Genomic DNA, 55,984 nt, shown 5'->3' on the forward strand with positions numbered 1-55,984 from the left:
TGGCGTTCTCGGCGATGCTGACGTTGCCGGCTGCAGCGCCGTTGGCGTCGGGGATGCTCACGCCCGGCATGCCATCGTTGGTGCCGACGATGGTGACAGTCAATGTCGCAGTTGAGCTGGCACCGTCTTTATCGACCAGGGTGTAGGTAAAGGTCTCGACCAGGGTCTCACCTTCAGCCAATGCCTGCACAGCCTTCAAGCCGCTATCGAGCTGATAGCTATAGCTGCCATCGGAATTGAGGATGATCTTGCCGTACTGCCCTTGATCTGCGCCAACCAGAGCCACACGATGTTCTGTGATGCTGCCTTCTCCCAGCTTGTCGTTGCTCAGAACATTACCTTGCAAGGCAGATGCGGCATCTTCGAAGATCACGCCCGAGTCCGCACTGGCCTGGGGAGTGCTCGTAACGGGCTGGGTCGGTGTCCCTTGATCGATGCCGTCCGGCAAAGCGCCCACTCCGCTGAAAAGTGGAAGCACAGTAGTCGCTGGAGCAGAGCGTCCGTATTCCAGCGCCAGCGGCGACACTGCCTCAATGAGGCTGGACAGGCGCACAAAAGTGCTGCCGCCCTCGCTGCCGCCGGACAATGTGGCCGCCGTGGGATCGAGCTCATCGAACGGATCCTGGCCGGCATTGATGGCCGCAATGATCTGGTCAATCTGCGCATTCGCGGGGCTCGCCACAGCCGCCTCTTCCACGGTTGGCGGCTGGATCAGGTCCGCAGTGAGATGCACGTCCTGGTTCTCACCCACCATCAGCGGTGGCTGGCCATCCGCCTGCAACTGCACGGTGCTGCCGGAAGCCGTCACTATCTCGGCATCGGCGGGGATACGCATGCCTTCATGGAGCACCGTCAGATTGCCATCAGGACCACGCATCCAAGCCTGGCCAGTGAGTTTGGTAATGAGAACGGTTTGAGCTGCCATGAGGTTCTGCCTATCCAGTCAGATTAAAAAGTGAAGATGCACAGAGGCACCTCTCCAATATTTCAGCCGACATGGTAGGAGCCAAGGCCCCGGGGCACTATTGGCGTCAAAGCCAATCGGGATCTGTTTTATTCGATCTCTGCTGCTCCAGATCAAAAAAAAAGCCTGAAGCCTGCAATATGCAGGCTTCAGGCTTTTCAGCAACCGGCACTCCAGCGGCAGGCACCGGAGGCGATCAGGTCGGCATCAGTTGCGCCAAGGTCGGGCTCAGGCCAGTTGCTTGCGCCCGATACCGTGAACCTTCAGGGTCAGCATCAGCCGATCCTGTACCTGAAGTTTCTCAAAAACCGCAGACAGATGGGCGCGCACGGTACGCTCGCTGATGGACATGCGCTCGGCGATCTCCGCATTGCTGTCACCCAGCGATGCATAACGTGCAACCTCCTGCTCGCGTGCCGACAATGGCTCGGCCCAGTCCGACTCCTGCTCAGGCAGGCGGGCGTCCACATCACGCAACAAGCGCTGCAGCAGAGAGCGCCCGAGCCAGATATTGCCGCCAGCCATGCTCTGCAGCATCCGCGACAGTACCTCCGGGCCCGATTGCGCATGAGCATAGCCCGATGCTCCGCGCGACAGCAGGTTCCGGCCCTCCTCATCGCTGGGGCGGTTGCTGAGAACCAGAACCTGAAGATCCTTCAACAACTCAATCCAGCGGGCCTCAGTCGACTCGGGCAAGGATGGCAAGGCTGCATCCAGCACCACCACGGTACGGCCTTGCTGCTTCCAGCGTTGCAAATCGGCCAGACTCTGGCCGCGCGCAGGCATCCACTGAGGGCCTGCGATCTGCTGCCATTCCTGCCACAGCGTGGCATCCTGAGTCAGCATCAATACAGGCAAGGCATTCATAGAGCTCCCTTTTACTTGTTGGCGATCCATGAACTAACGTTCGATCAATGCATTGGACTTGGCACGCAGAATCGGCTTGAGCAGATACTGCATCAGGGTGCGCTTGCCGGTAAGGATATGCACCTCGGCCTGCATGCCCGGAATGATGGGACGCGAGTCATCCCCCACATGGGCTTTTTCCGTGCGCACCTTCACGACATAGAAGGAGTTCCCTTTCTCGTCCGTCACGGTGTTGGCCCCGATCTGCTCGAGCTTGCCCTGTAAGCCCCCGTAGATGGCAAAGTCATAGGCCGTGAACTTCACCTCCGCCTGCTGGCCGAAGTGCAGGAAGCCGATGTCGCGCGGATTGATCTGCACTTCCATCAGCAAGGTGTCATCCAGCGGCACGATGTCCAGAATGTCCTTTCCCGGCTGCACGACACCACCAATGGTGTTGGCCATCAAGGTATTGACCGTGCCGCGCACGGGCGAGCGTACCTCGGCCAGCTTGACGCGGTCTTCCAGCGCCACCTTGCCTTGCTCCAGGGTCCCCAGCTTGGCCTGGGTATCCGAGAGCTCGGAGCGAGACTGATTGCGCATATTCAGCTCAGACTCCTGAATCTTGCGCTCCGCCTCCTGAATCGCTGCCTGAATGCGCCCGATCTGCGCACCTGCCGCCTTGGCCTCGCCACAGAAGCGAGCCACATCCCGCTGCAGGCGCAGCAAGTCCACCTCGGACACGGCACCACTCTTGAGCAAGGGGCGAGTCACCGACAGCTCTTCGGAAGTCAAACTGCAACTGGAGGAAGCCTGGTCGCGGTTGGCCTGGGTTTCGCGCAGCTCCTGCTGGCGTTGGCGCAACTGGTCACGCGCAATATTGACATTGGTGTTGAGCTCCTGGGAACGGCTCTCCCACATGCGCCGCTCCATCTCCACGAGCTGGGGCGCCATGGCCTGCACATCTTCGGGAGCCTTGAATGGCTCGCCCGATGCCAGGGCCTGAAGACGCGCCGCCTTCGCCTTCAATGCCAGCAGCTCGGCCTTGTTCTCTCCCAGGGACGAGCTGTAGCGCGTTGGATCGATGCGCAAGATGACCTGCCCCTGCTCCACATGCTCGCCGGGATGCACGAGGATTTCCTTGACGATGCCGCCGTCCAGGCTCTGCACCACCTGAACCTGGCGCGAAGGAACCACCTTGCCCTGACCCCGCACCACTTCGTCGATGCGCCCCAGACAGGCCCAGAGCAGCAGAACCAGCACGGTGACCAAGGCCACCCATATCAGCAGGCGCGAACCGCGCGCCTGTTGCTGCCCCGCCGCCCACTGCGCGTCGGCCTTGAGGTCATCCGGCTGATGCGTTCCCACCACCTCGCTACCGTCAAGCAGCCATCGCTCCAGCCGCGACCAGCGCGCCTTGAGAGCACTCACGAAGCGCGACGGCTTTTTTTCCGATTGGGACTCGCTCATGCTCGCGCTCCTACTCCACCGATCCGTCCTTGTTTCAACGCCTCGATGACCTGATCCTTGGCACCATCGGCAACAATCTTGCCGCCATCAATCACGATCAGCCGGTCGACCAGGGTCAACAGTGCCGTGCGATGCGTGACCAGCAAAATGGTCTTGTCCTTGGCGGCCTCTTCCAAACGACGCTTGAGCTGTGCTTCGCTTTGATTGTCCAGATTGCTGCTGGGCTCATCGAGCAGCAAGATGGCCGGATCGTTGATCAGGGCACGGGCAACCGCAATGGATTGGCGCTGGCCGCCGGAAAGCGACTCGCCGCGCTCGCCCACCAGCATGTCGTAGCCCTTGGGATTCCGGGCCACAAACTCATCCACACCGGCAATGCGTGCCGCATGCAACATATCGGACTCATCGGCAAACGGAGCCCCCACCAGCAGGTTGTGCTTCAAGCTGCCATAGAAGAGCATGGGGTCCTGGGGCACATGCCCGATGGCACGGCGCAGGTCCACGGGGTCTATCTGTCGCGCATCCACTCCGTCGATCAGCACCGAGCCCTCGCTGGGCTGATACAGGCCCAGAACCAGCTTTTCAAGCGTGGTCTTGCCCGAGCCTATGCGCCCGATGATACCGACCCGCTCACCGGGGCGCAGCGAAAAGCTCACGCCCGAAAGACTGGCCTGCTCGCTTCCCGGGTAGCTGAAACTGACATTGCGAAACTCGATGGCACCACGCAGATCCGGACGCGAGACGAACTCCCGGTCGGCTTCGTGCTCCACCGGCATCTTCATATAGTTGTCGATGGAATTGAGCGAGGTGCGTGCATTGTGAAACTGCATCATCAGCCCCGCGACCTGACCGAAGGGCGCCAGGCAGCGTCCCGCAATCATGGAGGCGGCAATGATGCCGCCCATGGACAGCGCCGAATCCTGCACCTGATACACACCGATGACGACCACCGCTATGGTGACCAGTTGCTGCAAGGTCTGAACAAAGTTCACCGTACCCGAGGAGATGAACTTGATCTTGCCGCCCATATAGGCGATGTACTGGGTGGAGCTCTCCCACAGGCGCTGCACTCCGCCCTGGGCATTGAGCGTCTTGACAGCCTCCAGATTGGTCAGCGACTCCACGAGCAGCGCATTGCGCTGCGAGGACGCCTGAAAGGTCTTGAGCGTCAGGCTCTCCATGCGCGCCTGGGCCCAGAAGGAAACCAGCAAGATCGCGGCAATCGCCACCACGGGAGGAATCAGCATCCAGGGCGAGACCCAGGCAATCGCCACCAGAAACAGCAGCACAAAGGGCAGATCCACCAACGTCGTGAGACTGGCAGATGCAATGAAGTCGCGGACCGACTCGAACGAACGCAGATTGGCCGCAAACGAGCCCACGGATGCGGGCCGGCTTTCCATGCGCAGGTCCAGAACCCGCTCCATGATCTGCGCGGACAGCTGCACGTCCACACGCTTGCTCGCGGCATCGACAACATAGGCACGCGTCGTCGTCAGCACGAAGTTGAAGATCAGCACCAGGGAGATGCCTATGGACAGCACCCACAGTGTTTCCACCGCGTTGTTGGGCACGACCCGGTCATACACATTCATGCTGAACAAGGGCATGGCCAACGCAAAGACATTGATGAGCACGGCGGCCAGCAAGGCATCGCGGTACAGGCGCCGGTTCTCCAGAATCACGGCCCAGAACCAGTGGCTGCTGCGAGGCTCCATGCCTTGCTGCACGGAGCGCTGCTCGAAGCGGAACTGCGGACGTACAAAGCACATCAGGCCCGTGTAGTCCTGCAGCAAGGCCTGCAACTCCACCTCGACAGGACTATCCGACTCCGGATATTGCAGCAGGACGCGACCGCCCTCCTGCGCCCTGAGCAGCAGGCAGGCACGGCCGCCGTGAAGCAGCAGTATCGCCGGCAGCAAGCCCTGGGGGACATCGTCCAGAGTGCGCTGCACGATACGCGTGCTGAACTGTGCGCGAGCCGCAGCCCGGACCAGCAGCGAAGGCGTCAGGCGCTGATCCACCAGCGGCAGGCCATTGCTCAGGGCCTGAGCCGTATAGGGCTTGCCATGCAGGTGGGTGAGTTGCACCAGGCAATCGAGCAAGGGATCGGCATGGGTCTCATGAGCCGGCATGCGCCAGCCCTCAGCCGTCGCATGCCCCGCGCTGCGCGCACCCAAAAAGGCCGGACCGGCATGCTCCGCCGCCGCCGCCGCCGCCGCCGCTGCTGCAGCAGCGGCTTGCGGCGAAGCACCATGCCCTCGCATCTGGGTCGCATCCGTACCGCCGACCGATGCCAATGTAGGTTCAACGTCTGGTTTGGTCATCTTCAACAATCAACCTATAAAAGCTCTTCGTCGTCATCAATCAGGTCCAGCGAATTACGCATGCGCTGGCGCGCCTGCTTGCGTTGGTTCAGCTTATCGAGCGCCTGTGGCGGAAGATCCGTCAAGCGCAAGGTCCCATTGGCAAGCAGGGCGTCAATCAAGTCCTCGAGAACGCGGATGAAATCCGCATCCAGCGCCGACAATTCCCGCCGGGAAGACTGCTCCGAAGGTGGTGAATCGCTTTTATCCATGTTGTTCATCAACTCCCACAAAAGATGCCCCAGACGCCGGCAATCATTACTGACGCACAGGCGCAGCAGGTACCGGCGCTGCCGCCGGGGCTTGCGCAGGAGCACCCTGCTCGGCCCCCACGCTGAAAGGCACCGGCGTCAGATTGGCGGTGTCCGGCACCGATGATTTGCAGCTGCGCAGCAGATCATCGGGCAAGGTCAGTGCCTGTTGCTCATCCGGGCGGCTATCGTCATGCGGCTGCGCAAGTCCCAGCACCGGCAGGATCTGGCTGGACAGCGTCAGCCACTGGTACTCGGCCTTCTTCAGATCGTATTGCGCATTGACCAAGGCACGCTGGGCATCGAACAGCTCGTTTTCGGTGTTCAGCAGATCCAGCAGCGAGCGCTGACCGATCTTGAACTGCTGCTGGTAGGCAACGCGAACCTTGGCAGTGGAGAGCACGTGTTCACGCAGGAAGGGCGTTTGCTGACGCAGACGGGCCATATTGTTCCAGGTGATCGACAACTCCTGCTGGAGGTTGCGGCAGGTGTAATCGCGCACATCCTGCGCCGCATAACCCTGGGCGATCGTCTGGCGCAGGCGTGCCTCGTCGGCACCGCCTCGATACAGGTTGTAGGTCAGCATCAGTTGCACCCGCGAGCTCTGCACATCCCAGTAGGCAGGCGAGTTCTGGTCACGATCCCGACCGGTGGAAGCGAGCAGTTCGAGCTTGGGCATGTGCGCGCCCTTGGCCGCCTTCTGACCGGCCTCGGCCGCTTGCACCAGAGCCTGCTTGGACAACAGCAGCGGGCTGGCGCGCAGGGAATCGCCGAAATCCTTGGCAACCCCGGAGACAGGCAGCTTGCCAGTCACCTCGGGCGCGGGATCAAGCGTTGCCGCCGGATACTCGCCCACCACGCGGCGGTAGCGCTGCATCACATCGTTGAGGTTGTTGCTCTCGGTCATCAGATTGGTCTGTGCCAGGGACAGACGACCGCTGGCCTGCTCCAGGTCCACGCCACGCCCCACGCCGGACTGCTGGCGCTCACGCAACTGCCCCAGCGTCACCTGGTGGGTGCCGAAGTTTTCGCGCGCCAGCTTTTCCATTTCGCGGTAACGCTGCACATCCAGATAGGCCGCAACGACATCGTTGGCCAGGTTTTCGGTGGTCGCGCGCAGATCGTAGAACTTGGCCAGCTTCTCGAAGCCCAGCTGGCGGATATTGCTGCTGGTGGTGAAACCATCAAAGATCAGCTGGCGCAGCTGCAGATTCCAGCCCGGGCGGTTCCAGTTCTGCGATGGAGAATCCTGGATGTGGCTGCGCCACTCGCGTCCAACCCAGCCTTGGGCGGTGACCTGGGGACGCCAGCCGCCGCGGGCTACGTTCTGACCTTCAGCCGACGATGTGAAATCCTGGAAGCGCGCCTGCACTTCGGGGTGGGTCATCAGCGCCTGCTCCACCACTTTTTGCAGTGCAATGCCTTGTTCGTTGGCCTGTTGCGCATTCATGGTCGTCTGAGCCATGCCGGCCATGGCCCACGATGCCACGCCCAGGGTGGCGACCACTTGTGCAATCTGATTGAATTTCATTGATATCCCTCTCATTGGGCTCCGACCGGGCAATGCGACAGCTGACCCGCCAGAACGCTGGCGAGCGCAATCGGTGCAACCTTGAAAGTCGCTCCCGCGGAAGCTGGTTGTTGATGTGGACAGGCTCGCTGCTGCCCGGCAAGGCATCGCATACGGCCTCAGAACTCGTCATACGGAGTTCTGTAACTCTCTTGATCACAGCCTTTGGCGTCATGCCAGCGCCGCACGAGAGACTGAAGCTCAGGCAACGCTTGTTGCCTGATCGACAAAACCCATGACTTTTGCCTGGCGCAGCACCACGAAGCCGTGGTGAAGGGGTGAACAGGTCAGCCCCTGGGCAAGACAAATCGCGCGGACAGGCTGTGAAGCGGCTATAGGCTAGACACAGCGCATTTGGAGATTTTCCTTTCCACGATAGCAAGGCGGAGCCTCCGGTTTCCGGCCGGTGTTCTTGACGCATAACCTTGCATGCGAAGCCGTGCGTTGATGGCTGATCTCCTGGCAATACCATCAAACAACTGGATTCAATTGCAAATCTAGCACAACGCATGCAAGAATTTGTTTCAAAAATCACTCAAACAGCCGAAGTTCGAATTTTTTCGCGTGGAATTGGCAATTCTTTTCATTTCCTTCTTATATCAAAGAAACCAAGAATCAATACCGCTTCCATCCTCGCTATTCCCATTGGAGCTAATGCAATCGGGCGAAATCAGACCCACTCCTACAGTGAAGTCGTCATTAAATACTTCACGCCGGATCGCCGCAGAAATAGAAAAAGGGCTTCTGACTTGATAGTCAGAAGCCCTCGTCTAATTGGTCGGAATGGCGGGATTCGAACTCGCGACCCCTTGCACCCCATGCAAGTGCGCTACCAGGCTGCGCTACATTCCGAAGACTTGAATTATACACAGAAATTCGATGTCAAAGAGAAAGCAGCGCCCTGATCTGCAAAAGCTCCTCTTTGACCTCCTCCATGCCCATTGCACCGGCAGGCTCCGAGCAGCCCTGCTCCAGCATTGCAGCCAGCAAAGGGCTTTGCTCAAGGTCTTTGCCCTGCAGGGGCAGGGCCGGATGCACAAGCACCGGCTGCTGATCGACTGCCCTGCCGTGACCCGTCACCAGTTCACGCAGACGATTTCGTGCACCGCTGATGGTGAAGCCCTGCTCGTAGAGCAGCTCGCGAATGCGACGCACCATCAACACCTCATGATGCTGGTAGTAGCGTCGGTTGCCACGACGCTTCATAGGCTTGAGCTGCACAAACTCCTGCTCCCAGTAACGCAGCACATGAGGCTTGACGTCGCAAAGATCCGCAACTTCACCGATGGTGAAATAGCGCTTGGCGGGAATTGCTGGCAAAGATGAAGCCATGGCTGGTTGCAAGCGGTCAGTGAAGGGATGGGTGAAAGACAGGCAATCACGACCTGCGCAAATTCGGATCAGGCACGGCGCTCTGTCGATAGAAATGCCCGCTATGCATTCCTGTTTGCGCAAGCCCTAGCAATATAGCGCGAAGAGCTGACAGGACCTTGCACCGCGCGCGACGCAAGACTGTCAGCTCTTCCGTGACCGATGCTCCGCTTGACAGTGCATCCGCCGTGTGCCAATCGCCTTAAGACTCCGAACTCTCGCCCTGGATCAGCTCCTTGAGCTTGCTGCTGGCATGAAAGGTCACCACGCGACGCGCAGCGATGGGAATCAGCTCGCCGGTGCGCGGGTTGCGACCGGGCCGCGGCGCCTTGGTACGGATCTGGAAGTTGCCAAAGCCCGAAAGCTTGACGTCTTCGCCCTCCACCAGCTTTTGCGAGATCAGGTCGAAAAACGCATCCACCATGTCCTTGGCTTCGCGCTTGTTCAGACCGATTTCATCAAACAGCAGATCGGCCAGCTGCGCCTTGGTCAACGCAGGGCTGTCGATGCTCTCTACGGCAAGCTCCATGGGTCGATCTCCTTGTGGATTGAACATATCAGCGCAGTCGAGCCGCAACGCGCTCAACCAGCGCCGCAATTGTGCCCTGCATGGCGGCCTCGATTTCCGCATCAGTCAGCGACGCGCTGTCGCTGCCCAGCGTCAGACGCACGGCCAGGCTCTTTTCGTCCTGGGCCAGACTGCCCGGCGCCGCTTCCTCGCCCGCCTTGAGCTTCTTGGGACGGAATACGTCGAACAGCACGGCCGAGCGCAGAATGCCGCCGTGCACGCCTTGCTGCACGGCTTCCATCACCTGGGCGTGGGTCACGGCTTCCTTGACGACCACGGCAATGTCGCGCTCCACGGCCTGGTGCTTGGCCACGGGCTTGAACACAGGAACCTGACGGGCCAGCACGGCGTCCAGTTCCAGCTCGAACATCACGGGAGCCTGGGCCAGATCCCATTCCTGGCGCCATTGGGGGTGCAGCTCGCCGACAAAGCCGATGGCCTTGCCGTCCAGCAGCACGCGCGCGCAGCGGCCGGGGTGCATGGCGGGGTGCTCGGCAGGCTCGAACACGGGCTTGGCCGGAGCCAGCAGCGCTTCCACATCGCCCTTGACGTCGTAGAAGTCGACCTTGGCTTCCGCCCTGCCCCACTGCAGCTGATCGGCAGCGCCGTAGGCCAGACCCGCCACGCGCATGGGCTGGTAAAAGCCCTTGACGGTGGTGTCGGAGTCGACCACGGAGTCGTCCTTGAAAAACACACGGCCCAGCTCGAACACACGCACGCGCTGCGCCTTGCGGTCCACGTTGAACTTCAAGACTTGCAGCAGCGAGCCCAGCAGCGACGAGCGCATCACGCTCAGATGGCTGGCAATGGGGTTGAGCAGCTTGATGGCATTGTTGTTGCCGGCCAGCTCCTGCTCCCACTTTTCTTCGACAAAGCTGAAGTTGATGGTTTCCTGGTAGCCCAGGCCCGCCAGTTCGTGGCGCACGGCATAGGGGCTGCGCTCGTTCTCGGCGCGCAGCTTGGGCGAGATCGGGGCCAGCGGCTTGGTGGTCGGCAGGTTTTCGTAGCCGATCATGCGGGCCACTTCCTCGATCAGATCCTCTTCCAGATTGATGTCGAAGCGGAAGGTCGGGGCCGTGACCGAGATCACAGCTTCGCCTGCCGCGCCTTCGCTGGCCACCGTCGCGGGCAGACCCAGGCCGTTGAGCGCATCCAGCACCTGCTGCTGGGTCACGGCCATGCCGATGACCTTGGCCGCACGCGACACGCGCAGCTGCACGGCCTTGGAGGTGGGCATATTGGGCCGCTGGTCGTCCATGGCGCCGACTTGCGTCTCGGGCGTGCCGCAGATTTCCAGCACCAGCGCGGTGATGCGCTCGATGTGCTCGGTGGTGAACTCGGGGTCCACGCCGCGCTCGAAGCGGTGACCGGCGTCGGTCGAGAAGTTGAAGTGGCGCGAGCGGCCGGCCACGGCCTTGGGGAACCAGAACGCGGCTTCGATGTAGATGTTGCTGGTGTCGTCGGAGACGGCCGTGGCGTCGCCGCCCATGATGCCGGCCAGCGACTCAACCTGCTTGTCATCGGCAATCACGCCGACCTTCAGGAAATCGTCGATCTTGATGGTGTTGCCGTTGAGCAGCTTGAGCGTTTCGCCCTCCTTGCCCCAGCGCACATTCAGGCCGCCGCTGATCTTGTCCAGATCGAAGATATGGCTGGGACGGCCCAGCTCGAACATCACATAGTTGGAGATATCCACCAGCGGGCTGACCGAGCGCTGACCGCAGCGCGCCAGGCGGTCCACCATCCACTGGGGCGTCTTCACCCGCGTGTTGACGTTGCGTACGATACGGCCCGAGAAGCGACCGCACAGATCGGTCGCCTCGATCTTGACCGGCAGCTTGTCTTGCAAGGCCACGGCCGCAGCGGGGAAGGACAGAGCTTTGAGCGGCGTGCCGGTCAGCGCCGACAGCTCGCGCGCCACACCGTAGACACTCAGGCAGTGCGCCAGATTGGGCGTGAGCTTGAGCGTGAACAGCGTGTCGTCCAGATTCAGGTACTCGCGCACGCTCTGGCCCAGGGGCGCATCGGCTGGGAACTCCAGCAGACCGCTGGCGTCTTCGTCGATGCCCAGCTCCTTGGCCGAGCACAGCATGCCAAAGCTCTGCACGCCGCGCAGCTTGCCGATCTTGATCTTGAAGGGCTTGCCATCGGCACCGGGCGGCAGCTCGGCACCCACGGTGGCGCAGGGAATGCGGATGCCCGCGCGCGCGTTCGGCGCGCCGCAGACGATGTCCAGCAGCTCGGGCTGGCCAATATCCACCTTGCATACGCGCAGACGGTCGGCGTCGGGGTGTTGCACGGCTTCCTTGATTTCGCCGACCACGATGCCGGTGAAGGGAGGCGCCACAGGATCCAGCTCTTCCACTTCCAGACCGGCCATGGTCAGGGTATCGGCCAGTTGCTGGGTGGTCAGATTGGGGTTGCAGTATTCGCGCAACCAGGATTCAGGAAATTGCATAGTCAGACTCTTTGGCGTTCATGCCAGTCGCACCGCAAGCGGTCTGCCACTGGCTGGGCATGCGTATCATCAAAAAGATGAGCTACTAGCGCTCGTCACACAAGGATTTCAGAATCAAAACTACCTGAAATCGTTTCAAAGCTTGCGCTGACAGCTCACTTTTTTAATTACTGAAACTGCGACAGAAAACGGATGTCGCCGTCGAAGAACAGGCGCAGGTCGTTCACGCCATAACGCAGCATGGTCAGGCGGTCGGGGCCCATGCCAAAGGCAAAGCCGATGTATTTTTCAGGGTCCAGGCCCATGTTGCGCACCACATTGGGGTGCACCTGGCCGGCACCCGAGACCTCCAGCCAGCGGCCGGCCAGCGGGCCGCTCTGGAACTGGATGTCGATTTCGGCCGAAGGCTCGGTGAACGGGAAGAAGCTGGGACGAAAACGCAGCACCAGATCATCCTGCTCGAAGAAGGTCTTGCAGAAGTCGGTGAACACGACCTTCAGGTCCTTGAAGCTCACGTTCTCGCCGATCCACAGGCCTTCGCACTGGTGGAACATGGGCGAGTGGGTGGCATCCGAGTCCACACGGTAGGTGCGGCCGGGGGCAATCACGCGGATCTCGGGCATGGTCTGGCCGGCATCGAGCGCGTTGCGGTAATTCTTCACATGCTGCACGGCATGGCGCACCTGCATGGGGCTGGTGTGCGTGCGCAGCAGATTGGGGGCGTGCTGGGTGCCGCCTTCGACATAGAAGGTGTCGTGCATGGAGCGCGCGGGATGGTCTTCGGGCGTGTTCAGCGCCGTGAAGTTGAACCAGTCGGATTCGATCTCGGGGCCCTGGGCCACATCAAAGCCCATGGAGCCGAAAATGCCCTCGATACGCTCCATGGTGATGGAGACGGGGTGCAGCCCTCCCGCGCCACGACGGCGACCAGGCAGAGTCACATCCAGCACCTCGGCCTTCAGATGGGCCTGCAGCTCGGCGTCTGCCAAAGCCTTGCGACGGGCGGTCAAGGCCGCTTCGATCGCCTGCTTGGCCACGTTGATGGCGGCGCCGCGCGACTTCTTCTCTTCGACGGAAAGCTGCGCCATGCCCTTCATGAGCTCGGTCATCTTGCCCGATTTGCCCAGAAACTGCGCCTTGGCATTTTCCAGATCAGCGGGGGTGTGGGCTTGCGCAAACAGTTGCTGTGCGCTTTCGACCAGAGAATCCAACTCGTTCATATCGACTCTTTATCGACTTGTAAAAATAAACAAGGGCTAGTGCCTTTTCAAGCCCTAGCCCTTGCTGTTTGTGCATCAGCAGCTACCGAACAAGACACGACTTCTGCAATCAGGTTCGAGCAAGATGCTCGCCCATCGGCAAATGCCTTTGGGGATTCTGGTCTGCAAAAGTCCTACAAGAGTAACTACCGATCGTGACCTCAGGCAGCCAGCTTGGCCTTGACTTGGTCGACGATAGCTGCAAAAGCAGCCTTGTCGTGCACGGCGATATCGGCCAGCATCTTGCGGTCGATTTCGATGGCAGCCTTCTTCAGGCCGTTGGCGAATTGGCTGTAAGTCAGACCCAGTTCACGTGCAGCAGCGTTGATACGAGCGATCCACAGCTGACGGAACACGCGCTTCTTGGTACGACGGTCACGGTAGGCGTATTGACCAGCCTTCATGACCGCTTGCTTGGCAACGCGGAAGACGTTACCACGGCGACCGCGGAAACCCTTGGCCAGATTCAGAACTTTTTTGTGACGGGCACGGGCCGTTACACCACGTTTGACGCGAGGCATGTGTTTTCTCCTAGTTCGTCAGTGAATTACAGACCAGCGCCAGGCAACATCTTTGCGATGGAGCCCATATCGCCTTCATGCACGTTGACAATGCCACGCAGGTGACGCTTGTTCTTCGTGGTCTTCTTGGTCAAGATGTGACGCTTGAAGGCTTGACCGCGCTTGACGGTACCACCGGGACGAACGCGAAAACGCTTCTTCGCGCTGCTCTTAGTCTTCATTTTGGGCATGTGAATGCTCCTATTGAATTTGTGCTCGCAAGGCGGTGTGCAACCTGCACACACTTCGCTGGCCTCCGAGGCACTTGTTTGTCAGTCCGGCCAGGCCGGACTGACGTCTTGCAGGCAAGCCTGCAAATTCTTTGTCGCCGCACAAAAACGACTTACGCAAATCAGGCCTTAGGCAAGGCATCTTCTAAAAGAAGCTGACCGTTGCGACATCCTTGTTTGCGTAAGTCCTGCAAAAGTGGGCCAAGCCCACTCTTGCCCGCAAGGCAAAACAGCAATTATGCCTTATCTGCAGCTTCAGGTGCAGCAGCGACGCCATCACCTTGTGGTTTTGCACCACCGGCAGGCTTCTTGCCGCCTGCACGAGACGGCGCCACCATCATGATCATCTGACGGCCTTCCAGCTTGGGGAACTGCTCCACCTGGATGGAATCGGCCAGATCGTCGCGCAGACGGTTGAGCAGATTCAGACCCAGCTGCTGGTGCGTGATTTCACGGCCGCGGAAACGCAGCGTGATCTTGCACTTGTCGCCTTCCGCCAGAAAACGGCGGATATTGCGCAGCTTGATGTTGTAGTCACCATCATCCGTACCAGGGCGGAACTTCACTTCCTTGATTTCGATGACGGTCTGCTTGGCCTTGGCTTCGGCAGCCTTCTTCTGTTCCTGGTACTTGAACTTGCCGTAATCCATCAAACGGCAGACCGGAGGAGATGCGTTGGCCGCAATTTCCACCAGGTCGACATCCAACTCACCGGCCATGCGCAGCGCTTCTAGCAGCGGCACGATGCCCAGAGGCTCGTTGTCAGGACCAGACAGACGCACTTCAGGCGCCATGATTTCTCGGTTCAGTCGATGCTTGCGCTCTTCACGGTGGCGCCGATCGCGAAATTCAGTAGCTATGGTTTTCACCCTTGGATTGAAATGGCTACAACAGCGTAGCCGGCTAGCGTGCCTTGCACGCTGACCGGCCCGCCACAAAAATTAATCTGCTTCAGGCCTTGGCCGTGATGTCCTTGGAGAGCAATTCAATGAATGCATCAACCGACATCACTCCGAGGTCTTTGTTACCCCGGGCGCGCACTGCAACCGCACCAGCGGCCTTCTCCTTATCGCCCGCGACAAGGATGTAGGGCAGCTTCTGCATGGAATGCTCGCGTATTTTATACGTAATCTTTTCATTGCGCAGATCTGTCACCACTCTAAGGCTTTGATTCGGCAATGCTTTTTGCAGCTTCTGCGCAACTTCCTGCGCATAGTCGGCCTGAGCGTCCGTAATATTGAGCACGGCAGCCTGTACAGGAGCCAGCCAGGCAGGCAGCGCGCCCGAGTGATGCTCGACCAAAATGCCGATGAAACGCTCGAGCGAACCCAGAATGGCGCGGTGCAGCATGATGGGTCGATGGCGCTCGCCGTCCTCGCCCACGAATTCCGCATCGAGACGCTCGGGCATGTTCGGGTCCACCTGGATCGTTCCGCACTGCCATTCGCGACCCAGCGCATCCTTCAGGGTGTACTCGATCTTCGGGCCGTAGAACGCACCCTCGCCCGGCAGATACTCGAACTCGCAACCCGATGCGCGCAGACCTTCGGCCAGCGCGTTCTCTGCCTTGTCCCAGGCCTCATCGGTGCCGATGCGCTTTTCGGGGCGAGTGGACAGACGGTACAGGATGTTGGTGAAGCCAAAGTTCGCATACACCTTCTGCAGCAACGAGGTGAAAGCCGTCACCTCGGCCTCGATCTGGTCTTCGGTACAGAAGATATGGCCATCATCTTGCGTGAAGGCACGTACACGCATGATGCCGTGCAGCGAGCCGGTGGGCTCGTTGCGGTGACAGTTGCCGAACTCGCCAAAACGCAGCGGCAGATCGCGATAGCTCTTGATGCCTTGCTTGAAGATGATGATGTGGCCCGGGCAGTTCATGGGCTTGAGGGCATATTCACGCTTTTCCGAATCGGTGGTGAACATGTTTTCGCGGTACTTGTCCCAGTGACCGGTCTTCTCCCACAGGGTCTTGTCCAGAATCTGGGGGGCTTTCACTTCCTGATAGCCGTTGTCCTGATAGACCTTGCGCATGTACTGCTCGACCTGCTGCCAGACCGACCAGCCCTTGGGGTGCCAGAACACGGTGCCTGGCGAGTGTTCGTCGATGTGGAACAGATCCAGCTCGCGGCCCAGCTTGCGGTGGTCGCGCTTTTCGGCTTCTTCCAGGCGGAACAGATAGTCCTTGAGCTCATCCTTGGTCGCCCAGGCGGTGCCGTAGATGCGCTGCAGCATCTCGTTGCGATGGTCGCCGCGCCAGTAGGCACCGGCCACCTTCATCAGCTTGAAGTGCTTGAGCTTGCCGGTGCTGGGCACGTGAGGGCCGCGGCAAAGGTCCTCGAAGGCGCCTTCGCGGTACAGGCTCACATCCTCGTTGCTGGGGATGGAGGCAATGATTTCGGCCTTGTAGGCTTCGCCGATGCCCTTGAAGTACTGCACGGCCTCGTCGCGGGGCAGCACGCGGCGCACCACCTGCTCGTCCTTGTTGGACAGCTCGGTCATCTTCTTTTCGATGGCGACCAGATCTTCGGGCGTGAAGGGACGCTTGTACGAGAAGTCGTAGTAGAAACCGTTTTCGATCACCGGGCCGATGGTGACCTGCGCATCGGGAAACAGCTCCTTGACGGCATAGGCCAGCAAGTGAGCGGTAGAGTGGCGGATCACCTCCAGACCGTCGGCATCCTTGGCGGTGATGATGGACAGCGGCGAATCCTGCTCGATCACAAAGCTGGTGTCCACGACCTTGCCGTTGATCTTGCCGGCAAGTGCCGCCTTGGCCAGGCCGGTGCCGATCGAAGCAGCGACCTCAGCGACCGAAACAGGGCCCGGATATTCGCGCTTGGAGCCATCGGGGAGCGTGATGTTGATCATGAAATTCCTTGTCAAACCAAATTTGTGTGGGTGAGGGCCAGCGCCAGAGCTTTGGAGTTACCTGAAAGCAAAAAGCGCGGAACCAGTCCGCGCTTTGATGAGGGGTCGAGAAATCTCGGGCAGGCGCGAACCGCCAGCTGCCATCAGCAGCTGAAGTACATCTCCGATGTAGTTCGCGGTGTCATAACCGTTGATGCCTTTCTCGCCCTTGTGAATTGAAGTCGCGGCATTTTAACCCGGCAAACAAAAAAGCGCCCGAGACTTTCGCCCCGGGCGCATAACCCCTTTTTTTACCTAGACAGAATCACGATTCATCGTGGCTCAATGGAACTGCTCTTCCTCGGTGGAGCCGGTCAGCGCCTTGACGCTGGAAGAGCCGCCCTGGATCACCGTGGTCACGTCGTCGAAGTAACCTGCGCCCACTTCCTGCTGGTGCGAGACAAAGGTGTAACCCTTGTCACGTGCCGCGAATTCGGGCTCCTGGATCATTTCCACGTAGTGCTTCATGCCCTCGCCGCGAGCGTACTCGTGAGCGAACTTGAAGGTGTTGTACCAGTTGCTGTGAATGCCGGCCAGCGTGATGAACTGGAACTTGTAACCCAGCGCGGACAGGTCTTCCTGGAAGGAAGCGATCTGGCTGTCGTTGAGGTTCTTCTTCCAGTTGAACGAAGGCGAGCAGTTGTAGCTCAGCAGCTTGCCTGGGCACGCTGCGTGCACGGCCTGGGCGAATTCGCGGGCAAAGCCGATATCGGGCACACCGGTTTCGCACCACACCAGATCCGCATAGGGAGCGTAGGCGACGCCGCGGCTGATGGATTGCTCCAGACCGTTCTTGACACGGTAGAAGCCCTCCTGAGTACGCTCGCCAGTCAGGAACGGGATGTCGTTCTCGTCATGGTTGCTGGTGATCAGGTTGGCCGCTTCGGCATCGGTACGGGCCAGCACAATGGTGGGCACGCCCATCACGTCAGCTGCAAAACGGGCGGCGATCAGCTTCTCGACCGCTTCGCGGGTGGGCACCAGCACCTTGCCGCCCATGTGGCCGCACTTCTTGACGGCGGCCAACTGGTCTTCAAAGTGCACGCCGGCAGCACCTGCCTGAATCATGTTCTTCATCAGCTCGAACGCGTTGAGCACGCCGCCAAAGCCGGCTTCCGCATCAGCCACGATGGGCAGGAAGTAGTCGATGAACTCCTTGTCGCCGGGGTTGATGCCCTTGCCCCACTGGATTTCATCGGCGCGCTTGAAGGTGTTGTTGATGCGGCGCACCATGGTGGGCACGGAGTCATAGGCGTACAGCGACTGGTCGGGGTACATGGTCTCGGAGGTGTTGCCGTCGGCAGCTACTTGCCAGCCCGACAGGTACACGGCTTCCAGACCGGCCTTGGCCTGCTGCATGGCCTGGCCTGCAGAGATGGCGCCGAAGGCGTTCACATAGCCCTTCTTCGAGCTGCCGTTAATCTTGTCCCACAGCACTTCGGCGCCGCGCTGGGCCAGCGTGTACTCAGGCTGCAGGCTGCCACGCAGACGCACCACATCGGCAGCGCTGTAACCGCGCTTTACGCTCTTCCAGCGTGGGTTCTGTGCCCAGTCTTTTTCGAGGGCTGCGATTTGCTGTTCACGGCTCAGTTGCTGAGTCAGGGATTGGGGCATGGTGCACTCCTTAGCGGTTAAAACAAGATGACTTGGTGTTCGTCCTTGGGATCTACTCTATGTCTGCGACGTTCTTCAACAAAGTCTTATGTCTTATAAAAGACTGAAATTTATATTCAATAAAATCAATGGCTTATTTTTATTTTTCACAATGAGAAAACGTATTTCTCGTATTGAGAAATTTTGCGGCAGCGCAGCATTTCAATTTTTCATAATAAGAAATTGGATTCTTGCTTCATGAAAAATTTGCGCAAGCACGGCCTCCCAAGTCGGCATCCTTTGAACGCGGCACGAAAAAAGTCCCGGCGTCTGCCTTGATCTGCCCATTTACTTGGCACGGGACTGACCAAGCCACTTGAACAAAACCAGGTGACACGACAAAGACACAGTGCCCAAGGCGGCGAGAACAAAAAAACAACAGCCCCCTGCTCTGAATCAAATGCATGCAACAGCCCTCCTGCCACACTGCCTTGCATCACCTCCTCTTGTCATTGACATCCATTTCGCCACGCCATGCACACGCCCAGTCGCCCCATCGCCTATCTCTGCCTGGCGCTCAGCATGTCTTTGGTAGGGAGCTATGTGGCCTTGTCCAAGCCTCTGGCGGCCATCTTTCCGGTCATGCTGCTGGCTTGGCTGCGCTTTGGCATCGGTGCCGTGGCCATGCTGGGCTGGCTCAAGGCCCCTGCACACGAGACAACTCTGAGCAGGCAGACCAAGTGGCTGCTGTTTTTTGAGTCCTTCTTCGGCAATTTCCTTTTCACGCTCTGCATGATCAGCGGCGTGGCCTTGACCAGTGCGGTCACGGCGGGCGTGACCATGGCCGCAATTCCTGCCGCAGTCGCCATAATGAGCTGGCTTTTTCTGCGCGAAGCCGTTGGCGCGCGTACTTGGACAGCCATTGTTTTTGCAGTGGCCGGCATAGGGCTGAATGCCTTGAGCAAGACCGAAAGCAGCAGCCTAGCCGCGCATCCTCAGCAAGGCCTGGGTCAGTTGCTGCTGATTGCCGCCGTGCTGTGCGAGGCCGCATATGCCGTGATCGGCAAAAAGCTCACCGCCAGCGTAAGCCCCAAGCGCATTACGGCGCTGATCAATCTCTGGGGGTTCGCGCTTTCCACGCCCGCCGGGCTCTATCTGGCCTGGCAGTTTGATTTTTCCCGGGTTTCGGTGCCTGCATGGGGTCTGCTGCTGTTTTACGCCCTGGCCGCCTGTGTCTGGACAGTGTGGCTGTGGATGACGGGGCTGCGCGCCGTGCCCGCATCGCGAGCCGGAATTTTTACCGTGCTGCTGCCCATCAGCGCCGCTGTGGTGGGTACGCTGGCCCTGGGCGAGCGCATCGGCAGCATGCAATTGCTGGCCTTCGGCATAGCCCTGACCAGCGTTGTGATTGCAACCTGGCCCGGCTCATTGAAGATCAGGCGTTAGCCAGCATCAGCCATCAGGCAAGCAGGTTGCGGCGGCTCAGCACAATGCCGTCGGAGTCGGCATACAGCCAGTCGCCCGGGCGAATCCACAGGCCTGCGATCTGCACATAGGTATCGCGCAGTCCCTGGCCTTGCTTGGCGGTAGGCATGGGGTTGAGCGCCAGCGCATACAGACCCAGGGGCGTGGATTTCAGCTCTGCCACGTCGCGCACGCAGCCATAGACAAGCACCCCGGCCCAGCCGTTCTGGGCCGCCGATGTCGCCACATTACCGCCCACCAGAGCCCGGCGCAGCGAGCCGCCGCCATCGACCACCAGCACACGGCCACCTCCCGGCTCGGCCAGCGCCGCTCGCACCAGACTGTTGTCGTCCAGACACTGCACGGTGCTGACCTCCCCCGTAAAGCTGACATGCCCGCCATAGCTGTGGAACACGGGCGGCAGCACGCGGAAATCGCTGCTGTCGTCACTGATATGCGCATCGCACAAATCGCAGGTGCTAAAGCCAAGTGAAGCCGAGGAATCGCTCATGAAAATCTCCACAGAACCAACTCTCCCGCATCTTGCACTGAGCACCCGACATAGCACAAGCACCTGCGGACACACACAGAGAGCAACTTTTTCACAACACTCTCAAGGAAAAACCCGTGAAAACGGACACTAAAGGGCCTGAGAGCAACAAATCGAGGCAAAAAAACAGCCCACTAGCTTGGAAGAGCGATTTTTTGCCATTAGCATCAGCCTCAGCCAGTGGATTGCAGCTGTATTTCGCTGGTGATAAGTCCACTACCCAATTAGGAATAAGCAAAATGGCAACTGCAAAGAAGGCACCCGCTGCAGCACCGGCAGCAGCTCCCGCCGCTAAGAAGCGCACTCCCAACGCTGCCTTCATGAAACCTCTGACCCCCAGCGCCGCTCTGGCTGCCGTGGTTGGCAAGGATCCCCTGCCCCGCACTGAAATCATCAGCAAGCTGTGGGTCTACATCAAGGCCAACAACCTGCAAGATGCTGCCAACAAGCGCATGATCAACGCTGATGCCAAGCTCAAGGAAGTCTTCGGCAAGCCCCAAGTCTCCATGTTCGAGATGGCCGGCCTGATCGGCAAGCACGTCAAGTAAGCACTGCGCTTGCGCTGACCACAAAAAAGCTGGCCTGAGCCAGCTTTTTGCGTTTCTGAGACAAGCACCCCACGGCCGAACGGCTGTTGGTGCCAAGCAAGCCGGGGGCTTGTGCGATCGAGCCCGGCGTGAAGCCGCCCTGCACAGCAACAGGCAAAGCCGGTCTCGGGCTTTTTCAATACACATCGCGCCGGTAGAGGCCCGAGCCCAACAGCTCGGCCACCTTGGCCTCGCCCAAAATGGCCTGCAGTGTCAGATGCACGCCTTGCCCCATGCCGCTCAGGCTGCCGCAGACATAGATGGCCGCGCCACGCTCCACCCATTGCCGGACTTCCTGTGCATGGCTGCGCAGCAAATCCTGCACATAGCGCGAATCCTTGCCGTTGCGCGACCAGGCCTGATCCAGCCGTGCCAGTCGGCCTTGCCTGAGCCATGCGCCCAATTGGTCGGCAAATAGCGCGTCGTGCTGCGGGCTGCGCTCCCCGAACAACAGCCATTGATCACCAAGCCCTTGCTGCACACGCGCCCTGATATGGCTGAGCAGGCCCGCCAGGCCCGAGCCATTGCCGATCAGAATCAGCGGCCGCCCGGCGTTGTCACCGAGTCTGAAGCCTCGGTGCTCGCGCAAGGTCAGCGGCAGTACATCCCCCTCGGCCATGCCGCAGCACAGCCAGTGCGACGCAAGGCCCGGTGAACCATCGGCACGCGTGCTCTCGCGCACCAGCAGTTGCAGGCTGCCATCGGCCGTGATCGAGGCGATCGAATAGTCGCGCGCACGCTCAGGGTCGGCAGGCACGCACAGAGACACCAGATCGCCCGACTCCCAGCGCGGCAGCTCGCCGGACTGCGGCGTCCACTCCAGCAAGTGCAGTGCCCCGCCTTGGCTGCCAGGATTGAGCAAACGCCGCCGACTGAGCACAAAAGGTATGCTGGCCGGCGCCTGCAACCAGTCCGAATCCAGCTCCTGGGCTGGCGCAGACTCGCCCAGCAAGCCCTGTCGCATCTGAGCGACCTGGGTCTGCCAGCTCTGCAAGCTCAAGGCATCCATATTGTCCACGCAGACCAGATTGCTGCGCGCGCCGCCGGCCTGCAACCACTCGTGCACTTGCACACCAAACGCACAGAACTCCTGGTATTCACGATCACCCAGCGCGAGCACCAGGCTTTGGTGCCGGCTCAGCTGAGGCTGCGTAGCCATGAGCTGCTGGACAAAGCCCAGCGCATGGTCGGGCGCATCGCCCTCACCTGTGGTGGACAGCAGCCACAGGCTGTGTGCATAGTGCTGCAGCAGCTCGGTCGTCAGCTTCTCGACGGGCAGCAGGCGCACCTGCAGACCGCCATCGACCAGCATCTTGACCGTGGCACGGGCCAGGGCCTCGGCCTGTCCCGTCTGGCTGGCATAGGCGACCAGGACGGCAGGCGCAGCAGCATCGCCTTGCGAGACATTGCTCTCGGCCTCATCGGCCAGGCGCTGCTTGCGCACCTTGGTGCCAATACCCCAGCACATGCCTGCATAGGCTGCAACCAAACCCATAGCCCCATAGATGCGCTCGGGCGTCAAAATCCATTCCACTGTCATGCCTCAAATAGGTTGATCCAGGCCGGTGTCTTGAGCACCCGTCTGCGGGCCTCATTGCCATCGGATGCGAGATGCGATGTGAGCACGGCTGCAATCTCGTGTTCACGGGCAAAGTCCATGCCTTGCTGCGGACCCAGCACCGTGAGCACGGTGGCCAGCGCATCGGCATGCATGCATTCCTCATGGAACACGGTCACGCTGGCCAGATCATGCGTCACCGGCCAGCCCGTGCGCGGATCCAGCGTGTGCGAATAGCGCCTACCGGCCTGCGTGAACTGATGCCAGAAATCGCCCGAGGTGGCAAAAGCGCCCTCCCTGCAAGCCACGACCAGCGACTCGGCCTCGGCAGAACCGCCCGTGCCCAACTGCACCTGCCAGGGCCGCCCATCAGGGCGCGCCCCCCAGCTGCGCAGCTCACCGCCAATTTCGAGCATGCCCGCAGCCCAGCCTGCGGCCTGCAGCTTGCGCACAGCCCAATCCACGGCAAAGCCCTTGGCAATGCCGCAAAAATCCAGCTCCAGATCTCCGGACTGCTGCAACTGCCGGGTTTGCGCATTCCAGCGCAGATGGCCGTGGCCACTGGTCTTCAGCAAGCGCTCGATCTCATCGCCGGCCGGCGCCTGCCCTGAATGCGGCTGCAGCGGGTTCTGGCGCGGCCCGAACCCCCACAGCGAGACCAGCGCCCCCATGGCAGGATCCAGGGCCGCACCGGATAGCCGGCTCCAGTGCAAGGCCGCTTCCAGAACATGGGCGAACTCCGCCGGCACTATATGCGTTTGACCGGGTCCTGAACGATTGAACCGGGTGATCAGCGAATCCGTCTCCCAGTTGCTCATCTGAGCGATGACATCATCAAACACCTGCTCCAGCAGAGCCTGCGCCGGCTCGGTGGGCAGGTAATCCGGGTTGGCCAGACACAGCGACCAATGCGTGCCCATGGTCTGGCCGGACAGGCGATGAATACGCCCATCCTGCCGATGCTGCAGGCTTGCAGGTCGCCAGCGCTGCACGCCAAAGTCCGGCGCCGGCATCCGAGCGCGAGCCTGACTCTGTGCCGCCGACAAGGGCAGTTGCCAGAGACTGGCGTCAAAGCGTACGCGGGGGGGTGTGGGCATGGGCATCCAGACAAAGGCGAAAACAGCAGCGAAAACAACGACGCGCCCGGATCGGGCGCGTATTCAGTCCATCCAGCGCCAACGCTTAAGGCAGGACTTCCAGAGTCGCGATATAGCCCAGGCGACGCTCCGTTGCCTTGGCAATGCTGGTCTTCTTGTCCGTGGCATCGGCGTTCAGCCAGAACAGGCCTGCGCGGGGGAACTTGATCTTGACCTGGCCCTTGGCATCGGTCTTGAGCTTCATGGCGTCCACACCGTCGCGGTAGCGAATGCCGTCGGCCACCAGCTCCAGCTCCAGATCCGCAGCGGGCTTTCCGTCAAGATGAAATTCGAAAGTCGCCTCTTCGCTGGCCACCAGATCATTGGGGTGCGTCACGGGCTTGAGCTCCAGACCCTTGCCGGTCAGCGCCAGCGCCGAAGGCTTGCCCAGGGACACAAAGGTTTCCATGCGGCGCAGATTCTCGGTCACGCGCACTTCCTTGGCATCGGCGGGAATCTGCTTGAGCACTTCTTCCACCGAGCCACGAAGGCGCTTGGGCTGGCCATTGGCATCCTTGTAGCCACCCATCACGCCGGTCATCAGCATGGTTACGCGGTAGGTGCCGGTCTTTTCTGGCTTGAAGTCGAACATGCTGCGCAACTCGCCCTTGGCGACATTCTTCATTTCCACCGCCGAGCCATCGGGCGCGGTCACCTTGACGGCTTCCAGGCCCAGCGGACGGTGATTGAAGAAGAACACATCGTTGGACACGGCCGCATCCACCGTCACCCAGTCGGACTTGGACAGCACGGTGCTGGAGGGCTTGAACCACAGATCATGCGCCTGGGCGCCCAGTACGGTCAGTGCCAGAGCGGCTGCAGCGAGAGCACGTGTTTTGAACTTCATATCGGGTCCTTGAGAACAAAAAGGGTGACAAATCAAAAGAGAGAGAGGTGTGACGGCCAAGCAACACCCTAAAACTGGCGCTACGCAGGCAAGAGACACCAAGGAAGGGCCGCCCCGCACCGAGGGTGTCGTCCCCCTGCCGCGAAGCGAGAGAGGGGGAAGCGGCGGGGCCGCCTAGGCAAAGCCGCTCAGGGGGTGAGAATCAAGATCAAGGCTTCAATTCCAGCTTGATCGCGCCCAGCTCGGTGCTGCCATTGGCGCTCAGGCTGGTGGCCTGCTTGACGGGCCACTCAAAGGGAATGGACACCAGCTCGCGGCCGCCGACTTCACGCGCGGCTTCCACCATCAGCTTGTACTGACCGGGAGCCAGCTGGGGCAGCGGGTTCTTGCCTTCGGCAAAAGACAGCGCATGGCTGCCCACAGGCTTGGTCGGCTGGGTCACGCCGTCAATGGGAAAGCTCAGCTCACGGCCCGTACGACGCCACCACTGGCGCATGTCCTTGAGCCACTTGGTGCCCTCGGCATTCTTCATCTTTGCGTCATACCAGACGGACAGATTGGCTGCCACGCCGCCATCGGCCTTTTCCAGCCACAGGGCAACATACGGCTTGTGGTATTCGGCCACCTGCAACTGGGGCACAGTCACAGTCACATTCATGCCGCCCGCGATTGCCGGCAGGCCCACCACGGCGCTCAGCGCCACCGTGGTCTTGAAAATCCGCTTCGCCATTTTTTCTTCCTTCACAAATTTCCAGTCAACTTTTCCCACATCGCATGAAACGAGCACAACCCCAGTCAGAGACGGCCAACAAGGGCTGCCCCAGCATGGGCTGCCCCAGCAAGGGCCGCCACCCCCTTAAAGAGGGAGGGCGCGATGCGACTCAGGATGTGCCTCATTTCAATGCACGAGCAGCAATACCAGCAGCGCAGGCAGCACCAGCCCCAGGCCGACCATGGGCCAGGTCATGGGCCGGCGCTGCGCATGCATCTTCAGAATCAGCAGACCCGTGATGCAGAACACCAGACAGCCAATCGCAAAGACATCTATGAACAGGCTCCAGGCTCCGCCCGTATTGCGCCCCTTGTGCAAGTCGTTGAGGTAGGAGATCCAGCCCCGGTCGGTCTTCTCGTACTCGACCGATCCCTCCTTCAAGTCCACGCGCAGCCAGGCGTCGCCACCCGGGCGCGGCATGGGCACATAGGCCTCGTCTTCGCTCCACTCCACGGCAAAACCCTTGGCACTGACCTTGATCTGCCGAGCCAGCCAGCCATCCACCTCGGCAGGCAAGCCCACTGCATCCTTGCTGGCAGCCTGCGCGCCCTGCTTCTGGGCTTGCTGCAGCTTTTCGAGCAGCTCCGGGGGCAATTGCGCATCACGCGATTCGACCTTGGGCTTGGACTCGATCTGCCCGGCGTGATTCAAGGTGAATCCCGTCAAAGCGAACAGCAGCATGCCGATCAGGCAGATGGCGGAGCTGATCCAGTGCCACTCATGTAATTTTTTGAGCCAGTACGCCCGCTGCGGAGCGTTGGGGGAAGCCGCGGTCATTCAGAACTTTCTGGGATTGCATCGCCGCCGGGCCGAACCAGCCTGCGCGACATCGCGCCACAAGGCCCGGCCTTGCTTGCACAGCAAGGCGGCATTCTAGTTGCGCAAATTCTAAATGCATCTCACTTTTATTTACTTTACTTGACGTAAACAAAGCACCCACCCAAGGCAAGAGCGCCTACGCCATCCCGAAAACTCGTGGCTGTATAGGTGGGCAGGCTCCGCACCGCCTATCCAGACCGCCAGTCTGTTGCCGCAATGCAACAAAACGTGGGGTGTCCGCAGTCATTATTGAATGATATCGAGAATTATTATCAATATCACCTAGAATCCGCACGCTTTTTTCAAAAATCGACTCCTCATCAAAAGCATGTCCAACCACTCTCTGACTCCGACCGACTCCAACGGCTTGCGCTGCGAGCTCAAGCAAATCGTGATTGCCGCAGGCCTGTGCCTGATTGGCGCCAGCGCGATGGCTCAGCAGGAAACCACCTTGTCCACCGTGAATGTGGAAGCCGCTGCCGACGCCAGCTTCAAGACCGAAGCCAGCCCTCAGGGCAAATTCACCGCGCCCCTGCTGGACACGCCCAAGACCGTTCAGGTCATCAATGAGGAGATCATCAAGCAGACGGGTGCCACCAGCCTGCAGGATGCCCTGCGCTCCACCCCCGGCATCACCTTCGGCAACGGCGAAGGCGGCAACCCCACTGGCGACCAACCTTTCATCCGCGGCATGGACGCGCAGTCCAGCACCTTTGTGGACGGCATGCGTGACATCTCTGCAGGAACCCGCGAACTGTTCAACGTGGAGTCCGTGGAGGTCATCAAGGGCGCGGACTCGGCCTATGCCGGTCGTGGCGGCGCAGGTGGCTCCATCAACATCACCACCAAGAAGGCCAAGAACGAGAATTTCATCTCGGGCGACGTGGGCCTGGGCACCGACAACTATCTGCGCGGCACGCTGGACATCAACCGCAAGATCAACGAGACCACCGGCATTCGCTTGAACGCCATGGGTCACAGCGCCGACATTCCCGGCCGCAACGGCCCCGACAACAAGCGCTGGGGCATTGCCCCCACCGTGACCTTCGGCATGGGCACGCCCACCGAAGTGACGCTGTCCTGGCAGCATCTGCAGACCGACAGCATGCCCGACGGCGGCGTGCCTTATCTGTACAGCAATGCCGCCATGGCCAAGCTGGCCGGCGGCTCGACGGTTCGCCCCAGCTATGGCAGCAACAGCGCCAACTGGTACGGCATGAACAACCGTGACTACCAAAAGGAAAAGAGCGATCTGTTCACGGCCTCGGTGGAACACAAGTTCACCGACACCAACAAGATCCGCAACAGCCTGCGCTACAGCAAGAGCAAGCAGGACTATGTCTGGACCCAGCCCGATGACTCCAAGGGCAACGTTCTCAACGGCTATGTCTGGCGTCGTGGCAACTTCCGCTTCTCTGATGTGGAAACCCTGCAGAACGTGACCGAGTTCACCGGCAAGGAGCAGACCGGCTCCATCGGCCACAGCTATGCCTTTGGCCTGGAGCTGTCCAAGGAGAAGTCTGACGCCCAGTCCGGCGCCATACAAGACGGCACCACCAGCACTTGCACATCACTCAATATGTGGTGCACTTCGCTGAACAATCCCGATGCCTCCACTCCCTGGAACTATGCCTGGGACAAGGGTCGCACCACCCGCAACAAGATCGACACCGTTGCGATCTATGGCTTCGACACCTTGAAGTTCAATGATCAATGGCTGCTGAATGCGGGCCTGCGCGTCGACCACTACAAGACGTCGACTGCGGCTCCCGACTACACCAACCCCATCACCAACGCCAAGTCTGCCGCCTTCGACTACTCTCGCAGCGACACACTGTTCAACTACCAGCTGGGTTTGGTCTACAAGCCTGCCACCAATGGCAGCATCTACGCCAATATCGGCACCTCCTCGCGCCCCGGCGGTTCGACCCTGGGCAACGGCAGCGAAGACCTGGCAATCACCTCCGACGCGCTGGCCAATCTGAAGCCCGAGAAAACCCGCTCCATCGAGCTGGGTACCAAGTGGGATCTGTTGGACAAGAAGCTGAATCTGTCTGCTGCAATCTTCCGCAACAACGTCACCAACGTCCGTATTACCGACGGAACAGGCGCCGTCTTCATGGGTGGCGACAAGGTGGTCAACGGACTGGAACTGGGCTTTACCGGCCAGATCCTGTCCAATCTGAGCGTGTTCGGCGGCTATACCTATATGGATAGCGAGCAGAAGAATGCTGGACAGACTTGCTCCGGTACGCCTCTCAAGTGCGTCACCTCCGCTGCCAATGGTCAAGCTTTCATCAACACGCCCAAGCACAGCTTCAGCCTGTGGACCAGCTACAAGCCCATGCCCAAGCTGACCCTGGGTGTGGGCATCTATGCGCAAAGCAGCGTCAATGCAGCTTACGCGGTGTCCACCGTGGATGGCGGCATCGTGACCAAGGGCGTCGGCGGCTACACCCGCTTTGACGCGATGATGGCCTACCAGATCGACAAGAATCTGGCCTTCCAGCTGAACGTCTTCAACCTGGGCGACAAGGTCTACTACAGCGGCGTGCGTTCGCCCCACTACGCCACCATGGCCGCTGGCCGCTCTGCCGTGGCTTCGCTCAAGTTCACGTACTGATGCAAGCCCTGCCTGCGCTTGATCTGGCGCAGGCTTGCAGCAAACCATCACTCCAAGCCCCGCAGGCCCCGGATGCCAGCGGGGCTTTTTACGTGCACACTGCCCGGATACTCTTTCAGAATGTCGGATTCTGGTACTTAAAACCATAGCTGGTTACGCTTGCCCTTCAATGATTTCAATATGAAAAGGTATTGAAAACAATATGCAGCAAGCGCAAGCAGCTATGGTTAATGAGAGACCAGGATCAACAACCGCCAGATACCCACCCATGCTGCTACGCATACCCGCCCTGCTCACTCCCGATGAAGTACGCCACTGCCGTCAGGCGCTGGAAGCTGCCAGTTGGCAGGACGGCAAGGCCACGGCCGGCCATGTGGCGGCTCAGGTCAAGCGCAATCTGCAGCTGCCACTGGACAGCAAGACCGGCCAGCAGATAGGTGATCTGATCCTGGACCGGCTGGGCCGCAACCCGCTGTTCATGTCGGCGGCCCTGCCGCTCAAGGTCCTGCCGCCGCGCTTCAATCGCTACGAGGGCGGAGGCACTTATGGCAACCATATCGACAATGCGTTCTTCACCATTCCGGGTACCGCCATCAAGGTCAGAACCGATGTCTCCACCACGGTCTTCTTCAGCGATCCCGACGAATACGAAGGTGGCGAACTGATGGTGGAAGACACCTTCGGTCAGCAAAGCGTGAAGCTGGCGGCGGGCGACGCCATCGTCTACCCCGGCACCAGCCTGCACCGCGTCAACCCCGTCACACGCGGCACGCGCTATGCCTCGTTCTTCTGGACGCACAGCCTGGTCAAGTCGGCGGAGCAGCGCCGTCTGCTGTTCGATCTGGACCAGAGCATTCAGCAACTCAGCCAGGAGCAGCCCGAACACCCGCGCGTCGCCGCCCTCTCGGGCACCTATCACAATCTCTTGCGCATGTGGTCGGAAAGCTAGCCCCCAGGGGGACGACAGCCTGCGCTGCTGGGCAGCCCTCGCCGGCTGTCTCCTCCTGCACCGGGCCTGCTCTGTCGCCCCATCCCCATCCAACCGGCTTGATTTATGACTGTTGAACGTTTGAATGCCACAGGCCAGCCCGTCAAACCGCCACTGACGCAGATTCCCGCTCAGACAGGCTCCCTTGCGGACTACGCCCGGCTGGCGCGCGAGCATATGGAGGCCCACGCCTGGGCGCATATGGAAAGCGGCGCCGATCAGGGGCTGACGCTGGCTCATAACCGCCAGGCGTTTGACCGCTTTCGCCTCTGCCCGGAGCCGCTGGTCGATCTGTCCGCAGCCCATACGCGGCAAAGCCTGCTGGGCCAGAGTCTGGACTGGCCGTTGCTGCTGGCGCCTGTTGCCTATCAACAGCTGGCGCATCCCGAGGGCGAGCTCGCCACGGCACGCGCGGCCATGGCCATGCGCACCGGCATGATGGTCAGCACCCTGTCCAGTTGCACCCTGGAAGCCATTGCCCAGGCCGCGCAAGCCGCAGCCCAGGAGCTGGGACGCAGCGGCCCGCTCTGGTTTCAGCTCTACCAGCAGGCGGCACGCGAGCACACGCTGCAGCTGATCCGACGCGCCGAAGACGCCGGCTATCAGGCGCTGGTCTGGACGGTGGACGCCCATATCAAACGCTCTAGCTACCCGCTGCCGCCAGGCGTGGAGGCCGTCAATCTGCGCGGCATGCCCCAGCAGCGCCAGAATGGCGACCTGATGAGCGAGCACATTCTGTTCGGCTCCGAGCTGGCCCGAGGCGCGCCCACCTGGGACGACCTGGTCTGGCTGCGTCAGCAAACCCGGCTGCCGCTGATCGTCAAAGGTCTGCTCTCGGCCCGCGCCGCCGCGCAAGCCGTGGAACTGGGGGCCGATGCCATCGTGGTCTCCAACCATGGCGGGCGCGTGCTGGACACCGCCGTCTCCGCCCTGGAAGTGCTCGCTGCCATACGCGCGGCCACACCTGCCCATATCCCGCTGCTGATGGATGGCGGCGTGCGTCAGGGCACCGATGTGCTCAAAGCCATCGCACTGGGTGCCAGTGCCGTGCTGCTGGGTCGGCCCCAGATGCATGCCCTGGCAGTGGCCGGCATGCTGGGCGTGGCCCATATGCTGTATCTGCTGCGCGCCGAGCTGGAGCTGGCCATGGCCCAGACCGGCTGCGCCAGGCTCGATCAGATCGGGCCCGGGCTCTTAACCACTTGCTGATTGTGCGTAATTTGGCGGCATGCATTGCAAATGCGATGGATTCTCATTTATACTCCGCCTATTACATCAATAGCCAGCAACAACTGCCTGTAGCCATGATCGTCTGTGTATGCCGCCGGGTTTCTGACCGAGAAATAGCACGCCACGCGCATGCGGGTATGAGCTTTGACGAAATCCAGTTTGAATTGGGTGTTGCCACACAATGCGGGCGCTGCGAAGGCTGTGCACGCGATGTCGTCGCCCAGTGCAGTGCAAGCCATCCGATCGCGGCGATCCACAACGAAGCGCAATCGTGCGTTTCGGTGCAGACCGTTCAGCTTGCCACCAATATTCTGGAAAGCAACGCATGGCCCACCTCTCCGTCCTCTCAGCCGTCTTCGGCAGCCTGATTCTTGTGATGGTATGCACTTGGTGGATCCTGCGTGAATGATGCGATACCGTCTGCGTGCCCTGTTTCCTCGGCCAGCTATTGCCGGTTGACCAGCGCTTTTCCTCTCTGATTCCAGCCTGCGCTGGTTGCTCTTCTCGCTCTTATGTCCCAGTCTGATCGATTTGCACCTGCCAGCGGCGCGAGCCGCAATATGGCAGTTGCTGGTGCTGTGGTTGTTGTGCATGCTGCCGCCCTGTGGGCCATGCAGCATGGCCTGGCCCAGCAAAAGCCGCCAGAGATAGTGATTCCCGCCAGCGTGATTGCACAGTTCGTGGCACCGCCTGCTGCCGAACCCACACCGCCGGCCCCGCCGCCGCCCAAGCCTCCCGCACCTGCGCCCAAGCCTGAAACCAAACCGCAGCCCAAGCCCGAGATCAAGAAGGCTCCGCTGCCCAAGGCAATCAAGGATCCGACCCCTGCGCCGGCTGCGCCTCAAGGAGCACTGGAGAGCAACGACAGCAAACCGGACAAGACGCCGCCGGCGCCACCCGCGCCCCCGGCTCCTCCAGCTCCGCCCGCACCTCCGGCGCCACCTGCGCCGCCCAAGATTGAGCAGCCATCGAGCAATGCGGCCTATCTGAACAACCCCGCCCCCGCTTATCCTTCGGTCAGCAAACGCATGGGTGAGCAAGGCAAGGTGTTGCTGCGCGTCTATATCAACGAGCAGGGCCAGCCCGAGAAAATCGAAATCAAGCAGTCCAGCGGCTTTGACCGTCTGGATGACGCCGCCATCAACACCGTGCGCCAGTGGAAATTTGTTCCCGGCAAGCGCAACGGCGTGGCCGAACCCATGTGGCACATCGTGCCCATCAACTTTGTTCTCAAATAAATCTGCAGTTCTCAGGAGTACCCATGGAATCCCAATTCGGCATTGCCCACGTCTGGACACAGGGCGACTTCGTGACCAAAGGCGTTGCCATCATCTTGCTGGTCATGTCGGTGGCCTCTTGGCTGGTCATCATTCTCAAGGCACTGGATATTGTGAAATTCAAGAAGTTCGCCACTCAGGCACAGGACTTCTGGCACAGCCCCGACCTGGCGACCGGCCTGGAAAAGCTCGGTAACGACAAGCAGAACCCCTTCCGCTTCATGGTGCTCGAAGGCCGCGAAGCCTCCGCCCACCACCGCAAGACCAGCGTCCACCTGCATGACACGCTGGACATCAGCGACTGGGTGACTCGCTGCCTGCGCAACGGCATCAACGAATTCACGGCCCGCATGCAATCCGGCCTGGCCATTCTGGCCTCCGTGGGCTCGACCGCCCCCTTCATCGGCCTGTTCGGCACCGTCTGGGGCATCTACCATGCGCTGGTGGCCATCGGCATGTCCGGCCAGTCATCCATCGACAAGGTGGCCGGCCCCATCGGCGAAGCGCTGATCATGACCGCCCTGGGTCTGGCTGTCGCCATCCCCGCCGTGCTGGGCTACAACGCTCTGGTGCGTGGCAACAAGGGCATCCTGAATGCACTGAACAGCTTCGCCCACGACGTGCATGCCTACTTCGTGACTGGTGCCCGCGTCTCTGTGGACGGCCAGGTCTCTGGCAATGTGCTGCCCCTGAAGAAAGGTGCCTAAGCCATGTCATTCGGAACCATGGACGATGGGGACAGCGATGATGTGATGAACGAGATCAATATGACGCCTCTGGTGGATGTCATGCTGGTTCTGCTCATCATCTTCATCATCACCGTGCCCGTGATGAAGCACTCGGTCAACGTGGACCTGCCGCGTGCCACCAACCAGCCCGAGGACACCAAGCCTGCCACCGTCCAGCTGGGCATCACGGCCGACGGCAAGTATTCCTGGAACGGCCAGAATATCAGCGACGAGCAGCTGGAGACCAATCTCCAGGCCGAAGCCGTCAAGGAGCCTCAGCCCGACCTGCATATCCGCGGCGACAAGGAAGTGCGCTACGAACGCGTGGCCCAGGCCATGGCCGCCGCCCAGCGTGCCGGCGTCAAGAAAATCGGTTTTGTGACCGACCCCACCCAATAAGCGCGTGCTTGCCCCAAAAAACGGCCCTCCAGGGCCGTTTTTTCATGACTCGAATGGCATCCTGCCCAGCCGGGCCAGCTCTTGCGCAACATCGCAAGGCAGAAATCCCGGGCTGACGCACGGAAGGACGGATTTCAGCAGAAAAATAAACAGTGTCTTTTCGCAAATGAGACTAAGTATCACTTGCGTTTTAATTGAGAATTGTTATCATTACCCCAGTTTTGAACTTAAGGAATCACGGCATGTCTGCACCGCTTGTTGCGACCTCACAGCCCAACAACCGCAGCTCTTCCTCCATGGCTGCTGCAACCCCCTCAGCCGCTGCCGGCCCCAGCCTGGGCCTGGACAGCGCACTGCTGCTCAACGGCCAGAAGGCCGTCACCATCCTGCACAACGGCACCCCCTATCGCCTGCAGGCTACCAAGCTGGGCAAGCTCATTCTGACCAAATAAACCGTTTCATCGTGGGGCGACACCGCAAGTGTCGATTCGCCAGCCATAGTCGTTGTAGAGCACCTGCCCTCTCTTGTGCTCACACTTCACATAGCCACGCGTTTTTTCCCTCATCCGCAACCCGCCAAAACAAAACCCCTGCGCTCATCAAGCGACAGGGGTTTTGTTTTGGTCTCTGCCACCGCAGTGGCAGAAATCAAGCGCGATTACAGACCCAGGGCAGCAATGCCGGCCTTGGCAACCTGTGCGTCTTCATTGGCCTTCACACCGGAGACACCCACGGCGCCCAGCACCTGGCCGTCCTTGACGATGGCCACGCCACCTTCGAGCAGACCGTCCACAAAGGGAGCGCTCAGGAAAGCGGTACGACCGTTGTTGATCATGTCTTCGAAAGCCTTGGTGTCCTTGCGGCCCACGGCTGCAGAGCGCGCCTTGGCGGGGGCGATATGGGAAGAGATGGGAGCAGCACCATCCATGCGCTGCAACAGCAGCAGATGGCCGCCGTCGTCCACGATGGAGATCGTCACGGGCCAGTTGTTCTTCAGTGCTTCAGCTTCGGCAGCCGCAGCGATGGCTTTCACATCGGCCAGTTCGAGTTCGTGCTTGGTCTTCATAAGATAAAAAGCTCCGTTGGATTGTCAATGCAGCAAGCATATTCTGTACTTTGCAGGCAAAAGTAGATGCGATGTGAAAAACATTCCATCCTAAAACTGCCGCATTGCAACGGGGTATTGCAAAGGCTTCTCAAGACCCCCACCTAGAATGACAATGTTTCAACCCACAATTCCTGAAGGAGGAATGGCTACATGAACGAACAAGTCACCACACTGGGCTCTGCGGGCTACGGTGTCTCGCAGCAAGAGCGCAACCGTGTCTTGCGCAATACCTACTGGCTGCTGGCACTCAGCCTGATCCCCACCGTGCTGGGCGCTTGGCTGGGCGTAGCCACTGGCATGACTCGCGCGCTGACGGGCGGCGTGGGTCTGATCGTGTTCATGGTCGGTGCCTTCGGCTTCATGTTCGCGATTGAAAAGACCAAGAACAGCGCCGCTGGCGTGCCCGTGCTGCTGGCCTTCACCTTCTTCATGGGCCTGATGCTATCGCGCCTGATCGGCATGATTCTGGGCTTCTCCAACGGCACCCAGCTGATCATGACGGCCTTTGCCGGTACCGCTGGCGTGTTCTTCGTGATGGCCATGCTGGCCACCGTGATCAAGCGCGACCTGTCGGGCATGGGCAAGTTCCTGTTCGTGGGCGCTCTGGTGCTGATGGTAGGCGCCATCATCAATGTCTTCGTGGGCTCCACTGCAGGCATGATGGCCATCTCCATGCTGGCCATCGGCATCTTCTCCGCCTACATGCTGTATGACCTCAAGCAGATCATCGACGGCGGCGAGACCAACTACATCAGCGCCACCCTGGCCCTGTATCTGGACCTGTTCAACGTGTTCCAGAGCCTGCTGGCCCTGCTGGGCATCATGGGCGGCGACCGCGACTGAACCTCGCCACCACCCAAGCAAAAAAGGAGTGCCTTGTGCACTCCTTTTTGTTTGCAGTAACCTTGACGCCAAGCGCGGTCATCGCATCGATGGATATTTCAGTCATGGACTAAATTTCCGACTGCCGCTGCCGATAACCAGACAAGATGAAGCCAAACCACCTTCCCCGCGCACTTGCCATTGCCCTGCTGCCCCTGGTACTGGCAGGCTGCAAGATTGAAGACATTCCGGGCCTGGGTCCAGACCCACGCGCCGTGGCACGTGAGTCCGAAGCCAAGGCCATTGGTGGTGCCTGTAGGCATGCCATGCGTGGACTGGAGGATTGCTACGTCCTCAACCCCAAGGCGCCCAAGGCGCTTGTTTTTGCGGGCTGGAAGGACATGGATGAATACATGCGCTCCAACAAGATCGAAGGCGTGCCTTCCGTACTGGGTCAGAACGCAGCCGAAAAACGCAACACTGCGGAGCCCGAGAACAGCGCCGGTCGCAACCGCAGCTGAAATCGCTTGCGCCAGGCCCGGATCATGAGTTCCGGGCCAGTGCCTGCCAACGCCCGCACAGGCCGTAGCAACACTGCTACGGCCTTTTTTATGTTCAGCACCTCTCACGCCAAGCCACTCGGATGTCATATTTCTTCTGCGGACTTTGAATGCAAACCATTCTCATTTATATTCATGAAAGATAAATTCCATTCTTAGCCGCACATGCGTGCATCCCTGCGACGAGTTCTGTTGTGCTCTCAACCATGGGGACAAGACTGCCGTGCCAGATGATGACTTCAACCAAATACGCCTTGAACATGAGGCCCTCATGCTGACCTATAGGGAAGTGCAGACCCGCTGCACGGCCCAGATGCAGTCGCTGGCACGGGAGGTCGAAGCACTCAGGCAGCAGCTCGTACTGCTCAGGGCCAAGGTCATTGTCCGCGACAGCGCTCTTGCCTGGGAGCGTGAGCAGCGCCACGCCCTGGCCCAGGCGATGGCACTGGATCTGCTGCAGGAAACACCTCAACCCACAGCTGACCAGACAGCGTCCGGCGTCGACTGGCCTTTGGTTGAGGATACCGACAGCCAGGCCTTGTCCGAACAACAACTGCTGGAGGACAGCCTGCACGCCGCCGACCTGGTGATTTGCCAGACAGGTTGCATCAGCGACGGAGCCTACTGGCGCGTGAAGGATCACTGCAAGCGCACCGGCAAGACATGCCTGCTGGTAGATCAGCCGACAGCCTTGCGCGTGGTTCGCATTCACCCATCCGGAGAGGACGGAAAAGTCGTTGCGGCCCAAGCTTGCATCGAGGGTGCCTCATGAACCACGGCACAGGAAATACCTGGACTGCAGATTTGCTGTCTGCCTGGAAGCAGCACACTCGCAATGCGCTGGCCGCAACGCTGGAGCACCGACATCTCTCAGCGCTTGAACACTACCGACATGCACAACAGCTTGGCTTGCAGTTGCTGGTCGCGGAGCCCGGCGATATTGCCGACGATGACCGCATCGCCGCCTTTGTCGTTGCTCACCTGAATCTGGCAGATGCCCTCGCCGAAGCACATCAGCCGGCAGCAGCATCTGAATGCCTGCATGAGGCGCAACAAGTCCTGATGCCACTGCTGCTGCAGGACTCCACCAGCCAGTCCATGAGTCTGGCGATATACCGCCATCTGCCGCAGCTCCTGGCCGCGCGGGCCGAGCACGCTGCAACACGGCCCCATACCTGCTCCAGCGCCTGCGCCCCGGCCCCCACCCCCACCCCCACCCCCACCCCCACCCATCTTGTCTTTTACCCCGCCAGCAACAGGCCCTGTCGCCTTGCCAGCTTCGAGCCTGTGCATTCATCACTGCACTGACGCCCTTCTCTCTCACTGCCAAGGCTTTTACTCATGAGCTACACCCTGCCTCCACTGGCCTACGACTACGCGGCGCTGGAGCCGCATATCGATGCGCAAACCATGGAGATCCACTACTCCAGACATCACCAGACCTATGTCAACAACCTCAACGCAGCTCTCGATGGCACCGTGTATGCGCAATGGCCGCTGGACGATCTGCTCGCCAAAGTCGAATCACTGCCGCAAGCGTTGCGCCAGGTCGTGCGCAACAACGGCGGCGGTCATGCCAATCACAGCCTGTTCTGGCAAGTCATGTCTCCCAAAGGGGGTGGTCTGCCGCAGGGCGCTCTTGCGGCAGCCATTGACGCGGACCTGGGCAGCTTCGAGAACTTCAAGACCGAGTTCACCAAGGCGGCCATCAGCCGCTTCGGCAGCGGCTGGGCCTGGCTCGGCGTGGACCGTAGCGGCAAGCTGCATGTGGAAAGCAGCGCCAATCAGGACAACCCTCTGATGCTTGGCATTGGCAGCGGCAACACGCCGATTCTGGGCCTGGACGTCTGGGAGCATGCCTACTACCTGAAATACCAGAACCGCCGCCCCGAATACATCGCCGCCTTCTACAACGTGGTGGACTGGAATGAAGTGGCGCGCCGCTTCGCTACCGCCACCCAGCCCAGCAGGAGCTGAGCCATGGGTCCGGACGGACTGCAAAGCGCATCTTCAAGCCAATCGCTCCTGTCGCACAGAACCCGGCTCGGGCTGCTGATCTCTGCGGCTGGTGCTCTGGTGCTGGCATCCATGGTCTGGAAACAGCTGCAGACCAATCCCGCAGCACTGAATGCACTGCTGGGCGGCAGCATGGCGGCACTGGCGACCGCGCTGGGCGCCTTGCCCGTGCTGCTGACCCGACATCCGTCCGAGCGCACACAAGACACGCTGTTTGGTTTTGGCGCAGGCGTCATGCTGGCTGCCTGCGCCTTTTCATTGATTCTGCCCGGGCTTGAAGCCGCCAAGGTAGCGACTTCGCCCACAAGCAGCGAATGGATGAGCGGAGCCTTGATAGGCACAGCCATCTTGCTCGGAGGTGCCGCCCTGCTGGCCATGGAACGCCTGCTGCCGCACGAGCACTTCATCAAAGGCCGTGAAGGCGCTGATGCCAAGCAGCTGCGGCGCACCTGGCTGTTTGTGATTGCCATCACCCTTCACAACCTGCCCGAAGGTCTGGCCATCGGCGTGGGCTATGCCGCCAACGAGGGACTGCGTGCCAGCTCGCTCACGCTGGGCATTGCCATACAGGATGTACCCGAGGGTTTTGTCGTCGCAGCCTCTTTGCTGGCTGCCGGCTATACCCGGGGCTTTGCGGTAGTGCTGGGCGCACTGACAGGGCTGATCGAGCCTCTGGGGGCCGTGATCGGCGCCATCGTGGTCAGCAGCTCCACCGTGCTGCTGCCCTGGGGCCTGGGCTTTGCAGCCGGGGCCATGCTGTTTGTCATCAGTCACGAAATCATTCCGGAATCCCACCGCAAGGGCCATGAAGCCTGGGCCACCACAGGACTCATGCTGGGCTTTGTGCTGATGATGATTCTGGATACATCCCTTGGCGGCTGAACTGCGCCGCGCAGGCGCAGTTCAGGGCGTGCTCGCTTATCCTCGCTTATGCGCGCTCGAAAACGGCCATGGACTCCACATGCGCCGTATGCGGGAACATATTCACCACACCTGCTGCCACACAGCGATAGCCGGCCTGATGCACCAGCAAGCCTGCATCGCGCGCCAGCGTGGCCGGGTTGCAGCTCACATAGACAATGCGCTTGGGGAACTGCCAGTTTTCCTGCCCCTCGGGCAGCGGCGGCAGCAAATCAGGCTGCTCTTCGCTGGCCACACCGGTCTGCTTGGCGCCGATGCGGATCTGGTGAATATCGGCAAGTGCCTTGGACAGGGCAAACGCACCTTCACGCGGAGGATCGACCAGCCACTTGTCGGAGTTGCCGTCGGCAATCAGCATGGCGGGCGTCATCTCGAACAGATTGCGCGCCACAAAGCTGGTGGGAGCCAGCTTGTCGTCTTCGCTGCGCGTGGCATTGTTGCCCGCATAGTTCTCGTGCGAGCGCTTGACCAATGTTTCCGAGCCTTCAATGCCCAGCACCTCGCGCGCCATGGTGGCAATGGGCAGCGTGAAGTTGCCAAGACCGCAGAACCAGTCGATGACGCGCTCGTCCTTTTTCGCATCCAGCAGGCGCAAAGAGCGCGTGACCAGCACGCGGTTGATATGCGGATTGACCTGGGTGAAGTCGGTGGGCTTGAACGGCATGGTGATGCCAAAGTCCGGCAGACCGTAGGACAGCTGTGTGCCGCCTTCTTCCATCAGATGCACGGTATCCGGGCCCTTGGGCTGCAGCCACCACTGGACGTTCTGCTCGGCAGCAAAGTCGCGCAGGCGCTGCTTGTCGGCCTCCGACAGAGGCTCCAGGTGACGCAGCACCAGGGCGGTGACATGGTCGCCGCAGGCCACTTCGATCTGAGGACAGGTTTCGCGCGCATCCATGCTGGCGATCAGTGCGCGCATGGGCATGAGCATTGCATCCACATGGGGAGGCAAAATCTTGCAGACCTCCATGTCGGCGATGTAGCGGCTCTTGCGCTCGTGGAAGCCCACCAGCACCTTGCCCTTCTTGGCCACATAGCGCACCGACAGGCGCGAGCGAAAGCGATAGCCCCAGGCCGGGCCTTCGATGGGGCGCAGCAGCGTCTCAGGCTTGACCTTGGCCAGATGCCAGAGGTTGTCTTCCAGCACACGCTGCTTGATGGCGACCTGGGCCGCCACATGCAGATGCTGCATCTTGCAGCCACCGCAGGCGCCGGCGTGCAGCCCGAAATTAGGGCAGCCGGGCATCACGCGCTGTGAGGATTCGCGGTGGATGTCAGTCAGCGTAGCCGCTTCCCAGTTGTTCTTCTTGCGATGGGTGTTGGCGCTGACGATTTCACCGGTCAGGGCGCCGTCGATGAAGACCACCTTGCCATCGGGCTTGCGGGCTACGCCCTGGGCATCCATGTCCATGGACAGCACTTCCAGCCAGCCATCGGGCAGCGCCGGGGCATCAGACGGGACTTCGGGCAGGTTTTCGGGAATTTTGTTGTCGCGGGATTCACTCATGGTGCCCGATTGTCTCAGGCCACCCCATACCCGAGAGCCGACCACGGCAAAAAACTGCATGGTCGCCCATGTCACGCGCCAAGCCAATCGGCCTGCTGCAAGGCAAATCAAGCCTCAAGGTGCCGCCGACGCTTGTCTGACAGCTATGCAATCAGAAGCGTTGCTCTTCGCGCAGACGACGCTCGCGGTTGTTACGCGCCGCAGCAATCTGGGCACGCTCGGCGATCAGGTTGACCTCGGTGGCACAGTTGTACTCGTCGAGCGAGAAAAACATGCGGGCTCCGGAGTAGAGTTGCGGCACCGTCTGATGCAGAGGCAGGGACAGATCGACCGGAGCCACATTGGAGCGATAGATCAGTTCGTTATTGGGTGCATAGACAAAATAGCAGGCAGCCGATGCGACCTGAGCCCAAGCACAGGCCGACAGAACCAAAGCGGCACGCAAGACGGATGCAGCGGTCATGAACTCTCCCTTCCCTGACGGGGCTCCATGCCCCTGTAATGCGGCTATTTTACGAGTAGCGACGCAGCGACCAGGTCGACGTGAAATTTCTTCATTTCAAGAAAATTGCCTACCGTCCCGGCTCCCATGGGCAAAGCCTGCACAAACACCTTGCTGATCCCTCTCGGGCATTCACATGAATAGAAATTTCTGCATTGACAGAAATTTCAAGCAAGACCACACTTCGTTTCATGCAACTGAGTCCTATCGCCGAACGCTTTGTGCACCACTGGGGAGATATGGGCAACGCCTGGGGTGTGAACCGCACGGTGGCGCAAATTCATGCACTGCTGTTCTTTCATGGCCGCCCCCTCAATGCCGACGAAATCTGCGAAACACTGGGTGCGGCGCGCTCCAACGTCAGCAACAGCCTCAAGGAACTGCTGAACTGGAACCTGATTCGCAGCAGCCGCAAGAGCGGTGACCGACGCGAGTATTTCGAGACCTCGGCCGATGTCTGGGAGTTGCTGCGCACCATTGTGCGAGAGCGCAAGCAGCGCGAGTTCGACCCCACCAGTGCACTGCTGCGCGAATTGATCGCCCAGCCCGAATTCGAGCAGGAAACGCCCGATGCCCAGGATCGCGTGCACGAGACGCTGCGCCTCATGGATTCGCTGGGCATCTGGACCGACGAAATGCTGCGTCTGTCGCCGGCCACGCTGGACAAGATCCTGCGCCTTGGCGCCAGCGTCCAGCGCTTTGTCAGAGGCAAGGATGGCGGCCGAGAGAGCGGCAACGATTGAAGCCGAACTGAATTCTGTCAAGGCAGAAAATTGCAAAGGAGTAGCGTATGCGAGTTCTGATCTGCGGCGGCACAGGCTTTCTGGGCCGACATATCGTGAATGCGCTGGCCCTGCTGGACCACGACCCCGTAGTGCGCAGCCGCCACAGCCAGCCGCCTCTGGACTTCAGCGCCTGTACGACAACCGAAGCGTGGCTTGAGCATCTGCATGGCATCGACGCCGTCATCAACGCCGTCGGTGCTCTGCGCGACAAGCCCGGCCAGGATCTGCAGACCCTGCACTCTCTGGCCCCCATCGCGCTGTTTGATGCCTGCGCCCAGGCTGGCGTGCGCCGCGTGGTTCAGGTCTCGGCTCTGGGGGCCGGCCAGAGCGGCACCCAGTACGCAAGCACCAAGCGCGCGGCCGACGAACATTTGCTGGCGCTGGGCAGGCAAGCGCTGCTCAAGCCCGTTGTCGTGCGCCCCAGCATCATCTTTGGCGCGGGCGGTGCCAGCAGCCAATTGTTTCTGAATCTGGCCAGACTGCCCGTTTTGCTGCTGCCCGAGCTCATGCGAAGCAGCCAGATTCAGCCCGTGGCCGTGCGCGATCTCGCCGAAGTGCTTGCGCATATGGCGACATCGGACACCTGCGAGGGTATCGTCGAAATCGGCGGCCCCCAGCCGCTTTCGACAGAGGCCTTTATCGCCAGCCTGCGCGCCCAGATGGGTTACGGCCCGGCTTCGGTCCATGCCCTGCCAGACTGGATGAGCAAGGGCAGTGCCAGAGTCGGCGACCAGATACCAGCCCTGCCCTGGTGCAGCGAAACCATGGCCTTGCTGGAAAACGACAACGTCACCGATCCTCAGACCCTGGCCTCGCTGCTGGGGCGCGCCCCCGTAGCTCCGGATGCCATGCTGGCCACCTTGCCCAAGGAAGGCCGCCGCCATGCCTGAGTTGCAAAACGGCAGCAGAGCCAGCCCGCCGAAGCAAGCTGCCAGATTCATGCACGCCAGTCTGGTCGTCGTCTGGCTGGGCACGGCTCTAGTCAGCGCGCTGGACTATCTCGGACTCTCGGGCCTCAACCACGAAGGTGCCCGCTTGCTGGACCAGGGCGGCATTGGCGATGCACGCTGGCAGGCACTGCTCATCTGGTCCGGCCTGCTGGCCGATTTGGCTCTGGGTCTGGCCTTGCTGCTGCGCCCCGGCCGCGCCATCTACCTGAGCGCCCTGCTGCTGATGACGGCCATGACCGTGATCGGCACGGCTCTTCAGCCCACGCTGTGGCTGCACCCTCTGGGTCCGCTGCTCAAGAACCTGCCCATCGCCGCCATGCTGTGGTTCTTGCTGCAAACAGACAACTCGTCCAACAGGCTTGAATCATGAATACCTATCTGTTGCTCAAGACACTGCATATCCTCTCCAGCGTGCTGCTGGTCGGCACCGGCCTCGGCTCGGCCTTCTATATGTTTTTCGCAAACCGCAGCGGCTCGGTCGCCGCCCAGGCCGTGGTCAGCCGCCTGGTGGTACGGGCCGACTGGTGGTTCACTACTCCCTGCGTCTTCATTCAACCGATTACGGGCATTGCCATGGCGCATCTGGCAGGCTGGCCGCTCACCACTCCCTGGCTCGCACTTTCTCTGGGGCTGTATGCGCTGGCCGGCATCTGCTGGCTGCCCGTAGTCTGGTTGCAGATGCGCATGGCGGCCCTGGCCACTCAGGCCCACAGCCAGAGCCAGGCCTTGCCACCGCTTTTCCGGCAGTATCAGTTGCGCTGGGAAGCTCTGGGCTACCCCGCTTTTGTGGCCATGGCCGGCACCTACTATTTGATGGTGAACAAGCCGGCGCTCTGGGGCTGAGGCGCCTGCCACGATCGGCTCGCCCTCATCTCGCTCATCAGGAAAGACGGCCGGCCGCTCATTGCAACGATAGCGGCCATGCCGTCTCAGCCTTCTGCGACTCATCAGCTATCGAAACACGCCAATCGCTTCCACGAGATTTTTCACCTGCCATTGCATGCTGCTGGACGCCTGCGTCCCCTGAGTCACCAACTGCGCGTTCTGCTGCGTCAGATAGTCCATGTCCGCCACCGACTTGCCGACCTGGCTGATCTCCTCGCTCTGCTCACGCGTGGCCTTGCTGATCTCGGCAATGAAGTCCGCAACGCTGCGCGCCTGGGAAACGATCTCACCAATGTTGCTCCCCGCGTCGTTCACAACCAAAGAGCCTGCCTCGATGGTGGCCGTGCTGGCCTGAATCAGCGTCTTGATCTCCTTGGCTGCATCGGCGCTGCGCTGAGCCAGGGCTCGCACCTCACCGGCAACCACGGCAAACCCCCTGCCATGCTCGCCCGCGCGGGCGGCTTCCACAGCCGCATTCAGCGCCAGCAAATTGGTTTGAAACGCAATGCTGTCAATCACGCCGACGATGTCGGCAATGCGGCGGGAGTTGGCCGTGATGGACTCCATGGTGGAGACGATCTGATCCATGGACTGCCCCCGCGCAAGGCCGCCGCGCTGACCTCCATGAACGCCTGATTGGCATATTTGATGTAGCTCTCTGTGTCCGTGGTGGACATCAGAGTTGCATGCTCATCAAAGCTGTACTCCCGCTGGGTCACTGGTGCATTGACTCTCATAGATGCCGCTTTTTGGTCATTAATCGAGAAAAACTGCACAGCTTTGTGCCGCAGCCCGCGCTGCGGCGACCACCTCTGTGTGTATCAATTATTTACATGTTTTGAGCACCCCCCACTCCAGGGAAAGCAGTTGTTGCTAGCCCGCGTCAACGCAGATATAGGGCTCAGAGTCCTTCATTCAAACGCGCTTTTCTCCTACAGAGGCAGCCGCGCATCGTCCTTGATCTCCTCCATCACCGCATAGGTTCTGGTCTCGCGCACGCCCGGAAGCTGCCACAGCACCCGACCCGCAAAGTCACGGTAAGCAGCCATATCGGCCATGCGGGTCTTGAGCAGATAGTCAAAACCGCCTGCCACCATATGGCATTCCATGATGGCCGGATAGGCGAGCACGGCAGATTTGAACTCGTCAAACACATGGGGCGTGGTCCGGTCCAGCAGCACCTCGACAAACACCGTCATGCCCACGCCCAGCTTCTGCGGGTTCAGCCGCGCTTCGTAGCCCAGGATGTAACCATCGCGCGTAAGTCGGGCCACGCGGGACTGTACGGCTGTGGGCGACAGCGCCACCTGCTCTGCCAGGCGCAGATTGGAGATGCGCCCATCGGTTTGCAGAATTGCCAGTATTTTTCGATCAATCCTGTCGATATCCACTTCCGAAGCCTCGATCATTGGTGAATTCCTCTTTTTAATTCACTCAATATAGTGATTCATTTTTCGACAAACCAGCAATGATTTTCCCTATGTAGACAGCTGCGTCCAGGCCGCATGCAATGCAGCTGTGAACATGGTGAAGGCCGCGCACCCGCTCGCGTCCAGGCTCTACAACACCTGCACAGACATGCCGACTTTCACTGCGCTGCCAGATTCCAGCCGCCCTGCCGATGAACTGCGTCAAGCCATCAGTTGCGCCACCCGCATGGCCGAGTCCGATGCCGTGGCACGGCTGCTGCCTGCAGCCACGCTGCCGCCCGCCCAGGCTGCCCAGGTCGCTGCCCATGCACAAAACCTGGTCGAGCAGCTGCGCGCCCAACCCGCCAGCGCGGGGCGCCAGGGGCTGGTACAAGGCTTGCTTCAGGAGTTCTCCCTGTCCTCGCAGGAAGGCGTGGCGCTGATGTGTCTGGCCGAGGCCTTGCTGCGCATACCCGATGCCGCCACGCGCGACGCACTGATCCGCGACAAGCTGCGCGGCGGCGACTGGCAGGCTCATCTGGGCAAGAGCCCCTCGCTCTTTGTCAATGCTGCCGCCTGGGGACTGGTGGTCACCGGAAAGCTGGTCGATACGCATAGCGAGTCTGGCCTGCTCGCGGCGCTCAAACGCATCACAGCCAGAGGCGGCGAGCCGCTGGTGCGCAAGGGCGTGGACATGGCCATGCGCCTGATGGGCGAGCAGTTTGTGATGGGCGAGACCATTTCCAAGGCTTTGGAGCGCGCTCGCGAGCTGCAGGCCCGAGGCTTTCGTTATTCCTACGACATGCTCGGCGAGGCCGCACTCACCGCCGAGGACGCACAGCGCTACATGCAGTCCTATGTGAATGCGATTCATGCGATCGGCAAGGCCGCTGGCGGCAAGAGCGTCTATGAACGGCCGGGCATTTCCATCAAGCTCAGCGCCCTGCACCCGCGCTACAGCCGCGCACAATGGCAACGCGTGATGACCGAGCTGCTGCCGCGCGTGCTGCAACTGTGCGAGCTGGCACGCAGCTACGACATAGGGCTCAATATCGACGCCGAAGAAGCCGACCGCCTGGAGCTGTCGCTGGACCTGCTGGAACAGCTGGCCCACGCCCCTGCCCTGGCAGGCTGGAGCGGCCTGGGCTTTGTGATTCAGGCTTATCAAAAACGTTGTCCCTATGTGATCGACTATCTGATCGACCTGGCCCGTCGCAGCGAGCGCCGCCTGATGGTGCGCCTGGTCAAAGGCGCTTACTGGGACAGCGAAATCAAACGCGCCCAGATCGACGGTCTGAGCGACTACCCGGTCTACACCCGCAAGCACCACACCGATGTGGCCTATATTGCCTGCGCTCGCAAGCTACTGGCCGCCCCCAGCGCCATCTACCCGCAATTCGCCACCCATAACGCCCAGACCGTGGCCAGCATCGAATCATTGGCCGGTGCTCAGCCCTACAGCGCCGGACGTTACGAGTTTCAATGCCTGCACGGCATGGGCGAGCAGCTCTACCTGCATGTGGTCGAGGCCGAGGACAAGGCCGCACGCCGCCCCTGCCGCATCTATGCTCCCGTGGGTACGCACGAAACACTGCTGGCCTACCTGGTGCGCCGCCTGCTGGAAAACGGCGCCAACAGCTCATTCGTGCACCGCATCGCCAACCCCGACTGGCCTATCTCTGATTTGATAGCAGCCCCGGCAGACCAAACCTGGGCTGAGGGCCAACCGCCCCCCCAAACCCGGGCCGGGGTGGAGGCACTTCTTGCAGGCGATGACATAGGCCTGCCCCACCCCCATATAGTGCTGCCGCGCGATCTGCTGGGCGAACAGCGCCGCAACTCCTCAGGTCTGGACCTGAGCGATGACGGTGTGTTGAGCGATCTGTCTCAAGCGCTTGCGCAAAGCAGGCCCGCACAACTTCGCCAGGGCGTCCATGCCGTGCATGCCGCCGACACCATCGGCACAGCCATAACCAACCCGGCCAGCCATCAGGAGCTGCTGGGCTATGTCAGCGATGCCGGGCCCGCACAGATTCAGCAGGCCATGCAGGCGGCCGCACAGGCCCAGCCTGCGTGGGAATCCACCCCGGCCGAGCTGCGTGCCAGTCTGCTGCAGACTGCAGCCGAGCTCTTTGAAACGCAGATGCAGCCGCTGATGAGCCTGCTGATGCGCGAAGCCGGCAAGACTGCAGCCAATGCCGTGTCCGAGGTGCGTGAGGCCGTGGACTTTCTGCGCTATTACGCGGCTCAGATTCAGCGGCAGGCCGCTGCGGATCTGCTCGCCCCCGGCATAGGCCCCGTGGTCTGCATCAGCCCCTGGAATTTTCCACTGGCCATCTTCACCGGCCAGGTCGCAGCCGCCTTGGGCGCTGGCAATGTGGTGCTGGCCAAGCCCGCCGAGCAGACCCCGCTGATCGCCCTTGAAGCCGTGCGCCTGCTGCATCAGGCCGGCATTGCGTCAGACGTTCTGCAGTTGCTGCCCGGCCGGGGCGAGACCGTGGGCGCCGCGCTGGTGGCCGATGCGCGCGTGTCAGGTGTGCTGTTCACCGGCTCCACCGAAGTGGCGCGACTGCTGGCTCTGCAGACCGCCGCCAGGCTGCGCCCCGACGGCCAGCCTGTGGTGCTGGTGGCCGAAACGGGCGGTCAGAACGCCATGTTGGTGGACTCATCCGCCCTGGTCGAGCAAGCCGTGCAGGACATTGCTGCATCCGCCTTTGACAGCGCGGGCCAGCGCTGCTCGGCTCTGCGCCTGCTGTGCGTACAAAACGACTGCGCCAACCGGCTGCTGGCCATGCTGCGCGGTGCCATGCAAGAGCTGCATTGCGGCAACCCGGCCGAACTGGCCACCGATGTGGGGCCCGTGATCGATGCCGATGCCAAGACTGGTATCGAGCGGCATATCGCCAGACTCAGGGCTCTGGGTCTGCGCATCCACCAATCGCCGCTGAGCCCTGAAACTGCCGCACAAGGGCATTTTGTGGCACCCACGCTGATCGAGCTGCCCGATCTGCATCAGCTCAAGCGCGAAGTCTTCGGCCCCGTACTCCATGTACTGCGCTATCAAAGGCGCGAGCTGCCGCAGTTGCTGGAGCGCATCAACGCCCTGGGCTACGGCCTGACCATGGGATTGCACACGCGCATCGACGAAACCGTGCAGCAGGTCGCCCAGGCGGCACATGTTGGCAATCTGTATGTGAATCGCAATATGGTGGGGGCCGTGGTCGGTGTTCAGCCCTTTGGCGGCGAAGGGCTGTCGGGCACCGGTCCCAAGGCCGGCGGCCCCCTGTATCTTCCGCGCCTGCAGCAGACACCCGGCTCGCCCCTGCGTTTGCTCAGTCTGCTGCTGCATCAATCCGGGCAGGCACAGGCCAATGCCACGCCCGTCACGGCCGCAGCGGCGACCGCCTTGCGGCAGCTGGGCCACTGGGCCAGGCAGTATGGCGAGGCCATCGTCAGCCGCGATTGCGAGCGCCTGCAATCGGCCCTGCCCGATCTGCATGCTGTGCGCCTACTGCCCGGCCCCACAGGCGAGCGCAATCTCTACCAGCTGCTTGGCAAGCCGCGCACACTGTGCCTGGCGCAGGAAAGAACCATGCTGCTGCAGCAACTGGCGGCCGCACTGGCCTGCGGCTCGCAAGCACTGTGGATGCCCGGCTCGCTCGGAACAGCAGTTCACGGCGAGCTGCCAGAGCCACTGCGCCGCCATGTGCTGCTGCTGCCTGCCGGGCTGAGTATCGAGGAAATTGCGGAAACCGAACCCATGGATTCAGCACTGCTGGAATGCGACGACCCTCAATTTCTACGCTGGGCGCAGGCCTTGGCAAGGCGCCCCGGCCCGTTGATACTGCCCACACGCTGTGTGGCAGGCCAGCCCGTTCGGCTGGAACGGCTCTGGCATGAACGAGCTCTGTCGCACAACACGGCGGCAGCGGGCGGCAATGCGGCATTGATGACGCTGGAATAGGCCCCCCGGCGCTGTGCGCCCGATACTCACCACGCCCCCTCAGAGCCGTTAACACCGTCCAGCAAACCGCAGCTCTTCTATTGAGACTAGGCGCGAAGCCGCAGAAGCACAAAAGAAAGCACCCAGCGCAAGCAGTACCTGCGCCGGGTGCTCTTTGAGAGTCAATGAGATTTACAGCTTGGCGATGGACACCTCTGTGGACTTGACCAGAGCTACCACCTCCGAGCCCACCGCCAAACCCAGGTCATTGACCGAGCGCGTGGTGATCACCGAAGTGACGATGCCCCAGGGCGTTTCCACATCCACTTCCGAGACCACGTCACCGCGGATGATTTCCTTGACCTTGCCCTTGAACTGATTGCGTACGTTGATGGCTTGAATGGACATACAAAATTCTCCTGAGAAGTCGTGAAAGGTTTTGAAAACAGTGTTTGCTGCACTGCATGAAAACGATTCTGAAACCTTCTCCAAAAAACTCAAAAGAATAAAAACAAAAATTTTTATACCAAAAACATCTTATGAAAATCAGCGTCCATACCGTGGCACGAACCTGCGTGGCACAACGCCTGCGCGGCCAGGCATCGAACAACAGCCCGATCGAGCGGATGACAAAGACGCCCATCACCACGATATGGCCGTGCAAAAAGCTCGAGACATAGAGCACCACCTATGCCGGCCCCTGCTGCATATTCGCCCCGTGCAGTGCAATACCCGGGGGCTTGAAGCTCTTTCGGGAAATCCGAGTTGAAATTCAGTCTTTGACAGATTGCAGTGCCGCACGCACCACCTCAGGCGTCAGCGTAGGCACAAAGCTCTCGATGAAGGCATAGGCATAGCCACGCAGCCAGGCATCGCGGCGCAGAGCCAGGCGCGTGAGATTGACCTCAAACAGGTGGCGAGCATCGATAGCGCGCAGATGGCGGTCGCGCTCGGCATCGAAGGCGATGGAGGCAATGATGCCCACACCCATGCCCAGCTCCGCATAGGTCTTGATTACATCGGCATCCATGGCGGTAAGCACCACATCAGGCACCAGCCCGGTCGCCGCAAACGCCTTGTCGATATGGGCACGCCCCGTGTAACCCTGCTCGTAGGTGATGATGGGGTGGCGCGCCAGCGCTTGCAGCGTCAGTGCTCCTTCTGTATCGAGCAGTTCATGGCCGGGCGGCACGACCACGCTGTGCGACCAGCGGTAGCAAGGCAGAGTCACCAGATTCTCATAACTGCCCAGCGCCTCGGTGGCCACGCCGATATCGGCCTCGCCCGAGAGCAGCATCTCGGCCACCTGGCGTGGCGAGCCCTGATGCAGATGCAGCGAAACCTGGGGGTAGAGCCTGCGGAAATCGCGCACCACCTGGGGCAAGGCATAGCGTGCCTGGGAATGCGTGGCAGCAATCGACAGACCGCCGCGCTCGCTGGCGTGAAAGTCCTCGCCCGCGCGACGCAGATTGTCGGCTTCGAGCAGCATGCGCTCGACAATGGGCAGCAAGGCCGTGCCCGGCGGCGTCAAGCCCGTCAGACGCTTGCCGGCGCGCACAAAGATATCGATGCCCAACTCCTCCTCGAGCTCGCGAATCTGCCGGCTCACGCCGGGCTGCGAGGTGTGGAGCATGGCGGCCACTTCGGTCAGATTGAAGCCACGCCTTGCGGTTTCACGAACCGAACGCAGTTGCTGAAAATTCATATCTTGATAGCCGCCGGCGCAATTTCCTTCTGCGTCGGCCGCCTGCTTCTCTTTGTTGTCGTTGTATGCCTCAGATGGCCCAGCGCAAGCCCGTTGCCGGCACGCCAAGCCAGTTGCTCGGCCCGGACACCTGCCCGGATTCTGGCTTTTGCAGCACGCGATCCAGAATGCGCGTCTCCAGCGCAGCAAAGCGGGCATCGCCATGCACACGCGGGCGCGGCAAATCGATGCGCTCGTCGAGCGCAATGCGCCCATCCTCGATCAGCACCACGCGGTCGGCCAGGGCCACGGCTTCCTGCACATCGTGCGTGACCAGCAAGGCCGTGAAGCCGTGGCTGCGCCACAGACCTTCGATGAGGCGGTGCATCTCGATGCGCGTCAGCGCATCGAGAGCGCCCAGCGGCTCATCGAGCAGCAGCAGTCGCGGCTGGTGAACCAGGGCACGGGCCAGGGCTACGCGCTGGCGCTGGCCGCCAGACAGCCGCGCCGGCCATTCGTTTTCGCGGTCAGCCAATCCCACCTGCGCCAGCACCTTGCGGCCGCGCTCGCGTGCCGAATCAGGCAACCCCAGAATCACGTTGTCCAGCACCCGCTTCCAGGGCAGCAGACGCGCGTCCTGAAACATGATCCGCGTATCCCTGTTCTGCCGGCGCTGCTCGCGCGCATCGCCCGCATCGATCAGCAGCTGCCCAGCACTGGCCTCTTCCAGCCCTGCCACAAGGCGCAGCAAGGTGGACTTGCCGCAGCCGCTGCGCCCAACGATGGCGATGAACTCGCCGGGCTGAACATCGAGCTGCACCTGCTTGAGCACTTCACGCTCGCCATAGCGCTTGGTCAGCTGCCGTGTCTGCAAATGCACCCCCTGCGCGCCCTCGGTCTGCTCTTTCTGCTGCGCGTCCGGCCGCTGGTTGCTGTCCTTTTTTTCCTCTTGCGCATCCTCGGCCTTGTGCCACAGCTGGCCGCTAGCCTGCAAGGCCTCGGCCTCGTCCCAGGATGCCTCCCATGCCACCAGCGGCTGACGTGCATTCAAGGCACCAGCACTCACCAGCGACTGCGTCAAACGATTCCACAAACTGCTCATCACCAACTCCCGTCTTTGTCTGTTCAAAACTGGCGCAGCACATGCGCGTGACAGCGAGCAAGCGCCGCCGCGCAGCGAGGCTGTCGTCCCCTGGGGGAAGCCGCAATGCGGCTCAGGGGGCTCCATAGCTCGGATGCCAGCGCAGCCACCAGCGCTCGAGCGAACGGGCAAACACATCGGCCAGCTTGCCCAGGATGGCGTAAAGCAAGATGCCCACCAGCACCACATCGGTCTGCAGAAATTCACGCGCATTCATGGTCAGGTAGCCGATGCCTGCCTGGGCCGAGATGGTCTCGGCCACGATCAGAATCACCCACATCAGCCCCAGCGAAAAACGCAAGCCCACCAAAATGGAAGACAACGCTCCCGGCAACACGATGTCGCGGTACAGCTGCCAGCGCGTGAGGCCGTAGCTGCGGCCCATCTCGATCAGCCCCGGGTCCACATTGCGGATACCGTGGAAGGTGTTGAGGTAGATGGGGAAGAACACCGAAATGCTGATCAGGAAGAGCTTGGCCGACTCGTCGATGCCGAACCACAGAATGACCAGCGGAATCAGCGCCAGCGCCGGGATGTTGCGCACCATCTGGATCGTGGAATCGAGCAGCGTCTCGGCCCAGCGCAGCGAGCCTGTGAGCAGACCCAGCAGCAAGCCCAGGCTGCCGCCAATGGCCAGCCCTGCCAGCGCACGCCCGGCACTGACCTTGACATGGGTCCATAACTCGCCCGACTCTGCCAGAGACCAGGCTGCACGCAACACATCCAGCGGTGCGGGCAGCACCCGTGTGGACAGCCAGCCATAGGCCGATGCGGCCTGCCAGGCAGCGATCAGCGCGACAGGCAATAGCCAGGGCAGCAGCCGCAAAGCGAACTGACGCGCCAGCAGCTCCAGGCGCGGCACCGGCGGTCTTGCAGGCTGGGCACTGGATTGCAACGTCAGCGTTTGAACATCACTCATACACACTCCTTCAGCTTTGCGACACACGGACCTGCTCACGCTCCGAAGCGGCGGCTCCCGAAGCGACGGCTCCCGAAGCAGCGGCTCGCGGCGAGTACAGATTGGCCACGGTTTCTCCAAACGGGCCGCCCGGATTGCCGCCGCCCAGCTTTTCCTGCACGTTGACCGGCAACAGCGGGAAGACCAGCTCGGCAAAGCGATAGGCTTCCTCGAGATGCGGGTAGCCCGAGAGCACAAAAGTGTCTATGCCCAGATCGGCATATTCCTTGATGCGGTCGGCCACCGCCTGGGCGCTGCCCACCAGGGCCGTGCCCGCACCGCCACGCACCAGACCCACGCCGGCCCATAGATTGGGGCTGATCTCCAGGTCCTTGCGGCTGCGCTTGGTGCCGCCCGCATGCAACTGGGCCATGCGGCGCTGGCCTTCGGAATCCATGCGCGCAAATGCGGCCTGTGCCTGCACCACGGTCTCGTCCTTGAGGCGGCTGATCAATCGCTCGGCGTCGGCCCAGGCTTCTTCATCGGTCTCGCGCACGATCACATGCAAACGGATGCCGAACTTGACCTTGCGGCCATGGCGTTCGGCCTTCTCGCGCACATCGGCAATCTTCTTGGCGACTTCGGCCGGTGGCTCGCCCCAAGTCAGATAGGCATCGACCTGCTCTGCCGCCAGCTCGTGAGCGGCAGGCGAAGATCCGCCGAAATACACGGGTGGATAGGGTTTTTGCAGTGGCGGGAACAGCAGCTTGGCACCCTTGACCTGCAGATGTCGACCTTCGAAATCCAGCGACTTGCCCTCATGGCTGCGCGCCAGAATCTCGCGCCAGATCTCGATGAACTCCGCCGATTGTTCATAGCGTGTCGCATGATCGAGAAACACGCCATCACCCTCCAGCTCAGCCTGATCGCCGCCGGTGACCAGATTGATCAGCAGCCGCCCGCCGGATAGGCGGTCAAAGCTGGCTGCCATGCGAGCAGCCAGGCTGGGCTGATGCAGACCGGGACGCACGGCCACCAGGAACTTCAGGCGCTTGGTGACGGGCAACAGGCTGGACGCCACTACCCAGGGATCTTCGCAGGAGCGGCCCGTGGGAATCAGCACGCCTTCATAACCCAGGCTATCGGCCGCAACGGCCACCTGCTTGACATAGTCATGGCTCAGCTGGCGTGCGCCTTCGCTGCTGCCCAGGTAGCGGGCATCACCATGGGTGGGAATGAACCAGAACACTTGCATGACGAAATCTCCTTGAGCCTGACTTAGAACCTGGATGCCACGGCGGGCGTGATGGATGACGCGGCGGGGCTCGCCTGGCCATAGCCCGCGTATTCCGCCGCTGTGGGCTGCCAGACGATGTCGACCACCTTCACCTGGCGTGGAATCACGCCCAGACGAAAAAAGGTATCGGCCACGCGCTGCTGCTCGAGCACGATGGCGGGATTGAGCAGCGTGGTCGGCGAGCTGGGCCGGCGGCCGATAAAGCGGCTGACCACATTCGCGTCCAGACCGCTGAAGGCAGCCAGCAGTTGCACAGCCTCCTTGCGCGAGGTCTGCACCAGCTGATCGGCGCGCGTGAGCTCGTCGAACAAGGCCTTGATGAGCTGGGGATGGTGCTCGACCAGGCCGCGCGAGGCCAGATAGAAAGAGTTGTTGCCCGTCAGACCTTCACCGCTGGTCAGCACGCGCGCTCGGATGCTCAGCTCGGTGGCCGCATAGAACGGGTCCCAGATGGCCCAGGCATCGACGCTTGCGCGCTCGAACGCTGCACGCGCATCGGCCGGGGCCAGATACACGGGCTGAATCTCGGCCCAGGCAATACCGGCCTTGTCCAGCGCACGCACCAGCAGGTAATGGGCGCTTGAGCCTTTTTGCAGCGCCACACGCCTGCCCTTGAGGTCGGCCAGGGTTTTCAGCGGCGAATCGGCGAGCACGAGAATGGCCGAGCTTTCAGGCTTGGGCGGCTCGGCCCCTACATAGCGCAGATCCTTGCCCGCGGCCTGGGCAAACACGGGTGGCGAATCGCCGGTCAGGCCAAAGTCCAGGCTTCCGGCCGACAGCGCCTCCAGCAACTGCGGCCCGGCTGGAAACTCCAGCCAGCTGATCTTGGTGCCAGGAAAGCGCTTTTCCAGAACGCCATGCTGCTTGAGCACGACCAGATTGACGGCTGACTTCTGATAGCCGATGCGCAACTGTGCCGGAGCTGCAATAGCCGGCACAGACTGGGCCAGTGCATCGTTGGCGTAATAGGCGGCCAGTGTCCAGCTGAAAGCCGTGGTGCCCAGCAGTTGCAGAGCCTGGCGACGGCCGCGATGGAAACGGGGTGAAGAGGATGCTGAACTCATGGCAATGACCTTTTCATGAATCAGCGGCTGGCCAGCAAGTCCACGGGCGCGGCATGCAGCAAATTGAGCTTCTTGGGAATCAGCTTGAGATCGAAGAAAGTGTCGGCAATCTTTTGCTGCTCACCCAGGATTTCGGCATTCACGGCCTTGGTGCCGAACTCGGCGCGGCTCAGGTACAGCTCGGTCACGGCGGTGTCCAGGCCCAGGATCTGCGACAGCTCTGCCGCTGCTGCGCTCTTGCTCTTGCTGGCCCAGGCATCGATGGCAGCGATTTCCTCGATCGCGATGCGCAGCACATCGGCATTGCGGCTCGCATAGTCACGCGAGGTGAAGTAGTAGGCGCGGTTGTTGACCACGCCCCTGGCATCGGCCAGCAGGCGTGCATCCAGAGCCTTCTGGGCCGAGGCCAGGAACGGGTCCCAGATCACCCAGGCATCGACCGAGCCCTTCTCGAAGGCTGCACGCGCATCGGGAGGAGCCAGAAAGACCGACTTCACATCACCGTACTTGAGGCCATGCTTTTCCAGCAGCTTGACCAGGAAGTAATGAACGTTGGAGCCCTTGTTGTAGGCAATGCGCTTGCCCTTGAGGTCGGCCACACTGCGGATCGCCGAGCCCTTGGGCACGATCACCGCTTCCAGACCTGGGCGCGCCACAGTGGCACCCGCATAGACCAGGGGCGCACCGGCGGCCTGGGCAAAGATGGGTGGAGCCTCGCCCACATCGCCAAAGTCGATGGAGCCTACATTGAGCGCTTCCAGCTGTACGGGACCGGCGTTGAACTCGACCCAGCGCACGGCCACGCCCAGCGGGGTCAGGCGCTTTTCCAGCGTGCCGCGATTCTTGAGAATCGACAGCCAGCCTTTTTGATGGCCCACACGCAGCACTCGCTGCCCGCCTGCCGTGCCATTGCCCTGCTGCGCATGCAGTCCACCCGAAGCCAGGGCCAGCGCCGAGGCGGCCGTACCTGCCAGCCACTGACGGCGTGTGGTGTTCAGCAATTGCGACGAAATGACGCCAGAAGTGTTGTTGCGATCAGTCATGAGAAATCAATCCTTGGAGCTTGCAGTCCACACACTTCAGGCGCACCTTCGGCCTGAT

Annotated in this window: 55 protein-coding genes and 1 tRNA gene; 22 read left to right on the forward strand and 34 right to left on the reverse strand. The window is 61.1% G+C overall.

Annotated features, from left to right (window positions below; all coding sequences use genetic code 11):
• From AC1RTQ_RS14315 to aceA, 16 genes are all read right to left on the reverse strand, one after another.
• Positions 1-925 (reverse strand): retention module-containing protein (locus AC1RTQ_RS14315; RefSeq protein ID WP_492876686.1); only part of this gene is annotated, 925 nt, incomplete at its 3' end.
• 267 nt (positions 926-1,192) lie between these two features.
• The gene (locus AC1RTQ_RS14320) at positions 1,193-1,831 is read right to left on the reverse strand and encodes a response regulator transcription factor (RefSeq protein ID WP_492876688.1); all 639 of its coding nucleotides are present in this window, start codon (positions 1,829-1,831) and stop codon (positions 1,193-1,195) included.
• A gap of 33 nt (positions 1,832-1,864) precedes the next feature.
• Positions 1,865-3,277, reverse strand: a complete 1,413-nt coding sequence (locus AC1RTQ_RS14325) for an HlyD family type I secretion periplasmic adaptor subunit (protein WP_492876690.1) — start codon at positions 3,275-3,277, stop codon at positions 1,865-1,867.
• Positions 3,274-5,412, reverse strand: coding sequence for a type I secretion system permease/ATPase (locus AC1RTQ_RS14330; protein ID WP_492877104.1), 2,139 nt, complete (start codon positions 5,410-5,412; stop codon positions 3,274-3,276). Before AC1RTQ_RS14330 ends, AC1RTQ_RS14325 begins: the two co-directional genes overlap by 4 nt.
• Before the next feature lie 206 nt (positions 5,413-5,618).
• Entirely contained in the window at positions 5,619-5,864 is a 246-nt protein-coding gene (locus AC1RTQ_RS14335) for a hypothetical protein (protein WP_492876692.1), read from the reverse strand.
• Between the two features lie 37 nt (positions 5,865-5,901).
• Positions 5,902-7,425, reverse strand: coding sequence for a TolC family outer membrane protein (locus AC1RTQ_RS14340; RefSeq protein WP_492876694.1), 1,524 nt, complete (start codon positions 7,423-7,425; stop codon positions 5,902-5,904).
• An 814-nt stretch (positions 7,426-8,239) separates the two neighbouring features.
• Positions 8,240-8,316 (reverse strand) — tRNA-Pro (locus AC1RTQ_RS14345).
• Between the two features lie 30 nt (positions 8,317-8,346).
• Positions 8,347-8,796 carry a MerR family transcriptional regulator gene (locus tag AC1RTQ_RS14350; protein WP_492876696.1) on the reverse strand — a complete coding sequence of 150 codons (450 nt, stop codon included), beginning with the start codon at positions 8,794-8,796 and terminating at the stop codon, positions 8,347-8,349.
• A 241-nt stretch (positions 8,797-9,037) separates the two neighbouring features.
• Entirely contained in the window at positions 9,038-9,391 is a 354-nt protein-coding gene (locus AC1RTQ_RS14355; RefSeq protein ID WP_304351517.1) for an integration host factor subunit alpha, read from the reverse strand.
• A gap of 1 nt (position 9,392) precedes the next feature.
• Entirely contained in the window at positions 9,393-11,861 is a 2,469-nt protein-coding gene (pheT, locus tag AC1RTQ_RS14360) for a phenylalanine--tRNA ligase subunit beta (RefSeq protein WP_492876698.1), read from the reverse strand.
• Between the two features lie 167 nt (positions 11,862-12,028).
• A complete protein-coding gene (gene pheS, locus AC1RTQ_RS14365; RefSeq protein ID WP_003053573.1) occupies positions 12,029-13,081 on the reverse strand; it encodes a phenylalanine--tRNA ligase subunit alpha in 1,053 nt (350 codons plus the stop codon).
• A gap of 200 nt (positions 13,082-13,281) precedes the next feature.
• Positions 13,282-13,641: a 50S ribosomal protein L20 gene (rplT, locus tag AC1RTQ_RS14370; protein ID WP_003053572.1), complete on the reverse strand. Its 360-nt coding sequence runs from the start codon at positions 13,639-13,641 to the stop codon at positions 13,282-13,284.
• 26 nt (positions 13,642-13,667) lie between these two features.
• Positions 13,668-13,871 (reverse strand): 50S ribosomal protein L35, encoded by a 204-nt coding sequence (rpmI, locus tag AC1RTQ_RS14375; protein ID WP_034365623.1) that lies wholly within the window; start codon positions 13,869-13,871, stop codon positions 13,668-13,670.
• A gap of 275 nt (positions 13,872-14,146) precedes the next feature.
• Complete coding sequence (gene infC, locus AC1RTQ_RS14380; RefSeq protein ID WP_302090032.1) at positions 14,147-14,779, reverse strand: translation initiation factor IF-3; 633 nt, start codon at positions 14,777-14,779, stop codon at positions 14,147-14,149.
• Between the two features lie 82 nt (positions 14,780-14,861).
• Positions 14,862-16,781, reverse strand: coding sequence for a threonine--tRNA ligase (thrS, locus tag AC1RTQ_RS14385; protein WP_492876702.1), 1,920 nt, complete (start codon positions 16,779-16,781; stop codon positions 14,862-14,864).
• Positions 16,782-17,102: 321 nt separating this feature from the next.
• On the reverse strand, positions 17,103-18,434 hold the full coding sequence (gene aceA / locus AC1RTQ_RS14390) for an isocitrate lyase (protein WP_003053566.1): 1,332 nt from the start codon (positions 18,432-18,434) through the stop codon (positions 17,103-17,105).
• Between the two features lie 513 nt (positions 18,435-18,947).
• On the opposite strand from aceA, the gene AC1RTQ_RS14395 reads away from it, so the two are divergent.
• Positions 18,948-19,859 (forward strand): DMT family transporter, encoded by a 912-nt coding sequence (locus tag AC1RTQ_RS14395; protein WP_492876704.1) that lies wholly within the window; start codon positions 18,948-18,950, stop codon positions 19,857-19,859.
• 13 nt (positions 19,860-19,872) lie between these two features.
• On the opposite strand, the gene rraA is transcribed toward AC1RTQ_RS14395, so the two are convergent.
• Positions 19,873-20,388, reverse strand: coding sequence for a ribonuclease E activity regulator RraA (rraA, locus tag AC1RTQ_RS14400; protein WP_492876706.1), 516 nt, complete (start codon positions 20,386-20,388; stop codon positions 19,873-19,875).
• Positions 20,389-20,666: 278 nt separating this feature from the next.
• Between rraA and AC1RTQ_RS14405 the strand changes: the two genes are divergently transcribed.
• Positions 20,667-20,975, forward strand: coding sequence for an SWIB/MDM2 domain-containing protein (locus tag AC1RTQ_RS14405; protein ID WP_003053560.1), 309 nt, complete (start codon positions 20,667-20,669; stop codon positions 20,973-20,975).
• A 175-nt stretch (positions 20,976-21,150) separates the two neighbouring features.
• On the opposite strand, the gene AC1RTQ_RS14410 is transcribed toward AC1RTQ_RS14405, so the two are convergent.
• The 5 genes from AC1RTQ_RS14410 to AC1RTQ_RS14430 form a co-directional block, all read right to left on the reverse strand.
• Entirely contained in the window at positions 21,151-22,554 is a 1,404-nt protein-coding gene (locus AC1RTQ_RS14410; RefSeq protein WP_492876709.1) for a sulfite reductase subunit alpha, read from the reverse strand.
• The gene (locus tag AC1RTQ_RS14415) at positions 22,551-23,669 is read right to left on the reverse strand and encodes an FAD:protein FMN transferase (RefSeq protein WP_492876711.1); all 1,119 of its coding nucleotides are present in this window, start codon (positions 23,667-23,669) and stop codon (positions 22,551-22,553) included. The genes AC1RTQ_RS14410 and AC1RTQ_RS14415 overlap by 4 nt, the downstream gene beginning before the upstream one ends.
• 85 nt (positions 23,670-23,754) lie before the next feature.
• Complete coding sequence (locus tag AC1RTQ_RS14420; protein ID WP_034365640.1) at positions 23,755-24,555, reverse strand: DUF4198 domain-containing protein; 801 nt, start codon at positions 24,553-24,555, stop codon at positions 23,755-23,757.
• A gap of 208 nt (positions 24,556-24,763) precedes the next feature.
• The gene (locus tag AC1RTQ_RS14425; protein ID WP_492876713.1) at positions 24,764-25,285 is read right to left on the reverse strand and encodes a DUF2271 domain-containing protein; all 522 of its coding nucleotides are present in this window, start codon (positions 25,283-25,285) and stop codon (positions 24,764-24,766) included.
• A gap of 168 nt (positions 25,286-25,453) precedes the next feature.
• Positions 25,454-26,104, reverse strand: coding sequence for a PepSY-associated TM helix domain-containing protein (locus AC1RTQ_RS14430; protein ID WP_302090026.1), 651 nt, complete (start codon positions 26,102-26,104; stop codon positions 25,454-25,456).
• Between the two features lie 370 nt (positions 26,105-26,474).
• Here AC1RTQ_RS14430 and AC1RTQ_RS14435 point away from each other — a divergent pair, with 370 nt between their 5' ends.
• The 8 genes from AC1RTQ_RS14435 to AC1RTQ_RS14470 all read left to right on the forward strand — a co-directional run bounded on the left by AC1RTQ_RS14435 (position 26,475) and on the right by AC1RTQ_RS14470 (position 33,843).
• A complete protein-coding gene (locus AC1RTQ_RS14435; protein ID WP_492876715.1) occupies positions 26,475-28,769 on the forward strand; it encodes a TonB-dependent receptor in 2,295 nt (764 codons plus the stop codon).
• 268 nt (positions 28,770-29,037) lie between these two features.
• Complete coding sequence (locus AC1RTQ_RS14440; RefSeq protein ID WP_302090024.1) at positions 29,038-29,718, forward strand: Fe2+-dependent dioxygenase; 681 nt, start codon at positions 29,038-29,040, stop codon at positions 29,716-29,718.
• 120 nt (positions 29,719-29,838) lie between these two features.
• Positions 29,839-30,966: an alpha-hydroxy acid oxidase gene (locus AC1RTQ_RS14445; RefSeq protein ID WP_492877106.1), complete on the forward strand. Its 1,128-nt coding sequence runs from the start codon at positions 29,839-29,841 to the stop codon at positions 30,964-30,966.
• 95 nt (positions 30,967-31,061) lie between these two features.
• Positions 31,062-31,355 carry a (2Fe-2S)-binding protein gene (locus AC1RTQ_RS14450; RefSeq protein ID WP_492877108.1) on the forward strand — a complete coding sequence of 98 codons (294 nt, stop codon included), beginning with the start codon at positions 31,062-31,064 and terminating at the stop codon, positions 31,353-31,355.
• 144 nt (positions 31,356-31,499) lie between these two features.
• Complete coding sequence (locus tag AC1RTQ_RS14455) at positions 31,500-32,225, forward strand: energy transducer TonB (protein ID WP_492876717.1); 726 nt, start codon at positions 31,500-31,502, stop codon at positions 32,223-32,225.
• A 23-nt stretch (positions 32,226-32,248) separates the two neighbouring features.
• A complete protein-coding gene (locus AC1RTQ_RS14460; protein WP_492876719.1) occupies positions 32,249-32,971 on the forward strand; it encodes a MotA/TolQ/ExbB proton channel family protein in 723 nt (240 codons plus the stop codon).
• A gap of 3 nt (positions 32,972-32,974) precedes the next feature.
• Complete coding sequence (locus AC1RTQ_RS14465; protein ID WP_302090021.1) at positions 32,975-33,391, forward strand: ExbD/TolR family protein; 417 nt, start codon at positions 32,975-32,977, stop codon at positions 33,389-33,391.
• Positions 33,392-33,633: 242 nt separating this feature from the next.
• Positions 33,634-33,843, forward strand: coding sequence for a hemin uptake protein HemP (locus AC1RTQ_RS14470; protein WP_302090020.1), 210 nt, complete (start codon positions 33,634-33,636; stop codon positions 33,841-33,843).
• 206 nt (positions 33,844-34,049) lie between these two features.
• Here the strand turns inward: AC1RTQ_RS14470 and AC1RTQ_RS14475 are convergent, their stop codons facing one another.
• On the reverse strand, positions 34,050-34,457 hold the full coding sequence (locus tag AC1RTQ_RS14475; protein ID WP_003053536.1) for a GlcG/HbpS family heme-binding protein: 408 nt from the start codon (positions 34,455-34,457) through the stop codon (positions 34,050-34,052).
• Between the two features lie 192 nt (positions 34,458-34,649).
• On the opposite strand from AC1RTQ_RS14475, the gene AC1RTQ_RS14480 reads away from it, so the two are divergent.
• The 6 genes from AC1RTQ_RS14480 to AC1RTQ_RS14505 all read left to right on the forward strand — a co-directional run bounded on the left by AC1RTQ_RS14480 (position 34,650) and on the right by AC1RTQ_RS14505 (position 38,779).
• Positions 34,650-35,342: a Bax inhibitor-1/YccA family protein gene (locus AC1RTQ_RS14480; RefSeq protein WP_302090019.1), complete on the forward strand. Its 693-nt coding sequence runs from the start codon at positions 34,650-34,652 to the stop codon at positions 35,340-35,342.
• Between the two features lie 146 nt (positions 35,343-35,488).
• A complete protein-coding gene (locus AC1RTQ_RS14485; RefSeq protein ID WP_492876723.1) occupies positions 35,489-35,842 on the forward strand; it encodes a hypothetical protein in 354 nt (117 codons plus the stop codon).
• A gap of 310 nt (positions 35,843-36,152) precedes the next feature.
• Positions 36,153-36,653, forward strand: a complete 501-nt coding sequence (locus tag AC1RTQ_RS14490; RefSeq protein ID WP_492876725.1) for a DUF2325 domain-containing protein — start codon at positions 36,153-36,155, stop codon at positions 36,651-36,653.
• Positions 36,650-37,189, forward strand: coding sequence for a DUF2753 family protein (locus tag AC1RTQ_RS14495; protein WP_492876727.1), 540 nt, complete (start codon positions 36,650-36,652; stop codon positions 37,187-37,189). The genes AC1RTQ_RS14490 and AC1RTQ_RS14495 overlap by 4 nt, the downstream gene beginning before the upstream one ends.
• Positions 37,190-37,222: 33 nt before the next feature.
• On the forward strand, positions 37,223-37,858 hold the full coding sequence (locus AC1RTQ_RS14500) for a superoxide dismutase (protein ID WP_492876729.1): 636 nt from the start codon (positions 37,223-37,225) through the stop codon (positions 37,856-37,858).
• Between the two features lie 3 nt (positions 37,859-37,861).
• A complete protein-coding gene (locus AC1RTQ_RS14505) occupies positions 37,862-38,779 on the forward strand; it encodes a ZIP family metal transporter (RefSeq protein WP_492876731.1) in 918 nt (305 codons plus the stop codon).
• 46 nt (positions 38,780-38,825) lie between these two features.
• Here AC1RTQ_RS14505 and rlmD read toward each other — a convergent pair whose 3' ends face one another.
• Together rlmD and AC1RTQ_RS14515 are read right to left on the reverse strand one after the other, a co-directional pair.
• The gene (rlmD, locus tag AC1RTQ_RS14510) at positions 38,826-40,325 is read right to left on the reverse strand and encodes a 23S rRNA (uracil(1939)-C(5))-methyltransferase RlmD (protein WP_492876733.1); all 1,500 of its coding nucleotides are present in this window, start codon (positions 40,323-40,325) and stop codon (positions 38,826-38,828) included.
• 151 nt (positions 40,326-40,476) lie between these two features.
• Positions 40,477-40,788, reverse strand: a complete 312-nt coding sequence (locus tag AC1RTQ_RS14515) for a hypothetical protein (RefSeq protein ID WP_302090012.1) — start codon at positions 40,786-40,788, stop codon at positions 40,477-40,479.
• A gap of 230 nt (positions 40,789-41,018) precedes the next feature.
• Here AC1RTQ_RS14515 and AC1RTQ_RS14520 point away from each other — a divergent pair, with 230 nt between their 5' ends.
• From AC1RTQ_RS14520 to AC1RTQ_RS14535, 4 genes are read left to right on the forward strand one after another with little or no spacing between them, the layout of a single operon-like run.
• Entirely contained in the window at positions 41,019-41,570 is a 552-nt protein-coding gene (locus AC1RTQ_RS14520; protein ID WP_003075187.1) for a GbsR/MarR family transcriptional regulator, read from the forward strand.
• 47 nt (positions 41,571-41,617) lie between these two features.
• Complete coding sequence (locus AC1RTQ_RS14525; protein WP_492876736.1) at positions 41,618-42,502, forward strand: NAD-dependent epimerase/dehydratase family protein; 885 nt, start codon at positions 41,618-41,620, stop codon at positions 42,500-42,502.
• A complete protein-coding gene (locus AC1RTQ_RS14530) occupies positions 42,495-42,932 on the forward strand; it encodes a DoxX-like family protein (protein ID WP_492876738.1) in 438 nt (145 codons plus the stop codon). Before AC1RTQ_RS14525 ends, AC1RTQ_RS14530 begins: the two co-directional genes overlap by 8 nt.
• Complete coding sequence (locus AC1RTQ_RS14535) at positions 42,929-43,405, forward strand: DUF2269 family protein (protein ID WP_003075194.1); 477 nt, start codon at positions 42,929-42,931, stop codon at positions 43,403-43,405. Before AC1RTQ_RS14530 ends, AC1RTQ_RS14535 begins: the two co-directional genes overlap by 4 nt.
• A 108-nt stretch (positions 43,406-43,513) precedes the next feature.
• On the opposite strand, the gene AC1RTQ_RS14540 is transcribed toward AC1RTQ_RS14535, so the two are convergent.
• Complete coding sequence (locus tag AC1RTQ_RS14540) at positions 43,514-44,035, reverse strand: methyl-accepting chemotaxis protein (protein WP_492876740.1); 522 nt, start codon at positions 44,033-44,035, stop codon at positions 43,514-43,516.
• 344 nt (positions 44,036-44,379) lie between these two features.
• Positions 44,380-44,856, reverse strand: coding sequence for an Lrp/AsnC ligand binding domain-containing protein (locus AC1RTQ_RS14545; RefSeq protein WP_302090008.1), 477 nt, complete (start codon positions 44,854-44,856; stop codon positions 44,380-44,382).
• A gap of 115 nt (positions 44,857-44,971) precedes the next feature.
• Between AC1RTQ_RS14545 and putA the strand changes: the two genes are divergently transcribed.
• On the forward strand, positions 44,972-48,820 hold the full coding sequence (gene putA / locus AC1RTQ_RS14550) for a trifunctional transcriptional regulator/proline dehydrogenase/L-glutamate gamma-semialdehyde dehydrogenase (RefSeq protein ID WP_492876743.1): 3,849 nt from the start codon (positions 44,972-44,974) through the stop codon (positions 48,818-48,820).
• A gap of 171 nt (positions 48,821-48,991) precedes the next feature.
• Here the strand turns inward: putA and AC1RTQ_RS14555 are convergent, their stop codons facing one another.
• The gene (locus AC1RTQ_RS14555; RefSeq protein ID WP_003053517.1) at positions 48,992-49,207 is read right to left on the reverse strand and encodes a TOBE domain-containing protein; all 216 of its coding nucleotides are present in this window, start codon (positions 49,205-49,207) and stop codon (positions 48,992-48,994) included.
• A gap of 31 nt (positions 49,208-49,238) precedes the next feature.
• Between AC1RTQ_RS14555 and AC1RTQ_RS14560 the strand changes: the two genes are divergently transcribed.
• A complete protein-coding gene (locus AC1RTQ_RS14560; RefSeq protein WP_492876745.1) occupies positions 49,239-49,568 on the forward strand; it encodes a hypothetical protein in 330 nt (109 codons plus the stop codon).
• Positions 49,569-49,571: 3 nt separating this feature from the next.
• Here AC1RTQ_RS14560 and AC1RTQ_RS14565 read toward each other — a convergent pair whose 3' ends face one another.
• The 6 genes from AC1RTQ_RS14565 to AC1RTQ_RS14590 all read right to left on the reverse strand — a co-directional run bounded on the left by AC1RTQ_RS14565 (position 49,572) and on the right by AC1RTQ_RS14590 (position 55,926).
• The gene (locus tag AC1RTQ_RS14565) at positions 49,572-50,504 is read right to left on the reverse strand and encodes a CysB family HTH-type transcriptional regulator (RefSeq protein WP_492876747.1); all 933 of its coding nucleotides are present in this window, start codon (positions 50,502-50,504) and stop codon (positions 49,572-49,574) included.
• A 70-nt stretch (positions 50,505-50,574) separates the two neighbouring features.
• Complete coding sequence (locus tag AC1RTQ_RS14570) at positions 50,575-51,585, reverse strand: ATP-binding cassette domain-containing protein (RefSeq protein WP_492876749.1); 1,011 nt, start codon at positions 51,583-51,585, stop codon at positions 50,575-50,577.
• Between the two features lie 112 nt (positions 51,586-51,697).
• Positions 51,698-52,543 carry an aliphatic sulfonate ABC transporter permease SsuC gene (gene ssuC / locus AC1RTQ_RS14575; protein ID WP_492876751.1) on the reverse strand — a complete coding sequence of 282 codons (846 nt, stop codon included), beginning with the start codon at positions 52,541-52,543 and terminating at the stop codon, positions 51,698-51,700.
• A gap of 10 nt (positions 52,544-52,553) precedes the next feature.
• A complete protein-coding gene (ssuD, locus tag AC1RTQ_RS14580) occupies positions 52,554-53,777 on the reverse strand; it encodes an FMNH2-dependent alkanesulfonate monooxygenase (RefSeq protein ID WP_492876753.1) in 1,224 nt (407 codons plus the stop codon).
• A 23-nt stretch (positions 53,778-53,800) separates the two neighbouring features.
• Positions 53,801-54,883 carry a sulfonate ABC transporter substrate-binding protein gene (locus tag AC1RTQ_RS14585; protein ID WP_492876755.1) on the reverse strand — a complete coding sequence of 361 codons (1,083 nt, stop codon included), beginning with the start codon at positions 54,881-54,883 and terminating at the stop codon, positions 53,801-53,803.
• Between the two features lie 20 nt (positions 54,884-54,903).
• Positions 54,904-55,926 carry a sulfonate ABC transporter substrate-binding protein gene (locus AC1RTQ_RS14590; RefSeq protein WP_492876757.1) on the reverse strand — a complete coding sequence of 341 codons (1,023 nt, stop codon included), beginning with the start codon at positions 55,924-55,926 and terminating at the stop codon, positions 54,904-54,906.
• Between the last annotated feature and the right edge of the window lie 58 nt (positions 55,927-55,984).

This window comes from Comamonas sp. GW821-FHT11H03 (assembly GCF_058807955.1).

Bases quoted from the DNA above. Each gene is read 5' to 3' on its own strand.
- AC1RTQ_RS14430 (WP_302090026.1), bottom strand. From the start codon at position 26,104: ATGACCGCGGCTTCCCCCAACGCTCCGCAGCGGGCGTACTGGCTCAAA.
- ssuC (WP_492876751.1), bottom strand. From the start codon at position 52,543: ATGAGTGATGTTCAAACGCTGACGTTGCAATCCAGTGCCCAGCCTGCA.
- AC1RTQ_RS14320 (WP_492876688.1), bottom strand. From the start codon at position 1,831: ATGAATGCCTTGCCTGTATTGATGCTGACTCAGGATGCCACGCTGTGG.
- thrS (WP_492876702.1), bottom strand. From the start codon at position 16,781: ATGATCAACATCACGCTCCCCGATGGCTCCAAGCGCGAATATCCGGGC.
- AC1RTQ_RS14555 (WP_003053517.1), bottom strand. From the start codon at position 49,207: ATGTCCATTCAAGCCATCAACGTACGCAATCAGTTCAAGGGCAAGGTC.
- AC1RTQ_RS14455 (WP_492876717.1), top strand. From the start codon at position 31,500: ATGTCCCAGTCTGATCGATTTGCACCTGCCAGCGGCGCGAGCCGCAAT.
- AC1RTQ_RS14405 (WP_003053560.1), top strand. From the start codon at position 20,667: ATGGCAACTGCAAAGAAGGCACCCGCTGCAGCACCGGCAGCAGCTCCC.
- AC1RTQ_RS14460 (WP_492876719.1), top strand. From the start codon at position 32,249: ATGGAATCCCAATTCGGCATTGCCCACGTCTGGACACAGGGCGACTTC.
- AC1RTQ_RS14415 (WP_492876711.1), bottom strand. From the start codon at position 23,669: ATGCCCACACCCCCCCGCGTACGCTTTGACGCCAGTCTCTGGCAACTG.
- AC1RTQ_RS14340 (WP_492876694.1), bottom strand. From the start codon at position 7,425: ATGAAATTCAATCAGATTGCACAAGTGGTCGCCACCCTGGGCGTGGCA.
- AC1RTQ_RS14395 (WP_492876704.1), top strand. From the start codon at position 18,948: ATGCACACGCCCAGTCGCCCCATCGCCTATCTCTGCCTGGCGCTCAGC.
- pheT (WP_492876698.1), bottom strand. From the start codon at position 11,861: ATGCAATTTCCTGAATCCTGGTTGCGCGAATACTGCAACCCCAATCTG.
- AC1RTQ_RS14355 (WP_304351517.1), bottom strand. From the start codon at position 9,391: ATGTTCAATCCACAAGGAGATCGACCCATGGAGCTTGCCGTAGAGAGC.
- AC1RTQ_RS14500 (WP_492876729.1), top strand. From the start codon at position 37,223: ATGAGCTACACCCTGCCTCCACTGGCCTACGACTACGCGGCGCTGGAG.
- AC1RTQ_RS14585 (WP_492876755.1), bottom strand. From the start codon at position 54,883: ATGAGTTCAGCATCCTCTTCACCCCGTTTCCATCGCGGCCGTCGCCAG.
- AC1RTQ_RS14450 (WP_492877108.1), top strand. From the start codon at position 31,062: ATGATCGTCTGTGTATGCCGCCGGGTTTCTGACCGAGAAATAGCACGC.
- rlmD (WP_492876733.1), bottom strand. From the start codon at position 40,325: ATGAGTGAATCCCGCGACAACAAAATTCCCGAAAACCTGCCCGAAGTC.
- AC1RTQ_RS14470 (WP_302090020.1), top strand. From the start codon at position 33,634: ATGTCTGCACCGCTTGTTGCGACCTCACAGCCCAACAACCGCAGCTCT.
- putA (WP_492876743.1), top strand. From the start codon at position 44,972: ATGGTGAAGGCCGCGCACCCGCTCGCGTCCAGGCTCTACAACACCTGC.
- rpmI (WP_034365623.1), bottom strand. From the start codon at position 13,871: ATGCCCAAAATGAAGACTAAGAGCAGCGCGAAGAAGCGTTTTCGCGTT.
- rplT (WP_003053572.1), bottom strand. From the start codon at position 13,641: ATGCCTCGCGTCAAACGTGGTGTAACGGCCCGTGCCCGTCACAAAAAA.
- AC1RTQ_RS14565 (WP_492876747.1), bottom strand. From the start codon at position 50,504: ATGAATTTTCAGCAACTGCGTTCGGTTCGTGAAACCGCAAGGCGTGGC.
- AC1RTQ_RS14410 (WP_492876709.1), bottom strand. From the start codon at position 22,554: ATGACAGTGGAATGGATTTTGACGCCCGAGCGCATCTATGGGGCTATG.
- AC1RTQ_RS14480 (WP_302090019.1), top strand. From the start codon at position 34,650: ATGAACGAACAAGTCACCACACTGGGCTCTGCGGGCTACGGTGTCTCG.
- AC1RTQ_RS14495 (WP_492876727.1), top strand. From the start codon at position 36,650: ATGAACCACGGCACAGGAAATACCTGGACTGCAGATTTGCTGTCTGCC.
- AC1RTQ_RS14325 (WP_492876690.1), bottom strand. From the start codon at position 3,277: ATGAGCGAGTCCCAATCGGAAAAAAAGCCGTCGCGCTTCGTGAGTGCT.
- AC1RTQ_RS14535 (WP_003075194.1), top strand. From the start codon at position 42,929: ATGAATACCTATCTGTTGCTCAAGACACTGCATATCCTCTCCAGCGTG.
- AC1RTQ_RS14490 (WP_492876725.1), top strand. From the start codon at position 36,153: ATGCTGACCTATAGGGAAGTGCAGACCCGCTGCACGGCCCAGATGCAG.
- AC1RTQ_RS14515 (WP_302090012.1), bottom strand. From the start codon at position 40,788: ATGACCGCTGCATCCGTCTTGCGTGCCGCTTTGGTTCTGTCGGCCTGT.
- AC1RTQ_RS14425 (WP_492876713.1), bottom strand. From the start codon at position 25,285: ATGGCGAAGCGGATTTTCAAGACCACGGTGGCGCTGAGCGCCGTGGTG.
- AC1RTQ_RS14335 (WP_492876692.1), bottom strand. From the start codon at position 5,864: ATGAACAACATGGATAAAAGCGATTCACCACCTTCGGAGCAGTCTTCC.
- pheS (WP_003053573.1), bottom strand. From the start codon at position 13,081: ATGAACGAGTTGGATTCTCTGGTCGAAAGCGCACAGCAACTGTTTGCG.
- ssuD (WP_492876753.1), bottom strand. From the start codon at position 53,777: ATGCAAGTGTTCTGGTTCATTCCCACCCATGGTGATGCCCGCTACCTG.
- rraA (WP_492876706.1), bottom strand. From the start codon at position 20,388: ATGAGCGATTCCTCGGCTTCACTTGGCTTTAGCACCTGCGATTTGTGC.
- AC1RTQ_RS14465 (WP_302090021.1), top strand. From the start codon at position 32,975: ATGTCATTCGGAACCATGGACGATGGGGACAGCGATGATGTGATGAAC.
- AC1RTQ_RS14530 (WP_492876738.1), top strand. From the start codon at position 42,495: ATGCCTGAGTTGCAAAACGGCAGCAGAGCCAGCCCGCCGAAGCAAGCT.
- AC1RTQ_RS14475 (WP_003053536.1), bottom strand. From the start codon at position 34,457: ATGAAGACCAAGCACGAACTCGAACTGGCCGATGTGAAAGCCATCGCT.
- AC1RTQ_RS14440 (WP_302090024.1), top strand. From the start codon at position 29,038: ATGCTGCTACGCATACCCGCCCTGCTCACTCCCGATGAAGTACGCCAC.
- AC1RTQ_RS14485 (WP_492876723.1), top strand. From the start codon at position 35,489: ATGAAGCCAAACCACCTTCCCCGCGCACTTGCCATTGCCCTGCTGCCC.
- aceA (WP_003053566.1), bottom strand. From the start codon at position 18,434: ATGCCCCAATCCCTGACTCAGCAACTGAGCCGTGAACAGCAAATCGCA.
- AC1RTQ_RS14540 (WP_492876740.1), bottom strand. From the start codon at position 44,035: ATGGATCAGATCGTCTCCACCATGGAGTCCATCACGGCCAACTCCCGC.
- AC1RTQ_RS14420 (WP_034365640.1), bottom strand. From the start codon at position 24,555: ATGAAGTTCAAAACACGTGCTCTCGCTGCAGCCGCTCTGGCACTGACC.
- AC1RTQ_RS14590 (WP_492876757.1), bottom strand. From the start codon at position 55,926: ATGACTGATCGCAACAACACTTCTGGCGTCATTTCGTCGCAATTGCTG.
- AC1RTQ_RS14505 (WP_492876731.1), top strand. From the start codon at position 37,862: ATGGGTCCGGACGGACTGCAAAGCGCATCTTCAAGCCAATCGCTCCTG.
- AC1RTQ_RS14330 (WP_492877104.1), bottom strand. From the start codon at position 5,412: ATGCCGGCTCATGAGACCCATGCCGATCCCTTGCTCGATTGCCTGGTG.
- AC1RTQ_RS14570 (WP_492876749.1), bottom strand. From the start codon at position 51,585: ATGAGCAGTTTGTGGAATCGTTTGACGCAGTCGCTGGTGAGTGCTGGT.
- AC1RTQ_RS14525 (WP_492876736.1), top strand. From the start codon at position 41,618: ATGCGAGTTCTGATCTGCGGCGGCACAGGCTTTCTGGGCCGACATATC.
- AC1RTQ_RS14545 (WP_302090008.1), bottom strand. From the start codon at position 44,856: ATGATCGAGGCTTCGGAAGTGGATATCGACAGGATTGATCGAAAAATA.
- AC1RTQ_RS14435 (WP_492876715.1), top strand. From the start codon at position 26,475: ATGTCCAACCACTCTCTGACTCCGACCGACTCCAACGGCTTGCGCTGC.
- AC1RTQ_RS14350 (WP_492876696.1), bottom strand. From the start codon at position 8,796: ATGGCTTCATCTTTGCCAGCAATTCCCGCCAAGCGCTATTTCACCATC.
- AC1RTQ_RS14520 (WP_003075187.1), top strand. From the start codon at position 41,019: ATGCAACTGAGTCCTATCGCCGAACGCTTTGTGCACCACTGGGGAGAT.